Here is a 56,438-nt window from a genome sequence, read left to right as displayed (position 1 = left end):
GCTGCGTGCGCGGTGGCCCGAGTGGCGGGCCGGTTCGCCGGGGGGCCGGGGCGGTTCGGGGCGGTTTCAGACGCCTGCCGCCCGCGGCCGGTGTTCCGGTAGCCAGCGCACGGCGAAGGCCACGGCGTGGGTGAGCTCGAACAGCCGGCTGTCAGCTGCCCCCACCGTGCCCCGTGCCACCGGGCGCTCCTCCTCGAAGGCCGCACCGAGGTCGTCGAAGCCGTCGGCGGAGATGGAGGTATCGCTCACCGTGCTCCAGCGGCGGCCCTGCGGGGTCATGGCTGCGAAGGAGTTCTGTACCCGCGGCCCCGGAACGCGGTATTCGGCCAGGTGGAACGCGGTGCTGGCGTCGAATCCCGCGCCCAGGAGGAGAATCCGCGCGCCCGCTTCCTCCAGTCGTGCCAGCGGGCTGCGCTCGCCGAGTCGGCAGTCGAGTGCGTGGCCGTCCACGATCGCGGAGGCGTGGGGTCCCACCGCCGCGAAGGAAGTCTGCGGGTGGCTGCTGCGGAGAGCCCCGGGCCAGGTGCGGAGCGTTTCCGGGATGATGCCAACGCCCAGGCAGGGTGTGGTGCGCGCGTCGAACGGCGGCATCGACGCGCGGATGCCGTCCCACCAGTCCTCGGGCACAGGCGGATTACCCCAGAACGCCGGGTCCGAATTGTCGCCGGAGTGCGTCGGAACCACCAGGGTCCCCTCGGTTCCGACTGCGTCCAGCAATGCCTGGACCACGGCAGGGGGGCCGCCGCAGACCCAGCCGAGCGAGCTGAGCGAAGAGTGGACGAGGAGGGTCTCCCCTGGACGTACACCCAGTGCTCGCAGGTCGGAGGCGAGTGACTCGCGCGTACACATCGGCCCGGTCGGAGGCTTGATCGTCATGACCGGTCAGTCTCCGGGGCGGGCTGCCCCGGCACCAGTGGTTTTCCCCTCAGCCGGCCCGCGCGAGTGCCTCACGACAGAGCCGTGGCGCCACGCGGCCGTGCCGGTACGCGGAACGCGGTCCGACGAGACCGGTTTGCCTGCTCGGACGAGACCGGGTTTGCCGGCCCGCCCACTTCGACCCGGGCTCGGTCCGCTGGACGGACGGCAGTCCCGCCTCGCGCCCCGTCCTGGCCGCTCTGCGTACCGCGGGATTCACGTACGACCCACGCCATCACCGGCTCACCCTCAGTGGGCCCAGGCACTTCCCGCTGCCGTTCCGCTACGTCGGCGCCGACCCCGAGAACGGCCCGAACCACACGGGGCAGCCCGCTGTCGGCTCGTACGACGAACCGGCACACGAATGAGGCAGGGTCCGGAACCTGAAGGTTCCGGACCCTGCCTCGACAGTAGCGGGGACAGGATTTGAACCTGCGACCTCTGGGTTATGAGCCCAGCGAGCTACCGAGCTGCTCCACCCCGCGTCGTTGTGTTCCCCACCGTATGCCATCTCGGCGCACCCCGTGACCACCTGCTCCGCTCAAGCCCGGCACACCGGGCCGCCCGAACAGCCAACACGCCCTCGCGGCAAGGGCGTTCCTCACCCCGTAAGCCGATTCCCGGCGGCGAGGAATCCTCCGCCCCGGTCGCTGCACCGCCCGGCGGCGGTGCGCAGGACCGGCCGAACGAGCTGGAGGCCGATGCGGCAAACGGCATCCGGCGTAGGGTAGTTGCCTCAGGTGACTACACAGAGGGAGTAGACGCATGCCGGTCGCACTCGGTCTTGGTCTGCCGCAGATGAAGCAGTACGACATCGGCCGCGACGTCGCCGTCGTGGCGCGCGCCGCGGAGGCCGTCGGGTACGAGAGTCTGTGGGTGTTCGAACGGGTGCTCTTTCCCGAGCCCGCGACCCAGGGACTGTACGGCGTGCCGGGGCTGGCCTGGCCCGATCAGTACCGCAGTGTCGCCGATCCGCTGGTCACACTCGCGCTGGCCGCCGCGGTCACCGAGCGGGCCCGACTCGGCACGAGTGTTCTGGTCGCTCCCTTGCACGTACCGTTCCAGCTGGCCCGTTCGCTCGCGTCGCTCGACGCCGCCAGTGGCGGGCGCGTGATCGCCGGCCTGGGCACGGGATGGTCCCTGGACGAGTACGCGGCCGCTTCCGTCGCCCCTTTCGAGAAGCGCGGTGCGGTCCTGGACGAGCTGCTCGATGTGTGCGCTGCCGTCTGGGGGCCCGACCCCGTCTCGTACAAGGGGAATCTGACCACGATCGCGCCGTCCGAAGTGGGCCCCAAGCCTGCCCGTCCCATCCCCGTGTACCTGCCCGCCGGCAGCGCCCGGGCCACGCGCCGGCTCGTCGACCGGGCCGACGGCTGGATGCCCGTCGCCATGGGTGTCCCGCAACTGGCCGAGCAGTGGAAGCGGGTGCGGGACGTCGCCGCCGAACGCGGACGCCGGCGGCCGATCGGTGTCTGCGCCCGAGCCAACGCCCGGTACAGCACGACGGCCGTGCCCAGCGAGGGGCGACAGCCCTTCCACGGCAACACCGCGCAGATCGTGGAGGACCTCGTCGCCCACGCCGCCACGGGGGTGCCGGAGATCATGCTCGATCTCCAGGGCACACTCCGTGACGCTTCACAGCTCGTCGACGTGGCGACCGAGGTGTACGAGAGGGCACGGGCAGCAGGGGTCTGAGCGGCGCTCGCGCCGGGCCGGTCCCCCTCTGTGCCTGCACACCGGCTAGTTTCTCGGGGTCGGGCTCAGTGGCGACCTGTAGACGGAGGAACGTGCCCCATGGACGACCGCAACGCGCTGGCCGAACGGTTCGAGGAGGACAGGAATCACCTGAAGGCGGTCGCGTACCGGATGCTGGGTTCGGCCGGTGAGGCCGACGACGCCGTTCAGGAGGCCTGGCTGAGGGCCGCTCAGGCAGACATCAGTGGCGTGCAGAACCTCACCGGGTGGCTGACCACGGTGGTGGGCCGGGTCTGTCTGAACATGCTCCGCACCCGCCGTACCCGGCGTGAGGATCCTCTCGACGTGTACGACCGGACCCCCGGCCATGACGAGGGGGACGACCCGGAGCAGGAGGCCCTGCTCGCCGACTCCGTCGGTCTGGCCCTCCTTGTGGTACTCGACACACTGACACCGGCGGAACGCCTCGCCTTCGTTCTGCACGACATGTTCGCGGTGCCCTTTGCCGAGATCGGCCCGCTGATCGACCATTCCACGGACTCCGCCCGCCAGCTCGCGAGCCGTGCCCGCCGCCGGGTGAAGGGCGGCGCCACGACGCCGGACGCGGATCTGCGCCGTCGCCGACGGGTGGTCGAGGCCTTCCTGTCCGCCTCCCGCGGTGGGAACTTCGACGCGCTGCTCGCGCTGCTGCACCCCGATGTGGTGCTGCACGCCGACCGGTCGGTCACTCCGACCCCCGAGCCCGTCGTGGTCCGAGGAGCACGCACCGTGGCGACGGGGGCGATGGCCGCCACCGGACGCGCTCTGTTCACCGGGGTCGCGCTCGTGGACGGGGCGGTCGCGCTGGCGATGGCGCCGCAGGGACGACTGCGTCTGGTTCTCGGCTTCACCATCGTGGACGGGCTGATCACCGAGATCGACGTCGTCGCGGATCCGGAACGGATCGGTGGGCTCCGCATCGACGTCCTCGACGACTGACACCCGCCCGGGTCCGGTCGCCGACACGATGCCGGCCGGACCCGGGCCCGGCTCCCCGGACCGTTGTCGTACCCCTGTGGCAGGGTTTCCCGGGCGCCTGGACCGGGCGTTCCGATCCCACTGTCGTACGCAGTCGCACGGCTGCCGAAGGAGTGCTCCCCATGTCCGGACCCGCCGATGTCCGCACGTCGCTCGCAGCTGCGGCCGCACTGCTCGCGCCCGCCCACCGGGCCGTCGCCGAGCAGGTGCTGCACGCGTTCGACCATGCCGGTGCGTATGTGCGCGACCACGCCGGCCGGCTGGCTGACCGGGGCATCGACGAACCGGTGCCCGACCTCTCCTGGCTAGCCCTCATCGACGCCCTGTCCGACCACCGCCTGCTCGCGGAGTTCGACTGGAAAGAGGACCCCCAGGAGATCCGGTCCCAGTTGCGGGGGCTCGACTCGCGCCCGTCCGTGGATCCTTGGGTGCTCGTCGGGGAGGACGAGATGCGCCTTCCGACCGATGAGTTCCTGCATGCCTGCGGGCGGCACTACGGAGAAGTCGGTGCGGCGCTCGCCGTGCTCGACATCGAGTCGGACTGCTACCCCGTGGTGTGTCTGCGGGCCGCACGGGTCCAGGAGCTGACCTCCCTCGCGCGGCGGGCGGGTTTCAGCGCGTGGGCGCTCGGTTCCTGACACCGGGCCGGGAGTACGGGAGCATCGCCTTGCCCGCTTCGCGCCACCGACCAAGGGAATCCGAGGCGGGCGACGCCGATCGCCGTGACTGGCGGTCCCGCGACGGGCCGACCCTGCGACGGGACGGCGGACGGTCCCCCGCCTGGGCCGTCACACCGCGGGCTGCGCGGAACGCCGGTAGCTGACGCCGTCCTTGGTCCGAGCCAGCAGGCCGCCGATGACCAGATAGCGGCGGAGCGCGGCGCAGTCCTCATGGACGGTGAGGAGGGCGTCGTTCACTTCGCGTTCGGTGTACGTCCGATCAGGCTGGAACAGCGTTTCCGCAAGGTGGTCGAGGAGCTGTGCGCGACGGGCTGTCTTGCGCGGGATCGTCGTCAGCCGCCCCTGGGAGAAGAGTGCGGCCACGCCATGGCTGGAGCTTGATCGGTTGTCGTGCATGGCCCGGAGCCTCTCAGCCGGATCCGGTGCGCTGCAACACATTTCTCCGGAAGGCCCCGGCCGGAGCTGCGGCAACGAGCCGCCGTGTGTCCGATCCCCGCCCCGGGGGCGCGCACGTTGACGTGTGGGTGTTCCCACGGTTTCCTACTGCGATGACCGAACTTCGTATCGAGCGGGTGGACGGTGACGCCCTGCTCCAGGACTGGCGGTACGTCCACAACGCGATCATCCCCACGGCATTGCTGTCGCTCGCCGAGGTGCGCGAACGCGCCGGCCGCAACCGCCTCGACGTCGCGTATCTCGGCGACGTGCCGATGGGCTGCTCGACCGTGCGGCCGCCGGCCGGCGCCGCTTCGGCGGCCACCGTGATCGCCCGGGTGCTGCCGGCGTACCGGGGCAGGGGATTCGGCGGACAGTTGTACGCGCGCGGGCTGGCGGAGGCGCGCGAGGCCGGCGCCGAGGTGATCGAAACGTGTGTGCTGGAGTCCAACCCGGAGGGGCTGCGCTTCGCGCTCGGCCGTGGATTCGTCGAGACCGAACGGTACGTACTCCCGGGTGACAGCGTGCCGTTCATCGATCTGAGGCTGGTCTGACAGCGCCGCAGAAGACGGCACTACGGGAAGACAAAGGCGAGACGAGTCGGAGTCGAGACAAGTCGGAGCGAGGAAGGACAGGGCTGACGGAATGCCTCGGCGAGGGAGGACGACGCTCTGCGGGTGCTCGCAGAGCGCCGGCCGTCAGTCCTGAAGGGCGGCGAGTTCGCGCACCGTCGCCATGTCGCTGAAGGGGATCAGCTGTTCGCCGACGATCTGGTAGGGCTCGCTGCCCTTGCCCGCTACCAGGACGATGTCGTCGGGTCCGGCGGCCGACAGGGCGAAGGCGATCGCCTCGCGCCGGTCCGGGCGGCGCTCGAACCTCGTTCCCGTGCCCCTGAGGCCCCGAGTGATCTGGTCCATGATCGCCTCGGGGTCCTCGTGCCGGGGGTTGTCGGAGGTCAGGACGCACAGGTCGGACCGGGACCCGGCGATCTCACCCATCCGCGCCCGCTTGGTGACGTCCCGGTCTCCCCCGCAGCCGAACACCGTGATGACCCGGCCCCGGGCGAAGTCCCGTACGGCGCTGAGCACCTTGTCGAGGGAGTCCGGGGAGTGCGCGTAGTCCACGATCACCGCTGTGCCGCGCGGCGTCTCGAACCGTTCGAGCCGACCGGGGACCGGCGGCATCCGGTCGAGCGCGGCCACCAGCCCGGCGAGTTCGTGTCCCAAGAGGTGGCAGGCCGCCACCGCTGCGAGTGCGTTGGAAACGGAGAAGCGCCCCGGCACCGGGATCGCCGCCGGGTACTTGGTGCCTTCGTGGTGGAGGATGAAGCGGGTACCGAAGGCGTTCATGCTGAGGTCGGTGGCCCGGTAGTCGGCCGGCGCGTCGATCCCGTACGTGGTGACCATTCCCGGCATCGTCGGCACGATCGCGGCCCCCACGGGGTCGTCCGCGTTGACCACCGCTCTGCGGCACAGACCCTGGAAGAGGCGGAGCTTGGCGTCGCGGTAGTGCTCCATCGTGCCGTGATCGTCCAGATGGTCCTGGGTGAGGTTGGTGAAGACGCCCACGTCGAGAAAGGCACGGTCCACCCTGTGGTGCAGCAGACCCATCGAGGTGGCCTCCAGGACCACCGTGGCGACTCCCTGGTCGCGCATGTGGCCGAGGAGGTACTGGAAGTCCGGTGACTCCGGCGTGGTCAGGACCGAGCGGGGCATCGGGATCAGAGCGTCACCGATCCGGCTGCCGGCCGTTCCGATCACTCCGACCTTCGAGCCCTCGGCGATCCTCAGCACGGACTCCACCATGGAGGAGACCGAGGTCTTCCCGTTGGTGCCGGTGACGGCCACCATCTCCATGGACCGGCCTGGTTCTCCGAAGTAGCGGGAGGTGACGACCGCCGCCGCGGTCCGCGCGTCCGGCACCCGCACCACGCACGCGCCGGTGCCCGCGGCGCGCACGGCCGCCAGGATCTCCGGCGCCTCGCTCTCCAGGAGCACGGCGACGGCTCCGCGGGCCAGCGCCGGACCGATGGCCTCGGGACCGCCCTCGCGGTGCTCGGGTACGGCGATGTACAGCGAGCCGGGCGTGACGCGATGGGCGTCGAAGCAGGCTCCTGCGGTGATCGGGGTCTGTGGATCGCCGAGGAGGACCTCGTGATCGTGACCGGCCAGCAACTCCCTCAGATTCATGCAGGGGTCCTCTCGAAAGTGCGCCTGGGCCCGTCGGCCGCCGTCGTGGGGTTGCCGACGGCGCGCCGCGTGAGCCGCGCATGGTGCGGGGTGCTGCGGTGTGCGCAGCGAAGGGGGTGGTACGGCTCCGGTGGCGGAGCGTGAGTGGGCGGCCGGGACGGAGTGCGTCGCGGTGCGGCCGGCTGCGGTGAGTCCCGGTCAGCCGTGACCGTGCAGGGCGCGGCAGCGCGCCAGGGGAGCGGCGGGGCCCGGCAGGTGGGGCACCTGTCGCAGGCACTCCCTCACCGCATCTGTGTGACCCATGGGTGGAGTGTACGTCCCGTGGACGGTGCCGGCTCCCGGTCGTCGTCGTGGTCACGGGCGGGGGTGGTCGGGGGCAGGCGCTCGGGCGGTGGCACGGGGCGCCACGACCGGTCCCGGGTGGTGCCCGGAGCACACACCGGGGGCCTGCCGCGCGGTGCTCCGCGCGACAGGCCCCCGGGACCGGTCCGACTACGTCAGGCCGTGTGCAGCGTCAGCCCGTACCGGTTCAGGATCTCGTTGATCGGCTGGTGCCAGGTCTCACCGCCGGAGCTGCAGTTGCCCCAACCGCCCGAGGTGACGCCCTGTGCCTGGTCGCCGCTGATGAAGGATCCACCCGAGTCGCCCGGTTCGGCGCATACGCTCGTCTTGGTCATCTGGTGGACCGCGCCCTGGCTGTAGTTCACCGTCTCATTGGTGGCGAGTACGTTCCCGCAGTGCCAGTGGGAGGTGGAGCCGGAGCGGCAGATCGAGGCGCCGACCGGGGCCACGGCGGATCCCCGGACCAGCTGGTCCGAGACGGTGCCCCAGCCCAGGACCACGGGGACGGTCCACCAGCCGTTGCCCACACTGACCCAGGCGTAGTCGTTGTCGGGGAAGGAGGATCCCTGGAAGTTGCCTATCCCCGACCCGTCCCAGCCACTGACCGAGGCGCCCGCCTGGCCGCAGTGTCCGGCGGTGACGAAGCCTCCGTACACGGAGAAGCCGATGGAGCACCGGACGTTCCCCGTGTAGTACGGGTCGCCGCCGACGGTCCCGGCGGAGAAGGTCCGCGGCGCCTCGGCGGTCTGCTGGACGACGACGGGGCCGGCGTCACGGGCACGTTCGACGAACTTTTGGACATCGTTGTCGGAGCGCGCCGAGGAGACGACGTTCACCACGACCTTGTTGGCCTCGGGGTCGACGTGCCAGCTGCTCACGCCTGCGGGCGCCGGGAGCCGGTCGAGCTTCGCCTTGACGGCGTCGAGGCTGCGCGCGGTGTGCGCCACCAGGCGCACGGCGGCGCCCGTCGCCCGTACAGCGTCCGCCCGGTGCTCGCTGGTGACGGCGACGGTGAGATCCCCCGTCGACGGGTCGAACCAGGAACCGCCGTACGACGTCCCGGCGGCGCGTTGCGCGTCGGGCTGGATCGCGGTCGCCGTCTTCTCCGCGGAGAGGCGCGCCCTTGCCTGGCTTTCCGTCAGGCCGAGGTCCTTCTGCATGGCGGTCAGCAGACCGGCGGATGCCTGGCGCGCATCGGTGACGGTGCGGGAGTCGGCGGTGGGGGTGTCCGCGGCCGAGGCGGACGGGAAGCCGGCTCCCGCCCAGGCTCCGACGAGGAGCACGGCGGACAGGGCGGTGCGTAAAGCCGTGGTGCGTCTCATGGTTTGGCCCTTCTGTTGTTCCGGTGGTGTGGGGGAGGAACAGCAGGCGTCCGGGAGGCGTCGTGCTTGAGAGCGCTCTCAGAGTGTGCCGATCGGGACTGTAGCGGAGTAGCGATTGCAGGTCCATGCCAATGACCGCCCCGGGAGTGACAACGAGACGTCGGGCACGGCCAGTTGCCCACCGGCCCGCGAAACGTCCGGCTTCGGCACCTGCCGCCCGGCGGCAGGGACAGGCGCACGCTCCACCGATCCCGCAAGGACCTGCCGACGCCCCGGACAGGGACCGCGGACGACCCTCCCCACCTGCGGCGTTCGCACCGCGAGGACCACCGGGGGCCGGGCTTGCGATGGGGCGGCGCGGCCGGCAGGCAGCACTTCGCGGGCGGCGCGCACAGGCCAGGGCGCGAACGTGCCCGGTGCACGTTCGCGTCAGACCGGCCACGACCTGAAACAGGCACGCCCGGACGCGCACCTCCACGGAGACGACCCCTTGTCCGGACGGGCCTTCAATTCGAGGAGCTGGGCGGCGAGTCGGGGCGGGGCTGCCGGGAAGTGCCTGCTACACGTCCGGACCGCGCGCGATCCAGCCCGGCGAATCGAGCCGGATCACGCGATCACCGACGAGCGATCTGAGCGCCTCCTCGACGGTCGCGAGGGAAGCCGCACCCACCTGCTCCTCCCACTGCCCGCGCATCTCGTCGAAGATCGCTTCACCCTGCCGCAACAGGGCAAGTCCACGCTCGGTGACGTGCAGCCGCGTGCGGCGACCGTCGGCCGGGTCGGGCCGGCGCGCCACGTACGTGCGCTCTTCCAGCGTCGCGACCGTCTTCGCGGCCGCCTGCCTCGTCACCGACATCCTGCGGGCGAGTTCGGAGACGCTGTCGGCGCCGGACAGGATCGAGTGGAGCGCGAAGTCGTGCACCGACCGCACATCCTCGTACCCGCGCTCGGAGAGCTCCGCGGTGGCTCGGTCCGCCAATGTGCGGAAGCCGGCGAGCAGGAGCAGCGCGAGATCGGCGCCTGATCTGGACATCCGGTCAGCATACGACCCCTTTGACAAGCGCAACCTGGTTGCCTACCTTGATGCGCAACCAGGTTGCCTATTCGGGAGCTCCTCGTGACCACGACCACACCGTCCGGCGCGACCCTTCCCGGCGTCACGCATCACCTCGCCGACCTCAACGGAACGCAACTGCACTACGTCTCCGCGGGCACCCATGGTTCTCCGGTCCTGCTGGTGCACGGCTGGCCGGAGACCTGGTGGGCGTTCCGGAAGCTGATTCCGCTGCTCGCGCGGACCCACCGGGTCTTCACTCTCGACCTCCGAGGCTTCGGCGACTCCAGCAACGCCGACACGGAGTACGGCGAGGTGGTCTCGGCCGAGGACCTGCACCATCTCGTCGGGCACATCGGAGCGGGCCCCGTCCACATCCTCTGCCAGGACGTCAGCGGCGGCGCGGGCTTCCGCTTCGCGGCGACGCACCCCGAGGACGTTCTCAGCTTCACCGGAGTCGAGACGGCCCTGGCCGGTTTCGGATTCGAGGATCTGGCCGACGTGAACAAGCACGGCTCATGGCACGTCGGATTTCTCGGCACTCCGGGCATTCCCGGAATGCTTTTGCCCGGCCATGAGCGTGAACTCCTGACCGACTGGGCGTTCCCTCTGATGAACGGGACCGAGGGGTCCATCCGTGAGACCGACGTCGACGAATTCGTTCGGACCTACGCACGTCCGAACGCCTGGCGGGGAACGGAAGGCCTCTACCGAGGCCTCTTCGCCGACCGGGGCGCCATCAAGGCCCTGGCCGCATCACACCCGATCGCCGTCCCCGTCCTCACCGTCGAAGGTGCCCGCCATCGCCGGATCACCGAAATGACTCTTCGCCAGGTGACCGTCGGCGAGGTCACCGCCGTGCACCTCGAGGGAGTCGGCCACCTCATCGCGCAGGAAGCCCCTGAAGCCCTCGCGGCCGCAATCCTGGAGTTCACCGGAAGGGTCGACCACAACTGATCGGTCCGGCCACGTCGCGCGGCCCGATGCGCCGGCGCGTCAGGGCTGTTCGGGTCGGTAGGTGTACGCGCTCCACAGGGCGCGCAGCTCCTCCGCGTCCTGCCAGAAGTCGGGGCCCGCACCAGGGTCCGCCGTTCCCCAGACCTTGATGGCGTGCGGTGGGACACCACCGGCCGGCTCCCACCCCGGATCGCCCGTGGCCGCGAATCCGGCCCACGCCGCGACCATCCGGTCGGAGAGACGGTGATCCGCCGGCGTCGGCGGACCACCGATCAGGAAGTGGACGCACTCCTCTGCCAGGTTCCCGAAGGCGAAGGGCACGTCCGCGCAGTGCCAGGCATACACCCGCGGGCCGGATCCGCCCCGCTGCCGGACGAAACGCGACCGGAAGGTACGCCCCCCGGTCCGCGCGTGGGCGACGGCGAGCCGGTTGCTGTACTCGCCGAACGACAGATCGCCGTACACCGCCAGGTGGACATCGCGCACCGTCGCCTCGGGAACGAGGCGGCGATAGCCCGACGTAAGGGAGGCCGGAAGCCCGAAGTCCGCCGCGAAACGGGCCAGTTCCTCCTCGGAGTCGACCTCGGCGCAGCTGCCGACGGCACCCATCAGCCGGTACTCCTGGGTGGTGTGGCAGACGAGGAGGTCGATGTCCGGGGCGGCACCGGCCGCGATGAGTTCCAGCGGGTCGGCGCGCAGCACGTGCCCGTCGGCGACCGGACCGTAGATGACGGGGTCCCAGGACAGGCGCCCGGAGAACGTGTCCTGCCGGAGTCCTTCGACGACCGTGTCGGACGCCCGCAGCAGCGCGTGCGGGGACACCGTCGCCAGCCCGGCGGGTGTCGGGGCGATCCCCGCCTCGGCGGCCACCTTCCGCATGAGCTGCTCGGCGAGCTCCGGTGCGAAGACGGGGCCGACCGCGCTGTGCGCGATCGCCCGCCGGAACAGCCCGCGCGCCCCGTCCATCGTCATCAGACAGGCCACCGATGTCGCCCCGGCGGACTGACCGGCCACGGTGACGTTGTCCGGCGCCCCGCCGAAGGAGGCGATGTTGTCGCGTACCCACTCCAGCGCGGCGATCTGGTCGAGCAGCCCCCGGTTCGGCGGGCAGGCGTCCCCGTCCTCCGCCGGGACATGGCCGAAGCCCTCGAACCCCACGCGGTAGTTGAAGGTGACCACCACGAGCCCGGCCCGGGCGAGCGCAGCACCGTCGAAGTCCGGCTGGGCGCTCGATCCGAAGGTGTAGGCCCCGCCGTGGATCCACACCAGCACCGGCAGGAGGTGGCTCCCGGCCCCGCTCCCACGGGCGGGGGTCCAGACGTTGAGACCGAGAACGTCCTCGTCACCCGGCGACCACCGCGGTGCGCCCGGCAGCTCGGCCGACTGCGGTGCGACGGGGCCGAACTCCACGCAGTCGCGGACGCCTTCCCACGCGCGGCGCGGACGCGGCGCGCGGAACCGGTCGGCGCCGAACGGCGGTTCCGCGTACGGAACACCGAGGACCGCGGTGATCCCGCGGTCCGGTGCGCGTCCGCGCACCGGACCGCTCACCGTGTCGAAAACACTTGTCAAGGCTGCTCTGCCGTCCTTCGGTACCCCGCCCCTGCCGGGCGGCACGAAGATCAGACTGTCAGAGCGACCGAGCGCGGCGCCAACGAATTGGCCGTCACGGCGCGGGGTGCGTCACCGGGTGGAGAACGCGTGGACGGTCGTCGTCCGGTAGGTCCTGCCGGGACGCAGCACGGTGGTGGGGAACGACGGCTGGTTGGGTGAGTCGGGGAAGTGCTGGGCCTCCAGGCAGAAGGCGTCGCCCTGCCGGTAGAGGCGCCCGGACGTCCCGGTGAGGGTGCCGTCGAGGAAGTTTCCGGTGTAGAGCTGCATTCCGGGTTCGGTGGTGTACATCTTCATGACCCGGCCGGATTCGGGGTGGGTGACGGTGAGCGCGTACTCCGGCCGGGGCGTGAGCCCCTTGTCCAGTACGTAGTTGTGGTCGATTCCCTGAGCAATCACGGTCTGCCCGTGAGGGGTACGGGCCTGCGGGCCGATGCTTCTGGCGCGGCGGAAGTCGAAGGGGGTGCGGGCGACGGGGGCGAGTTCGCCGGTCGGGATGAGCGTGGCGCCGACCGGGGTGTAGCGGGCGGCGGCCATCTCCAGCAGATGGCCGTCGATCGTGCCGCTCCCCTCCCCCGCCAGGTTGAAGTAGGTGTGGCTCGTGAGGTTGAGGACGGTCGGCCGGTCGGTCGTGGCCTCGTAGTCGATGCGCCAGGCGCCCTGCGGAGTGAGGGTGTAGGTGACACGGACGGCCAGGGCGCCGGGGTAGCCGGCCTCGCCGTCCGGGCTGGTCCGGGTGAGGACCAGGCCCGTGTCGGCGCCCCGGGTGAACGGCTGGACGTCCCAGATCCGTTTGTCGAATCCGCGGTCTCCGCCGTGCAGGCTGTTCGGGCCGTCGTTGACGGGGAGCTGGTAGGTGGCGCCGTCGAGGGTGAACCGTCCGTCGGCGATGCGGTTGCCGTAGCGGCCGATCAGTCCGCCGAAGTAGGGCGACTTGGCGACGTAGTCGTCGAGGTTGTCGAAGCCGAGGGCGACGTTGGTGGCCCTGCCGTGGCGGTCGGCGGTCTCCAGGGAGTGGATGATGCCGCCGTAGGAGAGGACCCCCAGCGTGGTTCCACCGTTGCTCAGGGTCCAGCGGTACACCGCTGTGCCGTCGGCGAGACGGCCGAAGAGGTCCTTGGCGGGAGTGCTGCCGGATGCGCTGCGACGGCCTTCTGCCGCGCGGGCGGTTCCCGCGACGGTGGCGGTGACGCCTGCGGCGGCCGCGGCGGTCAGCACGGTGCGTCTGGTGGTGCTGGGCATGGGTGACTCCTTGACGGGGAGGGAGTTACGAGCCGACCTTGCGTTTGTTGTAGACGTCGAAGCCGACGGCGGCGAGCAGCACCAGTCCCTTGATGACCTGCTGGTAGTCGGTACCGATCCCTACGAGCGACATCCCGTTGTTGAGTACGCCGAGCACGAGGCCGCCGATGATGGCGCCGAATACGGTGCCGACTCCGCCGCTCATGGAGGCCCCGCCGATGAAGGCGGCGGCGATGGCCTCCAGTTCGAAGTTGGTTCCGGCCTGGGGTACGCCGGCGTTGAGGCGGGCCGCGTAGACGATGCCGGCGAGCGCTGCCAGGACGCCCATGTTCACGAAGACGAGGAACGTGACGCGCTGGTCCTTGACGCCGGAGAGTTTCGCCGCGGCGCGGTTGCCGCCGAGCGCGTACACATGACGGCCGATGATCGCGTTGCGCATGACGTAGCCGAAGCCGATGAGCAGAACGGCGAGCAGAAGGAGTACGACGGGGACGCCGCGGTAGCTGGCCAGGGTCATGGTGAAGGCGAGTACGGCCGCGGCCATGGCCACGCACTTGGCGAGGAAGATGTTCCTGGGCAGGACGTCGAGCTCGTAGCGCTGCTGACGGCGGCGGTCACGGACCTCCTGGAGGAGGGCGAAGGCCAGCAGCGCGCATCCCATGAGGAGGGTCAGGTTGTGGTAGTTGGTCTCGGGCCCGATCTCCGGGAGGTATCCGGTGGAGATCTTCTGGAAGCCCTCGGGGAACGGGCCGAGCGAGCGGCTGCCGAGGAGGATCTGCGTACCGCCGCGGAAGAGCAGCATTCCGGCCAGCGTGACGATGAACGAGGGGATGCCGACGTACGCGATCCAGAAGCCCTGCCAGGCGCCGGCGACCGCTCCGACGATGAGTGAGAGCACGAGGGCGAGGACCCAGGGCATGTCGTGCTGGACCATCATGACCGCCGCGGCGGCCGAGACGAAGGCGGCCAGTGAGCCGACGGAGAGGTCGATGTGCCCGGCGATGATGACGATCATCATCCCGATGGCGAGAACCAGGATGTAACTGTTCTGGAGGACGAGGTTGGTGACGTTGTTCGGCTTGAGCAGGACTCCGTCGGTCCATATCTCGAAGAGAACGACGATCAGCCCGAGGGCGATGAGCATCCCGTACTGGCGCATGTTGCGGCGAGCCGCGTCCAGGAGGAGGCTGCCGGTCGTCGGGGGCGCGGCCAGGGCTGCCTTGCCGGTGCGCTGGGGAGTGTCGGTGGGTGCCTGGGGCATTCCTGCTACCTCTTGTCGCTGGTCATATGGCGCATCAGGACCTCCTGGGTGGCCTGTGCGCGCGGGACTTCGCCGGTGAGCCGGCCGGCGGCCATGGTGTAGATGCGGTCGCACATGCCGAGCAGCTCGGGAAGTTCGGAGGAGATGAGCACGACGGCCTTGCCCTGGGCGGCCAGCCGGTCGATAACGGAGTAGATCTCGTACTTCGCGCCGACATCGATCCCGCGGGTCGGCTCGTCCAGGATGAGGACGTCGGGACCGGCGAAGATCCATTTGCCGAGGACGACCTTCTGCTGGTTGCCGCCCGAGAGGCGTCCCACCTGCTCGAAGACCGTGGGAGTCTTGATGTTCATGGAGGTGCGGTACGACTCGGCGACGCGGGTCTCCTCGTGCTCGTCGACGATGCCGTGCCGTGACACCTTGTCCAGCGCACCGAGGCTGATGTTGCGGCCGATGGTGTCGATGAGGTTGAGGCCGTACTGCTTGCGGTCCTCCGTGACGTAGGCGATCTTGTGGCCGACCGCCTCGGAGACGGTGCGGGTCCGGATCTCCTTGCCGTCCTTGAGTACCGTTCCGCTGATGTTGCGGCCGTAGCTGCGGCCGAAGACGCTCATGGCGAGTTCGGTCCGGCCGGCGCCCATCAGCCCGGCGATGCCGACGATCTCGCCGCGCCGGGCCAGGACGGAGACGCGGTCGACGACCTTGCGGTGCTGGTCGATGGGGTGGTGGACGGTCCAGTCGCGGATCTCCAGGGCCGGGTGGGCTCCCGGGTCGCCTTCGTACGGGGTGCGTTCGGGGAAACGGTGGTCGAGGTCGCGGCCGACCATGCCGCGGATGATGCGGTCCTCGGTGGTGGATCCGGCGCCGACGTCGAGGGTTTCCACGGTCCGGCCGTCGCGCAGGACGGTGACGGAGTCGGCGACCGCGGTGATCTCGCCGAGCTTGTGCGAGATGATGATCGACGAGATGCCCTGGCTCTTCAGCTCCTTGATGAGCGTGAGGAGTTTGGCGCTGTCCTCGTCGTTGAGGGCGGCGGTCGGCTCGTCCAGGATGAGCAGTTCGACCTTCTTGGAGAGTGCCTTGGCGATCTCGACGAGCTGCTGCTTTCCGACGCCGATGTCCGCGACCCTGGTCTGCGGGTGTTCCCGCAGGCCGACCCGGTCGAGGAGCACGGCCGCGTGGCGCAGGGTCTCGTTCCAGCTGATGAAGCCACGTGTGGCGTGTTCGTTGCCGAGGAAGATGTTCTCGGCGATGGAGAGGTACGGCACCAGGGCGAGCTCCTGGTGAATGATCACGATGCCCCGGGCCTCGCTGGCCCGGATGTCCCTGAAGGCGCAGCTCTCGCCCCTGAACCGGATCTCGCCGTCGTAACTGCCGTGCGGATGTACTCCGCTGAGGACCTTCATCAGGGTCGACTTGCCGGCGCCGTTCTCCCCGCAGATGGCGTGCACCTCGCCCTGGGCCACGGTCAGGGAGACGTCGGAGAGCGCCTTCACGCCGGGAAACGTCTTGACGATGGACCGCATCTCCAGGACGGGCACGGCGGCGGCCACCCGGGCCTCCGTCGGAGCCTTCATCGGAGGTCGCTCTCCTTGATGTAGCCGGAATCGACCAGCTCGGCGCGGTAGTTGGACTTGTCGACGCTCACCGGGTCGAGCAGGAAGGACGGGACGACCTTCTTCTCGTTGTCGTACGTCGTGGTGTCGTTGACCTCGGGCTTCTTGTCGTTCAGTACGGCGTCAGCCATCTGGACCGCTTGTTTGGCGAGGGCACGGGTGTCCTTGTAGACGGTCTGCGTCTGCTGGCCCGCCATGATCGACTTGACCGAGGCCACCTCGGCGTCCTGGCCGGTGACGACGGGGTACGGCTTGGAGCCGGTGCCGTAGCCGTCCGACTTCAGGGCCGAGATGATGCCGATCGAGATACCGTCGTAGGGAGAGAGCACCGCGTCGACCCCGGCCGAGGAGTAGGCGCTGGTGAGGAGGTCGTCCATGCGCTTCTGGGCGGTGCCGCCGTCCCAGCGGAGCGTGGTGATCTGGTCCAGCTTCGTCTGCTTGCTCCGCACGACCAGCTGCTTCTTGTCGATGTACGGCTTGAGCGTCTTCCAGGCGCCCTGGAAGAAGTAGCGCGTGTTGTTGTCGTCCGGGGATCCGGCGAACAGCTCGATGTTGAACGGGCCCTTCTCGGCCCCCGACTTCAGTCCGAGCTTGTCGAGGATGTAGCCGGCCTGGAGCTCGCCGACCTTCTCGTTGTCGAAGGAGGCGTAGTAGTCGACGTCAGGGCTGCCGAGGATGAGCCGGTCGTACGAGATGACCCTGATGCCCTGCTCCCCCGCCTGGTGGAGCACATCGCTGAGGGCGCGGCCGTCGATGGCGGCGATCACGAGGACGTCCACGCCCTTGGTGATCATGTTCTCGACCTGGGAGACCTGCTGGTCGACGTCGTCCTCGCCGTACTGCAGATCCGTCTTGTATCCGAGCTTCTCGAACTCGGCGGCCATGTTCTTGCCGTCGGCTATCCAGCGCTCAGACGACTTGGTCGGCATGGCGATCCCGATGGTCGAGCCCTTGCCGCCCGTCTTCTTGTCCTTGCTGCCGCCTTCGCTGCTCTGCCCGCAGGCGGCGAGTGTCAGGGAGAGGGCGAGTGCGGTGAGGACCGTTGCGGTCCGGGCGACGCGCGGGGTGGACGCGGTTCGTGGTGTGCGCATGGTCGGTCCTCCGGGTGCGAGGGGAGCGGCGGGGCGGGCCGCGATGCCCTCATCAATGGTTCGGTATATCGGACATGGTTCGATGTGCACGACGGGTGAAGACACTCGAAGACCTGCCACCTGCGGACATCCCCCTCGCACGACAAGGCGGTTGCGCCTCGTCGTTCGAAATTTCGTCATGCGTTCGAAATGTGGGCGTGACGGTAGTGAGAGAGCGGGGAGACTGTCAATGGGTCACGCAGGCGCCACCGGCAACTCGCCCCGGCAGGAGGTGGTTTCGGCCGCCGCGCACCACCATTTCGCGTCCGTCCCGGACAGAGCGACCGACAGCCGCCGCCGGGCGCGGAACCGGGCCCTCTCCGAACACGCCGGCGTCTCGCATCACCCCGCCGCGCGCATGTCCGCCCCGCTCGGCACTGCCGCTTCGCACCGCGAGCGGGCCACTGCGACGTGGCGGAGGTCAGCGGGCCTGGCCGATCGCGCTGCGGAGCATGGCCACCGTGGTGGCTGCCGCGGCACGTTCCGCTTCGTCGCCCGTGGCGCGCACCCGCTCCTCAAGGAGCACGACGGCCGCCTGGAGCACACCCACCCTCACCGGAACACTCTGCATGGCCGTCAGCACGGCCGCCGCCTGTTCGGCAGGCGTCGCGGTCGCGGCCTGAGGAATGAGGGTGGAGATTCCGCGCCCGAGTGCACGGTCACGAGGCGGCTGAGCCGCGGCAGTGGTCACCGGGAAAGTCTGCCGCACCCGGAGCCGGGAACATGTCAGCGACTTGGCCGCAGGGCCCCGGACCCGCTCCGGAGATGATCGTGAACGCGCGTCAACAGAGCTGCCAACCGGGCGCGTTCGCGCGCGTTCAACGGCGCCAGGATCTCCTCCTGTACGGCCGCGGCGTCGGCCTGGAGCCTGTCGAGCAGCGCTCGGCCCGCCGGGCTGACGGTGACCGTGACACGTCGCCGGTCGGCCACGTCGCGCGCCCGCTCCACCAGTCCGGCCGCCACCAGGTCGTCGATGAGCTTCACCATGTCGCTGCGGTCGATGGTCAGCCGCGCTGCCAGCTGCCGCTGCACATGCGGGCCGAAGTCCACGAGTGCGGCCAGTACCGCCATGTGCCGAAGACGCAGCCCGCGATCCGCCAGCCGATCGGCAAGCCGGCTCCGCGCCGCCTTGCCGGTCCTGGACATGAGGTAGGTGGTGGATCCCAGGAGGCTGGGCGGGGTCTCGTTCTCGTTCACATGTATATCGTAGGCGCACACCTATGGTGGGTGCTCACCCATCAATGCCGGGTGGGGCGACGGGCAGCCGTGCGGATCAGGACGAAGACGGGTCGGCCCGGCGCGGATGGCCGTCAGGCCGTCGGGCCGCTCAGGTCGAAGACGAGGCGGCCCGACACCCTGCCCCGGAGGACCTCGTCGATCGAGCTGTTGATGTCCGCCAGGTCGCGGCTCTCCCGCACCACACGGGTACGCCCGAGGCGGTGCAGCTGGAACACCTCGGCGAGGTCCTGACGGGTGCCGACGATCGAACCGATGATCTTCGTGCCGTTCAGGACGGTGTCGAAGACCGGGATCTCCAGCTTTCCCTCCGCCGGGAGCGCCACCAGAACGAGTGTGCCGCCCCTCCGCAGCGCGCCGTAGGCGGACGCGAACGACTCGTTGCTCACGGCCAGCGAGACGGCCGCGTCGGCACCGCCCAGACGACGTGACTCCTCGGCGACGTCCTGGACCCGCGCGTCGATCACATGGTCGGCGCCCAGCTCCCGGGCGAGGGCCAGCTTCTCGTCGGTCACGTCGACGGCGATGGTCTCCGCGCCGAAGATCCGCGCATACTGCAGGGCGAGATGCCCCAGGCCGCCGATCCCGGAGACGAGGACGCGAGTGCCGGGCCGCGCCCCGGAGAGCTTGACCGCCTTGTACGTGGTGACCCCCGCACACGTCAGGGGCGCCGCGTCGAGCGGGTCGATGCCGTCGGGCACGGGCACGACGTACGTGCCGTGGGCGAGGGCGTACTCGGCGTGGCTGCCGTCGACCGAGTAGCCGCTGTTCTGCTGCGCCAGGCACAGCGTCTCCCAGCCGGAGACACACTGGTCGCAGTGTCCGCACGCTTCACCGAGCCACGGGATGGCCACCCGGTCCCCCACCGCGAGATGGCTGACCTGGTCCCCTGTCCCCTCGATGATGCCGATGCCCTCATGGCCCGGGACGAACGGCGGACTCGGTTTGACCGGCCAGTCCCCCTGGGCCGCGTGGATGTCGGTGTGGCACAGCCCCGAGGCTTCCATGCGGACCAGGACCTGGGGTCCGGCCGGGGTGGGTACCGGCCTGTTCTCGACGACCAGGGGCTCGGTGAAGCTGCGGACAACGGCGGCTCTCATGGACACTCCTCCGCTTCGATGCACACGGCCCGGCCGGCGCGTGACGCGCGCAGCCCGGAGACGCACGGCTCGAAACAGGATATTTCGGATGTCCGTTTCTCGCTCGCTCCGACTCCGCCGGGCTGCTACCCCTGAGCCCAGGTGCGCATGGCCGCTCGCGAGGAGAACGCGGCGACATCCTTGTCGAGCGGACGGTCGGTGTACTGGTGGATGCGCCAGGAAGCCTTGATGCGGGGCTTTCCGGCAGTGACGTAGTCGGCGATCCAGAGGCCGTCCCCGGCGTACGACGTGGTGTCGTGATTCAGCCAGAAGTAGCGGTTGCAGTAGAGCAGGACCTTGTGGTGCGGCCGCAGCCGTTTGACCTCGCGGATGAAGCGGTCCTTCTCGGCATTGCTCGCACGGGTGCCCTCGCCGTTCTCCTCCCAGTCGACGGCCAGCAGCTCGCCCGCCTTTTCCGGCGCCTTGCTCAGGAAGTATTCCGCCTGCGCCGTGATATTCCCCGGCCACAGGAAGTGGTAGAAGCCCACCACGCAATCCGCGTCACGGGCACGTTTTGTCTGGTCGGCCAGCTGCGGGTTGACGTACGAACGGCCCTCGGTGGCCTTGATGAGGACAAAGTCCAGTCCTTCCGTTTCGAAGGACGACTGATAGGCGCTGACGTCGACACCGTGCAGCATGGGTACCGCCTCACACATGGTCCGGGTGATTCCGCTTCCTTCTCTGTTACGTGCCCGCAGCCCGCGGGTCCCATCCGTCCGACGCGCCGCGGATTTCGAGTGGAGCCGCTCGGAATAGCTTCCGTACGGGCGGAGTTGGTGAAAGGAAGGGACTCACCGCACTTATCGCACGCACCATCGAAAGGTCGGATCCATGAAGATCGGCATCATCGGGGCCGGTAATATCGGTGGCAACCTCACCCGGCGCCTCACCTCGCTCGGCCATGAGGTCTCCGTCGCCAACTCCCGTGGTCCGCATACGCTCACCGCACTCGCGGAGGAGACCGGCGCGACCGCCGTCACCGCGGCCGAGGCGGGGCAGGGCGCCGAGGTCGTGGTCGTCACGGTGCCGCTCAAAGCCGTCCCCGCACTGCCCGCCCGCTTCCTCGACGGCGCCGCGCAAGGCGTCACGGTCATCGACACCGGCAACTACTACCCGCAGCGCGACGGCCGGATCGCGGCGATCGAGGACGGCCTGCCGGAGAGCCGGTGGACGCAGGAGCAGATCGGCCACCCCGTCATCAAGGCGTTCAACGGCACGTACGCGCAGGACATCCTCACCAACGGCTCACCCAAGGGCAGCCCGGGCCGCCAGGCGCTGCCGGTGGCCGGGGACGATGCCGCGTCGAAGCAGACGGTCCGTGACCTGATCGACGAGCTGGGCTTCGACACCGTGGACGCCGGCGGGCTCGACGAGTCCTGGCGCCAGCAGCCGGGCACGCCGGTCTACGGCGACCGGGGTGATGTCGCGGCGATCGAGAAGGCTCTGGCCTCGGCGTCCGCCGAGCGGACCGCCGAGTGGCGGGCCTGAGATCCGCTGCGGCGCGGGTGCGACGGGGGGGCGGAGCCCCGTCGCACCCGCGGCGCCGTCAGTCGTCGAAGCCGGTGCCACGGCTGACCTTCTCCCAGGCCAGCACTTCGGTGCGGGAGGCGTCGAGACTCGCGAGGACCGCGTCCGTCGCGTCGTTTCCGAGCGGCAGCCGCAACGGGGTGTCCTGTGCGGCAAGAGCCGTCAGAATGGCGGCTGCCGCCTTGTCCGGGTCGCCCTCCTGCTTGCCGTCGGAGTCCGGCAGGTTGTTGCGGACCGGCCCCACGGTCTCCTCGTAGGCGGGAAGGGCCGCGGACTGCCGGAGCGCGCCGCCGCCGGCGAAACCCGTCCGGAACGATCCGGGCTCGACGATCAGCACCTTGATGCCGTGCGGCGCCACCTCCAGCGCCAGCGCCTCGGACAGACCCTCCAGCGCGAACTTCGTCGCCGAGTATGCGCCGACGCCCGGGAAGCTGAACCGCCCGCCCATACTGCTCATCTGGACCACGGCACCGGAGCCGTTGCGTCGCATGTGCGGCAGCACGGCACGCACCAGCGCGGCCGGCCCGAAGAAGTGCAGGTCCATGAGATCGCGCAGCTCGCGGTCGCTCGTCTCCTCCACGGCCCCGATCAGCCCCATCCCCGCGTTGTTGACGACCACGTCGATCCGGCCGTACCAGAGCACCGTGTCCGCCACGACGTCCGCGATGCGCGCCGTATCGGTGACATCCAGCTCCACGGCGACGGCACGGTCGGGATGTCCGGACACCAGGTCGTCCAGCGCCTCCGGCCTGCGGGCCGTGGCGACGACGGTGTCCCCGGCCGCGAGGGCGGCGGCGGCGATCGCCCGGCCGAATCCGGACGAGGCCCCCGTGATGAGCCAGACCCGGCCCGAAACGTCGTCGCGGACTGCTGCTGCGTGCTCGGCGTTCATGTCCAACTCCATTTTTCCAAGGGGTTGTTGCGGTGATCCAGTTATGTCACTCTGCCGCCGGTCCGGTCCAAGACAAAGACCCTCTGGAGCGATAAACGGGCTTTATGATCGCTGGATGGAGCTGCGTCAGCTGCACTACCTCACCGTGATCGCCGAAGAGGAGAATCTGGGGCGGGCCGCCGGACGGCTGTTCGTCAGCCAGCCGGCCCTCTCGTACGCGCTCAAGAGCCTTGAGACCGAACTCGGCGTGCGCCTCTTCGACCGGCACGCCGGTGGTGTGTCGGCGACGGCAGCGGGACGGGACGTGATCGCCGAGGCTCTGCTCACGGTGCGTCAGTCCGAGCGGGTGACGGCCGCCGCAGAGCGGCACGCGCGCGGCGACACGGGAGTGCTGCGGGTGGGTTTCGAGGCGAGCGGAGCCGGCGAACTGACCACACGGGCCAGGGCGGAGTTCTCCCGGCGCCACCCCGGGGTGCGGGTGGCTCCCAAGCGCTACGACTGGGGACAGGAGGCCGACGCGCTGCGGGAAGGCCTGACGGACGTCGCCTTCGTCTGGCTGCCCAACGATCTGACCGGTCTCCACAGCGAACTGGTGCACACGGAACCGCGCGTCGTAGGACTTCCCTCCGGACACGCGCTGGCGTCCCGTACAGGCGTGTCGGTGCTCGAGGTCGGGGACGAGCCGCTGCTGTGGACACAGCGGGCACCCCGGGAGTGGGTCGACTGGTGGGCCGTGAACCCACGCCCGGACGGTTCGAGTCCGCGATGGGGGCCGACCAACGACAACGTCGAGGAAATGCTGGAGCAGGTCGCGGAGGGAGCTGCCATCTGCTTCGCCCCGCTGAGCATGGCGCGGTACTACGCGCGGCCCGATCTCTGCTGGGTCCCGCTGACGGACGTGGAACCGCTTCGGGTGGTGCTCGCCTGGGCGGACGGTATGGACAACCCGCTGGTACGGGGCTTCGCCCGCGTGGTGCGGGAACTGGCCGGTGCCCCGGCGCAGATGAAGGAGTGACGTGGCGCGAGCATGAGGGAGGAGCTCACCGGCTGCGGGCCTGCAAGGCATGCGAGAGGGCGCCCATGCTGATGCCGATGACCGTGCGGAGCTGATCCTGGCCTGCCCCGGTCCTGCTGAGCACGGCCAGTGACTGGTTGACCGCCGCGAGGTGGACCGCGAAGTCGTCGGCCTCGCCCTCGGTCAACCGCCCCGCGTTCAGCGCGGTCCGCAGTCGTGCGCGCTGAAGGCCCAGGGCTTCGGCCGCGCGTGCGCCGACGGCGGGACTGAGCGCCGGTGCCGCCATCGCGGTCTGGGCCATCAGGCATCCGTCAGGCACGTCGGGGTCGGCGATGCGCTGCAGGGTGACGTCGAAGAAGGCCCGGACCGCCCGCAGCGGCTCCTCGGACGCACAGGTGAGGGCCTGTTCGTATCTGCTTCCGTACCGCGTGGCGTAGCGGTCCAGGCAGCGCAGGAAGAGCGCGTCCTTGTCGCCGAACGAGGAGTAGAGGGAGCTGCGGTTCAGACCCGTCGCCCCGGAGAGGTCGTCGAGAGACGTGTCGGCGTATCCGGCCCGCCAGAACTGGACCATCGCCGCGTCGAGCACGACGTTCACGTCGAACTGCTTCTTCCCGGCCATCACGCATGCACCTCGTCCCTGTACCAGCCGTTGCGGCTCCGCCCATCCTATCTTGAACTGATCGGTCCAAGATGGGCTAGGCTCTCGCCATGACCGACGAAGCCATGCCCCCGGACCGCTCCTGCGACCAGAACCCGGTGCCCGGTCTGCCGCTGCACGAACTCGCTGGTTTCACCCACCGCTGGGTCGACGCGGAAGGAGTCCGGCTGCACGCTGTGGAAGGGGGCCTGCGGGCCGGTCCCACCGTCGTCCTGCTCGCCGGGTTCCCGCAGACCTGGTGGGCCTGGCGCAAGGTGATGCCCGGTCTCGCCGAACGGTTCCACGTGATCGCGATCGACCTGCCGGGACAGGGCCACTCGGACCGTCCTCAGGGTGGCTACGACACGCACACCGCCGCTTCGCGTGTGCAGGCCGCACTGAGGGCGCTCGATGTGACGGCATACTGGCTCGCCGCCCACGACATCGGGGCCTGGGTCGCCTTCTCGCTGGCCCTGACAGACGACGAGCACCTGCACGGCGTGGCGCTGCTCGACGCCGGAATTCCCGGAATCACCCTTCCGGAATCCATCCCCACGGACCCCGACCGGGCCTGGAAGACCTGGCACTTCGCCTTCCACCTGGTGCCCGGACTGCCCGAGACGCTGCTCACCGGCCGCGAGCGTGACTACGTCGGCTGGTTCCTCACGGCCAAGTCCCTGTCCCCGGACACCTTCGACGACGCCGAGATCGACCACTACGCCGCCGCGCTCGCGGCCGAGGGCGGGCTCCACGCGTCCCTCGCCTACTACCGCGACGCGGCGGAATCGGCGCGCAGGAATCATGACGCCCTCGCACGAGGGCACCTGACCGTCCCGGTGCTGGGAGTCTCCGGCTCCGACGGCTCGGTGCCCGACATGGCCGCCTCCATCGGCCCGTGGGCGGAGAACGTGACCGGTGTCGTCATCCCACGGGCCGGACACTTCATTCCCGACGAACAGCCCGACGCGACGGTGAAGGCGCTGACCGCGTTCATCGATCACGAGCGCGTCGGGTAGTCCGCCACGGCCGGCTCCCCGGCCACCGTCCTGCCTGCTGGGACGGATCAACGGCTCACGACACCAGGGTCTTCCTCACGGGCCGGGAGGCTGTCCATGAAGGAGCTCACGGAGAACACCGCGCGCCCCGGTCCGGGCGGGCCGTAGCCGGGAGGCGAGCTGAGCCCGTACTCCTCCATCGTCGAGCGGTAGGCGTCCAGCAGCCGGATGTGGTACTCCAGCGGCGCACCGTCCGGGTTGGTCCTGCCGAGCGGGGTCGTCGGTTCGGGGCACCAGGTGGTGAAGCGCGGGGTGATGCCGTGCGACATGAAGAACCGCAGTCCTTCGGTGGTGGAGTCGATCGCCTCCTTCACCGTGGTGAAGCCGAACGGCTCGGCCATCTCGACACCCGCGACGAAATTGGGGATGACGTTGCGCGCGCCGAAGACGTCGGCGGAGTCCAGGATGCGGCGGTGCCATTCGTCCCGGCCGACGTAGCGCTCCTTGCCGGGGCAGTAGAGCTCGAACAGCCGGCGGTCCCACACCTCGTAGTTGGGGTGGTAGATCTGCACGCCGTAGTCGTGGAAGCGCTGGACGTCGGGCTTGGGCAGGGCCTGGGCGACGACCTTGCCGATCCAGCGGCCGGGGAAGCGTTCCTCGATGGCCTTGGCGTACTGCCCGTAGAAGTCGGCCTCGTCGCGTCCGCCGATGTGGGAGGTGATGGCGCCGCCGGTCAGGGTGTAGGCCGTGGAGGTCTTCGCCGTGTCGTACCGGTCGATGATGGCCAGTGCCTCCAGGACCTCCTCGACGGGTTTCACTCCGGTGTACGGGCGCCCCGCCGCCTTGTGCTGGCGCCAGTTGTGGTTGATGTCGCAGTACTGGCACTCCTCCTTCGCGCCGAAGTACTGGCAGACCCGGAAGACCGTGAGGTAGACCAGGTATCCCCACTGGATGGTGGGCGCGACCTCCATGACCGACTTGCCGTTGCCGAGGGTGTGGCGGTAGTAGTCCGGCATGGGCGGCAGACCCACGTCGGAGATCCGCCGGCCGTCGAGGTACAGCCCGAGCACACCGTCCTCGTCGGCCGCCACACGGTAGGGCGACCCCGGGTTGACCCGCACGGAGACGACGGTGCGCCGCAGTTCGTACGGACCGCCGGTGAGCACGATCTCCTCGGGCGGCCGGCGCAGCGCTGCCGCACCGAGTTCGGGGAGGGTGCCGTGGTCGAAGGAGAAGATGAAGTACGACTTCGGCTTGACGTCACCGTCCTCGTTGTCGCTGAGCGCGGACTCGTCGAAGGCCACGCCGCCGCGCAGCAGGTCCTCCTTGATGACGGCCTCCCGCGGTACGTGCGGGAACTGCTCCATGAGCCGCTCGATCAGGCGGGTTCGGCTCGTGTCGGTGCTGCCGGGGTCGGTACGGCTGGGCATGTGCGGGCTCCTGGTTCCGGTCGTGGAGGGTGTTCCGGGTACGCCGCCCTGTCCAACGAACCGGAGGGGCCGGGCGTTCGCGCTCCGGACCGCCGGAACGGCCGGAACCCGCCGCCCCGCCGCATGTGACCGGTGAGTAGGGTGTGGGCCCCGGGAGCCCGTCGGCCGTGCGGCCGGTCCGACGCCCCGGTGGTCACCGCAGTCGGCCGCGGAACGGAAGTGCCTCATGCCCCGCACCATGTCCGTGTCCGACAGCATCGTGGTTCTCGCCGAACCCGCTTTCGTCTACGACCGGTTGAGTGACCCGACGGCGATGGGACGCTGGAGTCCGGAGAACAGAGGCGCGAAGGTGCTCGGGGAGCGCCGGGGCGCGTACGTCGGGATGGTCTTCGAGGGCCGGAACAAGCGCGGAGCCATGCGCTGGACGACCCGGTGCACGGTGACCGCGGCCGACCCGGGTGAACGGTTCGCCTTCCGTGTCCACGCCATCGGTGCCAGGCGACCGCTGCTGCCGGGTTCCATCGCCACCTGGGAGTACCGCTTCGAGGCCGTGGACGGAGGCACCAGGGTCACCGAGATCTGGACCGACGACCGCAGGTCCTGGCCGGACTTCCTGGCCAACGCCTTCGACCGGATGGCGACCCGGGGGCACACCTTCGGCGAGTTCCAGCGCGGCAACATCCGCACCACGCTCCAGCGCCTCAAGGCGGCGCTGGAGGCACCGTCGGACGACGGGGCCGGCCGGGCGTGACATGGTGGCGGGCCCGTCACTTCTCCCAGTGCGCGGGCCCGTCACTTCTCCCAGTGCGCGGGGCGGTCGAGCGAGCCGGGAAGCCGGGTGGCCCCATTACCCTTGGCGGCGTTGACCTGGGACTGCGTCAGGAAGAGCGCACCGGTCAGGTCGGCGCCGGACAGGTCCGCGTCCCGGAAGTCGGCGCCGATGAGATCGGCCAGCCGCAGGTCGGCGCCGGAGAGGTCCGCCGCGATGAGGTAGGCACCGCGGAAGTCGGCGCCCCGAAGGTCCGCTCCCCCGAGACGTGCGGCGATCAGGTCCGCTCCGCGGTGGCTGCGCTTCTTCTTGCGGGGCGCGGTGGCGCGCACGAGTTCGCTGGTACGCGCCAGCAGGGCGGCGACCTCGTCCCGGTGCGCCGCCACGTCCAGACCGGCGAAGGCGTCGGCGTCGAGGTGGGTGAGGCGTTCGGTCGCCTCCAGGGTGCGCCGGATCTCGCCGTGGAGGGAGCGGGCGGGTGCCAGGGTCGCCGCCTCCGTGAGGTACCAGAGCAGTTCGTGGAGCTGTCGCACGACGGGGAAGACCTGGAACATCTGCTGGGCGCTCGCCGGCGCCGTACGCCAGTCCCGCCCGCCGAAGGTCTCCCCCGATACCTTCTGGCCCGCGCCGAAGCAGTCGTACACCGTGCAGCCGGCGAAGCCTTCGGTGCGCAGCCGGGTGTGGATGCCGCAGCGGAAGTCGTCCTGGAGGTTGCGGCAGGGCTTGCCTGCGTCCTTGTTGATCGCGAAGTCCGCGGACCGGGTGAGGGTCAGCGCGACACAGCACAGTCCGAAGCAGTTCCCGCAGTCGGCGCGCAGAGCGGCACGGCCGCTGCCCTCGGCGCCGGGGGCTCGTTCGTTGTCGGGCACGGTGCGAGAGGTCCTTTGGTGTGCGTGGTCCATGGGCGGTCGAGCCTACCGACGTTCGGTGTTCCACCCGGCACCGAGGGACCCGTACCGGACGACGGACGCGGCGCCCCACCCCCTTGGGCGGGGACCGCCCACACGGTGGGACGACAGCGCGGACCATAATGATGGGTAATACATCTTTTGGGAGGTGGCCACCATCGTGGCGAACGCACCGGTCGACAGCATTCCGGCCCAACGGGTCCTGACCGATCCGGCGGGCCTGGCCCGGTACCAGCACGACGAGGCCGAGTGGGCTCCGTACGGGACGCCGCTGGCCGTGGTGCGCCCGCAGAACACCGAAGAGGTGCGTGATGTGGTCCGGCACTGCCTCAGCCACCGCATCCCGTTGGTTCCGCGCGGTGCGGGTACGGGTCTTTCCGGAGGCGCGAACGCCGTCGACGGGTCGATCATCCTGTCCTTCGAGGACATGAACGGCATCGTCGGCATCGACCGCGCGGAGCGGCTGGCCGTCGTCCAGCCCGGCGTGGTCAACGACGATCTGCGTGCGGCAAGCGCTGAGCACGGGCTGTGGTACCCGCCGGATCCGGCCAGTTCGCCCTGGTCCACCATCGGCGGGAACGTCGCGACCAACGCCGGGGGCATGTGCTGCGTCAAGTACGGCGTGACACGCGACTACGTGCTGGGACTGGAGGTCGTCAACGGACTCGGCGAGGTCGTCTCGCTCGGGCGCAGGACCGCGAAGGGCGTGGCGGGATACGACCTGGCGGGGCTGATGGTGGGTTCCGAGGGCACGCTCGGGGTGATCACCGAGATCACCGTGCGGCTGCGACCGGCGCGGCTCCAGGAGCGGACCGTGGCGGGGTACTTCTCCTCCGTGGTGGCCGCGGGTGAGGCGGTGAGCGCCGTGACCGCGTCCGGCGTCATCCCTTCCGCGCTCGAACTCGTCGACCGTCACTGCCTGGCCGCGGTCGACGCATGGAAGAAGATGGGCCTCTCCGCGGACGCCGACGTGGTTCTGCTCGGCCGCGTCGACACCCCGGGCGCCGAGGGAGACGCCGAGGCCGAACTGGTCCGCGACTGCTTCGAGCATGCCGGGGCGACCTGGGCCGCGGTCTCCACGGACCAGCAGGAGGCGGACGCGCTGTTCCAGGCCCGGCGGCTGGCCTATCCGGCCCTGGAGCGGCTGGGTCCGGTGCTGACCGAGGACGTCTGTGTGCCGCGGACCGCGGTGCCGGAGATGCTGGCCCGGATCGAACGGACCGCAGCCCGGCACGACGTCCTCATCGCCAACATCGCGCACGCGGGAGACGGCAACCTCCATCCGCTGATCATCACGCCGCCCGGGGACGAAGCCGCGCGCGCCCGCGCCCAGCTGGCCTTCGAGACCATCCTGGACGACGCGATCGCGCTCGGTGGCACGGTCACCGGTGAACACGGGGTGGGGCTGCTGAAGATGCGCGGCATGAACAAGGAACTGGGCCCGGCGGTGCTCGGCATGCACCACGCGGTGAAGGCGGCGCTCGATCCGCACGGCATCCTGAACCCGGGCAAGGTACTCGGGGGCGCCTGACCCGGTTGTCAGTGGGGCGGCGCACACTGGCACCCATCCGGATACGGCGAAGGGGAGTCGGATGAGCGCCGACGAAGAGACCGGTTTCGAACCGGCCACCGGGGACGGCGCGCCGTTCCCGGTGCCGGCCGAGCGGCGGGCCGCCTCGGTGCGCACCGCTTTCGCCGGAATGCTCCAGATCCGGCGCCTGACGAACACGGGGCACGCCGCTCCGGAGGCGGTGCCGGCGGAGTGGGAACTGCACAGTGCGGTACGGGCCGTTGCCCTCGCGCTGGAGGCATCGGGCCTGGCCGCCTCGGCCGTTGACGCGTCGGGCCGGCGCACGGCTACGGGCTTCCGGGTGGCGGCGGGAGACTCCCAGGGCACCGCACGGGTGGAGTGGCTCGGCCCGCCGGGCAGCGGGGCGGCGCACGAGGAGGAAGGTGAGCTGACCCGGTGCGCGTCGGTCCTGGGGGAGTTGGGCTGGACCGCCCTGCTGTACCGCGGGCCGCGCCGCCGCCGGTTCCTGGAGGTGGAGCCCCCGCCCCGCACGGTTCGGCCGGACAGCCGATAGGAGGCGTGCCGCAGCTGCCGCCGAGGGCCGCTGTCAGACCCATGAGGGATGCTTGTGGGTCCGACACCTCTGACCTGGAGATGCTGAGATGCGCAATGACGAACTAGCCGCGGCGCAGGCGTACGTCCGTTTACTGGAGGCGACGCGGGCGGCGCTCTCCGATCCGGACGAGGCCCCGCTGTACATGCCGTTGCTCGCCTCACCGATCGCGGAGGCGGACGGCGCACTGCTCCTGGCAGGCCTCGCGGGCAATGAGTCCCGGTTCTTCGACCTCGTCCGCTCGCTGCAGCCCAGCATGTCGGGCAGCGGCCACTGACACCGCCCCCGGGCGCCCGCTCGCCGTCCGGGACACGGCCGCCCGGCACAGCGGCCCCCGCTTCCCGGGTCGCAGGGCTGAGCCGGTCGCACGGCTGAGCGGCCCCCGAGCCTGCCGCTTACCGGGCTGCACGGCTGAGCGGCCCCCGAGCCCGCCGCCTCCTCCCGGGCCGTGGGACGGCGGTCCCGCACCTTCCGGACGACCGTTCGCCGCAGCTGACGGGCTCCGCCCGCCCCGGGCCCCCGGGCCGGGCAGGGCCCGTCTTCGGCCGGGACGCCCCAATCCGTGGTGAATTGATTCAACCATCCATAATCCCAGATGAACACCATCTGACCGCTTGACTAGTGAGCGCCGTCATACCTAGCGTACGTTCAGATGAAACGATTCACTTCAATCTGACGATCACGGTCGTCGGGTAACCCTGCTTACGAGGTGTTCATGTCTGATGTGTCGGCCGTCAAGGCAGCCCTGAAGTCCCAGGTGATCGAGACCCCGTCATGGGGATACGGCAATTCCGGAACCCGGTTCAAGGTGTTCGCGCAGCCGGGGGTGCCGCGCGACCCGTTCGAGAAGATGGAGGACGCGGCGCAGGTCCACACGTTCACCGGCGTCGCGCCGAAGGTGTCGCTGCACATCCCCTGGGACAAGGTCGCGGACTACGCCGCCCTCACGCGCCATGCCGAAGGCCTCGGGGTGCGGATCGGCGCCATCAACTCCAATGTCTTCCAGGACGACGACTTCAAGCTCGGCTCGGTCACCCACCCCGACGCGGCGGTACGGCGCAAGGCGACGGACCATCTGCTGGAGTGCGTCGACGTCATGGACGAGACGGGGTCGCCCGATCTCAAGCTCTGGTTCTCCGACGGTACGAACTACCCGGGGCAGGATGACATCGTTGCCCGCCAGGACCGGCTCGCCGAGGCGTTGGCCGAGGTGTACGAGCGGCTCGGGGACGACCAGCGGATGCTGCTGGAGTACAAGCTGTTCGAGCCGGCCTTCTACACGACGGACGTGCCCGACTGGGGCACCGCGTACGCACACTGCCTCAAGCTCGGCCCAAAGGCGCAGGTCGTCGTGGACACCGGGCACCACGCCCCCGGCACGAACATCGAGTTCATCGTGGCCCTGTTGCTCCGGGAAGGCCGGCTCGGCGCGTTCGACTTCAACTCCCGCTTCTACGCGGACGACGATCTGATGGTCGGTGCCGCCGACCCGTTCCAGCTCTTCAGGATCATGCACGAGGTCGTCAAGAACGGCGGGCTCCGCTCCGAGGGCAACGTCAATTTCATGCTCGACCAGTGCCACAACATCGAGGCGAAGATTCCCGCGGTCATCCGGTCGGTCGCCAATGTGCAGGAGGCGACGGCCAAGGCCCTGCTGGTCGACCAGGACGCGCTCGTCGCCGCGCAGACCTCCGGCGATGTGCTCGCGTCGAACGCCGTGCTGATGGACGCGTACAACACCGACGTACGGCCGCTGCTGGCCGAGGTACGGGAGGAACAGGGGCTGGCCCGCGACCCGTTCGCCGCCTACCTCGCCTCCGGCAACCAGGAGCGCATCGCCGCCGCCCGCGTGGGCGGCATCCAGGCCGGCTGGGGCGCCTGACCCCGCACACACCCGTACGCCGTCGCCCGCCGAACCCGCACATCTCCTCCCGAAGGAACTGCCATGACGTCCCCGACGCACGCCGAAGTCGCCGCGCTCCTGGAGCGCGCACACCGCATCGGATCCGACCCCCGCAACACCAACTACGCAGGTGGCAACACCTCGGTGAAGGCCCTGGGCAGCGACCCGGTCACGGGGGGCGACGCCGCACTCCTCTGGGTCAAGGGTTCCGGAGGTGACCTCGGGACCCTGGAGGAGGAGGGCCTGGCCGTGCTGCGCCTGGACCGGATCCGCGCCCTCAAGGACGTGTACCCGGGAGTGGAGCGCGAGGACGAGATGGTGGCCGCCTTCGACTACTGCCTGCACGGCAAGGGCGGCGCCGCCCCCTCGATCGACACCGCCATGCACGCCCTGGTCGAGGCGGCGCACGTCGACCACCTGCATCCGGATTCGGGGATCGCCCTTGCGTGCGCGGCCGACGGGGAGAAGCTGACCGCCGACTGCTTCGGGGACAAGGTGGCCTGGGTGGGCTGGCGCCGGCCGGGCTTCCAGCTCGGGCTGGACATCGCCGCGGTCAAGGAGGCCAACCCGCAGGCCGTCGGCGTCGTCCTGGGCGGTCACGGCATCACCGCCTGGGGCGAGACATCGGACGAGTGCGAACAGAACGCCCTGTGGATGATCCGTACGGCCGAGACCTTCCTCCAGGAAAACGGCAGGCCGGAACCGTTCGGAGCCGTGCTCCCCGGCCGGGTGGCGCTGTCCGCGCAGGAGCGCCGGGAACGGGCGGCGGCGCTCGCGCCGGTGATCCGCGGACTGGCGTCCACCGACCGGCCCGTGGTCGGCCACTTCACCGACGCCGAACCGGTGCTCGACTTCCTCTCCCGCGCCGAACACCCGCGGCTCGCCGCACTGGGTACGTCGTGCCCGGACCACTTCCTCCGTACGAAGGTCAGCCCGCTGGTGCTCGACCTTCCCGCGGACGCCCCGGTGGCCGATGCCGTGGAACGGCTGAAGACGCTGCACGACGCATACCGCGAGGCGTATCGCGCGTACTACGAGCGGCACGCCGTCCCCGGCTCCCCCGCCATGCGCGGCGCGGATCCGGCGATCGTGCTGGTACCCGGAGTCGGGATGTTCTCCTTCGGCAAGGACAAGCAGACCGCTCGGGTCGCCGGGGAGTTCTACCTCAACGCCATCAATGTGATGCGTGGCGCCGAGGCCGTCTCCACCTATGCGCCGATCGAGGAGTCCGAGAAGTTCCGGATCGAGTACTGGGATCTGGAGGAGGCCAAGCTGCGCCGGATGCCGAAGGCGAAGCCGCTGGCCACCCGGGTCGCTCTGGTGACCGGAGCGGGTTCCGGGATCGGGCGCGCCATCGCGCACCGGCTGGTGGCGGAGGGCGCCTGTGTGGTCGTGGCGGACCTGAACACGGAGAACGCGGCCACGGTCGCGCGGGATCTCGGCGGACCGGACCGGGCCGTGGCCGTCACCGTCGACGTCACGAGCGAGGAGCAGATCGCGGAGGCGTTCGCGTCCGCCGTGCTGGCGTTCGGCGGGGTGGACCTCGTCGTGAACAACGCGGGCATCTCGATCTCCAAGCCGCTGCTGGAGACGACGGCGCGTGACTGGGATCTGCAGCACGACATCATGGCGCGCGGTTCGTTCCTCGTGGCGCGCGAGGCCGCCCGGGTCATGCAGGCGCAGAACCTCGGCGGAGACATCATCTACATCGCGTCGAAGAACGCCGTGTTCGCCGGGCCCGACAACATCGCGTACTCGGCCACCAAGGCCGACCAGGCCCATCAGGTACGGCTGCTGGCGGCCGAGCTCGGCGAGCACGGCATCCGCGTCAACGGCATCAACCCGGACGGTGTGGTGCGGGGTTCGGGGATCTTCGCCGCGGGCTGGGGCGCCCAGCGGGCGGCCACGTACGGCATCGAGGAGGAGAAGCTCGGCGAGTTCTACGCCCAGCGGACCCTGCTCAAGCGCGAGGTGCTGCCCGAGCACGTCGCCAATGCCGTCTTCGCTCTGACGGGCGGCGACCTCACCCACACCACCGGTCTGCACATTCCGGTCGACGCCGGTGTGGCAGCGGCATTCCTGCGATGACCCGGACACGATCCCCATGGCTGTGAACTCCATCGACACCGCGTCCGGCGCCACCCTCTTCGCCGCCGTGGACCTCGGCGCGACCAGCGGCCGGGTGATCACCGGACGGGTCGGGCCCGGCAGGCTCGAACTGACCGAGGCGCACCGGTTCGCCAACACACCCGTGCGCCTGCCGGACGGTCTGCGCTGGGACGTACTCGCCCTGTACCAGGGCATGCTGGACGGGCTGCGGGCCGCCGGGCGCTCGGGGCCGGTCGCCTCCATCGGCATCGACACCTGGGCGGTGGACTACGGCCTGCTCGATGCCGACGGTGCCCTGCTGGGGCTGCCGTTCCACTACCGGGACGGCCGCAACCTCCGGGCGTCGCAGCGGCTGCCGGCCGGCTGCGACGTTCGGGAGCTGTATGCGGTCAGCGGCTTGCAGCACCTGCCGTTCAACACGGTCTACCAGTTGCTCGCGCACCGGGAGACAGCCCAGTGGGAGGCGGCTCGGACGCTGCTGCTGATGCCGGATCTGCTGGTGCACTGGCTGACCGGATCAGTGGGTGCGGAGATCACGAACGCGTCGACGACCGGGCTGTTCGACGCCCGCGGCGGTGACTGGTCCGATGCGCTGATCGGGCGGCTGGGCCTGGAGCGTTCCCTCTTCCCGCCGCTGCGTGAGCCGGGCGATCCGGCAGGGACCCTGCTGCCGCACGTCGCCGAGTACACCGGCCTGCCGGGCGGAACCCCGGTGACGGCGGTGGCCTCGCACGACACGGCGTCGGCGGTCGCGGCCGTCCCCGCGACGGACGCCGACTTCGCGTACATCTCGTGCGGCACCTGGTCGCTGGCCGGGCTGGAGCTGGACGCTCCGGTGCTGTCCGAGGAGTCCCGGGCGGCGAACTTCACCAATGAACGCGGAGTGGACGGCACGGTCCGCTATCTCCGCAACATCATGGGCATGTGGCTGCTGGAGGAGTGCCGCCGGGTGTGGGACCGCTCGGGCACGCCCCTGGGTCTTACGGGTCTGCTCGCCGAAGCGGCCGCCTCGGAGCCGTTCGCCGCGGTGATCGACCCGGACGACGCGTCGTTCCTCGCACCGGGCGACATGCCGGGCCGGATCGACGCGTATCTGCTCCGGACGGGGCAGGCGGCGCCGCGGACGCCCGGCGGCTACGTGCGCTGCGTGCTGGAGAGTCTGGCGCTGGCCCACCGCAGGACGTTGCGCAGGGCTGCCGAGCTCGCCGGGCGCGACCCGGTACGGATCCATCTGGTCGGCGGCGGTTCACGCAACGAGCTGCTGTGCCAGTGGACGGCCGACGCGAGCGGACTTCCGGTCACAGCGGGCCCCGCGGAGGCGACGGCGCTCGGCAACATCCTGCTCCAGGCCCGCGCCCACGGCCTCGTGGGCGACCTCGCAGGTCTGCGGCGGCTCGTCGCCGGAACCCAGGAACTGCGGCACTACGAGCCGCGGGGCGACCGGGGCGCCTGGGAGCGGGCGGAGGCCCGGCTCGGGCGCTCGCCCTGCCACCTGGACGAGGCGGCCGCGCCGGCGCCGGAGGGAGGACAGGTCTGACAGGGCCGGCAGGTCCGACAGTGCTGGCAGGTCTGGCAGGTCTGGCAGGTCTGGCAGGTCTGGCAGGTCTGGCAGGTCTGGCAGGTCCGACCGTGCCCCGGCCGGTGCGTAGACGTCCGGCCGCCGTCGCGGCCGGGCTCCGGCGGATGCCCGGCCGGAGCCCGGCACCGGCCGATGCCGCCCGATGCCCTCGACGCAACGGTGCTTCCGTCGGCGCGGTAACGGGTTCTGTGGGCCTCAGCCGGTCATCGCCGTGCCGGGGCCCGCGTCCGGACCGAGACCGAGCTCGTCCCCTCCCAGCGGCGCGAAGTGGCGTGCCACGTCCTCCTCGGTGACCTCCGCGAGTTCGGCCGGGTTCCACCGGGGGTTCCGGTCCTTGTCGACGATCTGGGCGCGCACGCCCTCGACCAGATCGGGCCGAGTGAAAGCGGTGGACGAGACGCGGTACTCCTGATCGAGGGCCGCTTCCAGGCTTTCCAGGCGACGGGCGCGGCCGAGGGCCGCGAGCGTCACCTTGAGTGCTGTGGGGGACTTGGTGAGGATCGTCGCCGCGGCCTGCTTCGCAGCAGGCACCCCGCAGCCGTCGAGGCGCGCGATGATCTCCTCGACCGTGTCCGCCGCATAGCAGGCGTCGATCCATTCCCGGTGCCCGGCCAGTTCGCCGGCCGGCGCGGCGCCCGCGAACCGCTCCGTCGTCGCGACGACGGCTTCGGGCGTGGTGCACGCGTCGAGCGCGGTGATGAGGGCGGGAACGTCCCCCGACGGCACGAAACGGTCGGCGAGGCCGCACAGCAGGGCGTCGGCCGCTCCGACCGCCTCGCCGGTGAGTGCCAGGTGCGTACCGAGTTCGCCGGGCGCCGCGCCGAGCAGGTAGGTGCCACCGACGTCGGGCACGAATCCGATGCCGGTCTCGGGCATGGCGATGCGGGAGCGCTCCGTGACGATACGGAGCGACCCGTGAGCCGACACACCGACCCCGCCGCCCATCACGATGCCGTCCATGAGAGCGACGTACGGCTTGGGGAAGCGGGCGATCCGGGCGTTGAGCCGGTACTCGTCACGCCAGAAGTCCAGCGAGGTCCGGCCGCCGGCCAGGGCGTCGTCGCGGATGGAGCGGATGTCGCCGCCCGCGCACAGCCCCCGCTCCCCCGCGCCGGTGAGCAGCACCGCGATGACCGAGCCGTCCTGTTCCGCGGCGTCGAGCGCCTCTCCCATGTGCCGCACCATGGCGTGGTTCAGGGCGTTCAGCGCGCGCGGCCGGTTCAGCGTGATGTGGCGGATGCGTCCCTCGGTGTGCAGCAGGACGGAATCGTCGTGTTTCATGCGTGCGCTCCGGTCAGCCCCAGTGCTCTACCGTCCGACGGTGACGGACGATCTTCCACTGCCATTGTGCGCGGCCGTCCGGGTGGCCCGGCACGAGGGGTGACCGGGGGCCCGGGCCGAGGCACGACCGTGCGGCGGGGTTCCCGCTGTGGCAGGCGTACCGAACCCGCCAGACAATTGAGTCACGCCGTACGGCAGCCCTGCCGGACGATCTTCGGAGCAGGAATGACCGATCACGACCGGCCAGCGTTCATCCCCGTCCCGCCCCGTCTGTTGGTCGAGAAGACGCACAACAGCGAGACAGCGACGGAGGAGCGTCTTGCCCTGAACCGCACCGGCAGTTTCGAATGGGATCTGGACGCCCGGACGCTGGACATCGACGAGGCGGGACTGCTGGTCTTCGGCCTGGATCCGGCCGTGTTCGACTCACGGCCCGAGTCCCTGATGGAGCGGCTCGATCCGGCGGAACGCATCCGCCTCGATGTGGCGATAGACGAGGCCATCAAGGGCGGGAGTGCCTCCTACAGCATCCATTTCCGAGTGCCGCTCGAAGACGACAGTGACCAGTGGACCCATGTCCAGGCACGGATCCTGCGCGGCGCCGACGGACGGGCCCACCGGGTGATCGGTCTGGTGCGGGACGCGACGGCGGAAGTCACCCATTCGGCCTTCGTGCTGGACCTGGAAAAACGCCGCCAGCGCCAGACCGATATCGTTGAACGAACAACCAGCGCGCTGTCACGTGCGGTGACCGTGGACGATGTCACGGCCGCGCTGACCGGACCGGGCGGGCTGGCACGGCTGGGCGCCGACGGGCTCGCCCTCGGACTGCTGGACAACACCGCACTCAATGTCATCGCCCTGAGCGGTGATTCGCTGGAGGTCGTCGACGAACTGGGATCGGGCCGGCTCGACCCGAAGTTCCCGTTGGCCGACACCGTTCTCAGCGGACGGCCGCGGTTCGTGAGCTCGCTCAGCGCGCTCACCCGGCGCTACCCGGTGCTGGAGCCCTTCGTGGGACAGCTCAAGTTCCAGGCCGCGGCCTATCTGCCGCTCGTCGCCCAGGCCCGGACGCTCGGCGGGCTGGCGCTCTTCTACCGCGAGCGCACGGCGTTCAACGCCGACGAACGCAATCTGTGCCTGGGGCTGGCCGCGATCGTCGCCCAGTCCCTCCAGCGGGCCACGCTCTTCGACGAGGAACGCGAGTTCGCTACGGGGCTCCAGTCCGCGATGCTGCCCCGCCGGATCCAGGACATCGAGGGCGGCGAGATCGCCGTCCGCTACCACGCGGCATGGAGCGGCCGCCAGGTAGGCGGCGACTGGTACGACGTGATCGCGCTGCCCAAGGGCCGCTTCGGCATCGTGGTCGGAGACGTCCAGGGCCACGACACGCACGCGGCGGCGATCATGGGCCAGCTCCGCATCGCGCTGCGTGCGTACGCCGCCGAGGGGCATCCGCCCTCGACGGTACTGGCCCGGGCCTCGCGGTTCCTCGCCGAGCTGGACACGGACCGTTTCGCCACCTGCACGTACGCCCAGGTCGACCTGGGCACCGGCACCGTGCGGGTGGTGCGGGCGGGCCACTTCGGCCCGCTGATCCGGCACATGGACGGCCGCGTCGGCACCCCCCAGGTGCGCGGCGGCATCCCGCTGGGCATCGCCACCGACTTCGGCGACGAAGAGTTCCCGGAGACCCGGCTGGATCTGGTGCCGGGCGAAACTCTGGTCCTGTACACCGACGGACTGGTGGAGGAGCCGGGCGCCGACATCGACGCGGGGGTGCGCACGCTGATCAACGAGGTCAGCGCGGGACCGGCGGGTGCCGAGGCACTGGCCGACCACTTGTCGGACCGGTTGTGGGAGCGCTGGGGCTCGGGCGACGACGTCGCCCTGCTCGTGCTGCGGCGCAGCCCGGACCCGGGATCGCCACGAGCACCACGGCTCCATCAGTACATCCACCAGGCCGATCCGGAAGGGCTCTCGGACGCACGGACCATCGTGCGTCAGGCCCTCACCGACTGGGACATGGCCGAACTCGCCGACGACGCAGAGTTGGTGACCGGTGAACTGCTGGTGAACGTGCTCCTGCACACGGAGGGGGGCGCCGTACTCACCCTGGAGGTGCTTCCGGAACCGGTACGGCGCGTCCGGCTGTCGGTGCAGGACCGCTCCAGCGCATGGCCCCGGCGGCGTACACCGGGCGAGACCGCGACCTCGGGGCGGGGGCTGCTGCTCCTGGACGCCATCGCCACCCGCTGGGGCATCGAGCCCCGCGGCGAGGGCAAGGCCGTCTGGTGCGAGATCGGTCCGGCGGCGCCGCCCACGTCCGATCCGGTCCACAGGAACACTTCGGTCCACACCGACCCCGCACAACCGGCGCATCCCGCCGGCTCGGAGCATCGGGGCGACGACCCCCCGAATCCCGTCGGCTCGCCCCGTCCTGGCGATGACCGCCCGGACCGTACAGGCTCCGCGGGCGGGAAACGCTGAAAGCAACAACGCCGAAGGGCGTGCCGTCTCGTCCCACAGGACACGGCACGCCCCTCGGCCGGAACCCGGGCACGCTCAGCGCGCCCGGGCCGCCGGACTACGTCAGTGCTGGGCCGTACGGCGCTTGCGCACGGACCACATGATGCCGCCACCGGCCAGCAGCACGGCGACAGCCGCGCCACCGATGATCGGCGTGGCGGACGACGAACCGGTCTCGGCCAGATCCGGCGAGCTGGGGCTCGGCGTGGCTGCGGCGGGCGCAGGCGACGAGGCGGTCTCGCTGGGAGTGGCCGTCGGCGTGGGCGACGCAGGCGTGGGAGTCGCCGTGGTGGGCGTCTCGGACGGCTTCGTCTCGGTCGGCGTCGGGGTGGGCTTCGGAGGCGTCTCCTGGCATACCGGCGCCGTCTTGGACTCGTCGCGCGAGTACCTCTCGCCGTCGCCGGCCTTGACGACCAGACGCACCGTCAGCGGCTTGTCGTGCTCGGGCAGGGCCTTCGTCTTGTCGATCCCCTTGCCGAACGTCTCCGTCGGCAGGAATTCCTTTCCGTCAACGGTGACGGTCACCTCGTTGGTGACGCGATCGTTGTACGCGGTCAGGTGCAGGCTCACTTCAGTACAGGTCACGTCCCAGGTGGGGGTGTGAGCTGCGGCCGTACCGGCGGTGAGAACCACCCCGGTCAGGCCGACAACCGCAGCGGCGGCGAGGGTTCCCGCAGCACGCCACGATCTCCTGGGTATGGTCATGGATTCTTCCTCCGCAAATGTTTCATCGCCCGAATGGCGGTGGGGCGCACAGTACTGCCCTCGTCCCCCCTGTGTGCACCCGCCCCACATACCGTTCGACGTCACAACTAACCGCACATCGTCGCTGGTTGGGGCAACCCGGACACCGTTGCCGCCACCCGGTCCGCCCGGACGTGGCGCGAAGTGAACGTCCGACGCCGGACCGTGTCCGTGACGTCGATCCGCAGCCGCGGCCACCCCCTCATCCGTCAGAGCGGCCGGTGCATGATGTGAAGTCCCACGAACCCCTTCTTCGGATGGTTGAAGCCCTCCGGCAGGGTTCCCAGCACCTCGAAGCCGAGCGAGCGGTAGAGCCCGACCGCGGCGGAGTTGCCCTCCACGACCGCGTTGAACTGCATGGACCGGAACCCGGCTGTGCGCGCCCAGTCGATCGTGTACTCGCACAGGGCCCGCCCCACCCCCTTTCCGGAGTGCCGGGGGTCCACCATGTAGCTGGCGCTGGCGACGTGCGATCCGTTGCCCATGTGGTTGTTGTTCATCTTCGCCGTGCCCAGGACGCTGCCGTCCTCGCCGACCGCGACGACCGTGCGGTTCGGGGGCTTCAGAAGCCACCATTCGAGGGCGTCAGTCTCTCCGAGATCGAGAGGGTAGGTGAACGTCTCGCCCGCGGCGACGATTTCGTGAAAGAAGGGCCAGATGGCGGGCCAGTCCTCAGCGGTTGCTTCCCTGATCAACATGGTGCAAAGAATGCCTGGCCCGGGTGTCGGTGGCGAGCGGTTTCCCCCTGCCGCCGACCGCCCGGGGAGGACGCCGGCTCCCCCCTCGCGTGCGCAGACGCAACCGGGCCAGCAGACCTGGCGCGCCGCCTCGGTCACTGCCCGCGCCGTCCCCGCCGCCGGCCTCGCGCAGGGCCGACGACGGCCGTTGAGCCGATGAGTCACCCCATCCCACCGCACCCGCCGGATCCACCGGGTCCGCGGAACCTGCCGCACCCACCGGCACCGCCGGCACCGCCGGTTCGACCCGTACCCCTGATCCACCCTCAGCCGCTCCGGTGGGAGCTTCCTCCGCGCCGGGCCACCGCCCCTCTCCGGGGCGTGGGGCCGGCCGCAGCTCGCGTGCGCTGTCCAGCTCCATCCCGAGGGTGACCCTTCGCCAGAGGATCTCATCGGGTTCATCGGCGAGCATCAGCCGAGCCAGGGTCTCGCGCCCGGCAGCCGACCCCCGTTGCCCGAAGACCGCTGTGGTCCGGATCCTCCCGAAGTGGGCCCGCTCATACGGATCGTCGACCACCTCGGCCAACTGGACCGGGTCGAGTGTCTCCGCGATGACGGCCGCCCTGGCCCAGGGGTCATCCTCATTGAGGGCCAGCAGCCGCTCGATCCGGCGCGAGCGCCAGTTGCGCGCCCGGCAGTCCGTGCCCGCGTCCAGCCGGCTGCGCATCCAGGGCGGGCTGTTGCCCACCAGAAGCTCGGGTGACCGGGCGGCCAGTGCGCCCAGCTCGTGTGTGAGGTAGAGCCACACCACCGATCGGTAGCGATTGAGGTAGAACGCGACCGGCGTGACACAGCCCGCGCGCGCCAGCCGGGTGAAGCGGACCGGACTGATCCCGAGCAGCCTGGCCCCTTCCGCGGTCCCCACCGTGCGCACCCGCGCCCGCAGCGTCTCCGGGAATCCGTCCTGCGAGGTGAGCCGGTCGATCTCCGCCTGAGGCACCCTGGGCCGCCCGTCCGCCTGCCGCGCATCCACCCGGACGATGCCCAGGTGCACCGCCAGGCCGAACTCTCCGCGCCTCAGCCCGAGTTCCGCTGCGGCCCTGCTTGCACTGACCATGCGGGCGCCGCCGGGCCCCGCCTCCGTCATCGGCATGACGATTCTCCCCCGTGAGACTCGAATACTCTCCGTGATCACGGTAGCCCGGGAAACGCAACTGCCGCCCGCCCTGTGGATAACTCCCGGGCGGGCGGCAGCGCCGATCAGGCCTCAGACCCGATTGACCCCCACTCCCCCGTCCTGCCTGGCGGCCACGCCGAGATGCTCCCCGACCCTGTTGACCAGCAGCGTCATCTCGTACGCCACCTGCCCCACATCGGCCTCGGCGGCACTCAGCACACACAGGCAGCTACCGTCACCGGCGGCCGTCACGAAGAGCAGTGCCTCGTCGAATTCCACCATCGTCTGCCGGGCCTTTCCGGCACGGAAGTGCCGTCCCGACCCCCGGGCGAGACTGTGCAGTCCCGACGAGACCGCGGCCAGGTGTTCCGCGTCCTCACGCGCCAGCCCCGTGCTCGCTCCGGTCACCAGGCCGTCGTTCGACAGCACCAGTGCGTGCCGTATGTGCTCCACCCGGCTCGTGAGATCGTCGAGCAGCCAGTCGAGTCCCCTGTCCAGCGCCATTCTGTTCCTCCCCGCTCATGCGTTCCCCGTGCCCCACTTGTGCGCAAGCCTTACGCACCGGTCACGTACGGGCAAGCACCCCGCTGCGCAACAGCGCGGCGGGATCCGGCCATGCCGACTCAGCCCACCGAGTCGAGGAGCCGTGCGGTGTGCATCCGGCCCGCGTACTCGACCATCCGGATCAGGACCTCCTTGCCCGAGTCCCGGTCTCTGGCGTCGCACAGCACCACGGGCGTTCCGGGGTCGAGATCGAGGGCACGTGACACATCCTGTTCGCCGTACGAACGTGCCGCCGCGAAGCAGTTGACCGCGACGACGAACGGGATGCGGCGGTGCTCGAAGTAGTCGACCGCCGGAAAGCAGTCCTCCAGCCGACGGGTGTCCGCCAGCACGACCGCACCCAGCGCGCCCTGGGAGAGCTCGTCCCAGAGGAACCAGAACCTGTCCTGCCCCGGCGTACCGAACAGGTACAGGGAGAGTCCGGACCGGATGGTGATGCGCCCGAAGTCCATGGCGACCGTGGTGGTGGTCTTCTGAGTGACGCCTTCGGTGTCGTCGACGGACTGCCCAGCCTCACTGAGGAGTTCTTCCGTGCGCAGGGGCCGGATCTCGCTCACCGCACCGACGAGCGTCGTCTTGCCCACTCCGAATCCTCCCGCGACCAGGATCTTCAGGGCCAAGGCGTCGGCCGGAGCGGCTCCGGCGCTCTCGTCCCGCGTGCTGTCGTGCTCGGTCGACATCGATCACTTCTCTCACCAGTGAGTCTCAAGATGTCGAATGCGCAGGTCAGAGCCATCTTGAGGGGTCTCGGATTCAGTGAATCATCGGCAGGCGTACGGCGACAGCATGGCAAACCAGGGGCCGACCGGGGGGGTGCGATCACTATTTTGAGGATGTGACTGTTTCGGGCCGCTCCGCGCCCGGAACGGCACGAATTCCGGTGCGATTGTCAGCCATTCGATTGTTCTTGGCCGATTACCAGGTGCAGCCCTTCCCTGGCGCCGTGTTCCTGCTCCCGTCGCAGTTGCTCCTCACCCAGCAGGGAGCACAGCCTCTCCCACCGCCGAGTGTGACGCTGCGCCGCTCCGACCGGGACCGGACCGTTCGCCGGCGCATGCGGTCCCGACCGCGCCGAGGCGCCCAGCAGGCGTGCCGCGGCACGGTGATTCCCGAGGCCGAGCTCGATGTCGGCGACGAGTTCGGCCGCGACCGCGGCGGACCGGTCGTCGCGCAGACCGAGCATGAGGCGGACGGCCTGCGCCGCGTAACGACGGGCACGGAGGGGATCGCCCTCCCACCGGCTGATCTCCGCCAGTACGAAACGGGTCCACGCGTCGGCCTGGGTGTCGGGGGCGGTCGGGGTCCATTCCGCCGAGTCGGCGAGGACGTCCATGGCCGCTTCGGGCTCGGACTGGACAAGGGCCAGCGCGAGCAGCGCCACGGTCATCCCCCTGCCCGGCCCGAACGCCGGGTTCCGCGGCAGGAGTTCCAGCGCCTCGGCGAACTCCGTGGCCGCCTCGTCCGCCTCACCGGCCCACAGGCGCGCGATGCCTCTGACCTGGGCGAGCTGCCCGATGCAGGTGCTGTCGCCGTCCCGCACGGCAAGGGGCCACGCCTCGGCCAGTACCGGGTCAGCCGCCTCCAGTTCGCCTTGGCACACCATGAGGTACGCGAGCAGCCACAGCGCCCTCGCCGGGCGTGGTCCGAGCACCGCGTCGAGAGCCCGCTCCAGATGCTCCCGCCCTTCCGGCCCTCGGCCACCTGTGATCCAGAGGAACCACAGCGAGACGGCGATGCCCGACGCGGTCTCCGCCTCCGCCGCCGGCGACAGCGGGGCGGTGCCGGGGTTCATCGCGGCGTCCAGGTCCGGGCGGGCCGAAAGCGCCAGTTCCTGCGCCTGGCGGTGCCGCCCCGCCCGCCACAGGACGGCCGCTTCGCCGGCCACCGCGGCGTAGTGGCGCCGGTGGTGCAGGACGACCGCCCACCGCTCACCCCCTGCGTCGAGCCGGGCCCTGCCGACCCTCCGGGCGGCGGCCGGCATCCGGTAGCGGCCCTCGACGTCCGTCAGCAGCAGGCACGGAGCCAGTCGGTCGAGAGCGGCCGGTACAGCGGCGACAGGCAGCGCCCCGGAAGCACAGACGGCCTGCACGGCGGAAAGGTCGAATCGCCCCTCGAACACGGAGAGCCGCTCCCAGAGCAGCCGTTCGTCGGGGCCGCACGACAGGTACAGGTTCCGTGCATCCGCCAGGGGGCCGTGGGCGGCGGGCGAGGCCAGCGGATCCTCCAGCACGGCCTCCAGGCTCTCCTCGCCCAGGCGGGACGCCGCATGCCGTATCGCCCCCGGAATCGCGTCCAGCCGATCGCACAGGTCCGCCACCCGATCCCGCCGGGCGGCCGCCTCCGGCCCGTCGACCGCCCGGAGCCGCGGCGGCTGCTCGCCCGCGGCGGCGGCCTCCTCGGTGAACATCCGCAGCGCTTCGGGGGCGTCCAGCGGCCCGAGCAGCAGACCCGCCTCGCCTGCCAGATACAGCCGGCGCCGCGCGGTGGCCAGGAGGGAAATGCCACGGAACTCGTTGAGCAGCCCCACGATCTCGGTCCTGGCGTGGGGCCCGAGGTGTTCGCAGTCGTCCACCACCACGAGCGCGTCGTCAAGATCCAGGCCACCCAGCCGGCGGGCTGTCGATCCGAGGCCCGCACCGGCCGGCGCGCCGGCGGGCGATATCCAGATGACCTGTCGGCCCATCAGGAGTTCGGCCTCGGCCGCCCGGTGCGCCAGCCACGACTTCCCGATCCCGGGCGGGCCGTGCACCGTGACCAGCCGTTCCCCCGTCAGAAGCGCGCCCAGGCTTTGTATTTCCTGGTCCCTGCCCACCATGTACACCGTCCTCCTCATCCCGACGATCAAGCTCACACATGCTCGTGGCATAGTCCGATGAAGCCAGTCGATTTCCGCCGCCAGCCGGTGAATCCGCCAGGAAGACACGTGCCGCGCAGCGAATACGCCCTCACCGAAGCCGACCGTGCGGTGATCCATGCACTGCAGATCGCTCCCCGGGCCGACTGGAGCAGGCTCGCGCCGGTTCTCCGGAGCCGGCCGGACACGCTGGCTCGGCGCTGGGCCAGGATCACCGCCGCAGGAACCGCCTGGTGCGGGACGCTCGGACTGCACACCGGGGAGACACCGCCCTGCCTGGCCTGGATCGAGGTGCTCTGCACCGGCGGACGGAGCCAGGTGCGCTCCGCCCTGCTCACCGAGGATCCGCATGTCCTTTCGGTGTTCGAGACGACCGGCGACCGCGCCATGCTCCTGTTCGTCGCCTTCCCCGATCTGTCGATGCTCGACGAGCACCTCTCCACCCGGTTGTCACGGCTCCCGGGGGTGACCGGCACCCGGACTCATCTCGTCACCGCGGTCCACCGGTCCGGCCCCCGGTGGCGGCTCGACCGGCTGACCCCCGCTCAGACCCACCGTCTGATCGATCTGCCCGGGCGTCCGCGTGAACCGGGTGCCGGTGCGGTCCCTTCGCTCAGGCCCGAGGACCGTCGGCTGGTGCTCGCCCTGGCGGAGGATTCACGGCTTTCCGTGGCCGAGCTGGCCAGGCGGCAGGGCGGGAGCGAGTCGGCCACGCGCCGCCGGCTCATCCGGCTGGAGAGCAGTGGCACCCTCACCCACCACTGCCGGCCGGCTCCGCTCTACTCCGGCTGGCCCGTCTCGGTCGTGATGTGGGCGGACTCGCCGACGGCCGACCTCACGGCCGTTCCGCCCATCGTCCACCTCCGCGAGACGGTCGAGTTCATGTCGATCACCGGGCCGCACAACCTCGCGATCGCCCTCACCCTGCGCTCGCTCGAAGATCTGCCGGCCTGCGCGTCCACGCTGATGCGGCGAATGCCGGGGCTCAGGATCGCGGACTCGTTCGTCGTCCTGCGCTGTCACAAGTTCGCCGCGCAGGTGCTCGGCCCGGACGGCCGCAGGACCCGCACCGTCCCGCCGGACATCTGGAGCCGTCCGGTTCCGCTGCCGACCGGGCTCTGACCTCTCGGCCCCGGCTCCGGCCCCGGCGGTACGGCCCGAGTGGCCCGGGGGCCTCCGCCCGTGGCGCCTACACTGGTCGTCTCGGGTGCGAGGAGTCGGCCCACGCGGACGGGAGTACAGAAGTGTCGACAGGTGCCGACGGCGGTTTCGAGGACCCGCCCGCGGACGTGCTGGCCCAGGCGGCTGCCGCCTTCGGGCTCCTGGCGACCCCGGCCCGGCTGCACATCGTCTGGGCGCTGGCCCAGGGCGAGAGTGATGTGACGGGCCTGGCGGACCGGGTCGGCGGCACACTCCCCTCGGTCAGCCAGCATCTGACGAAACTGAAGCTCGCCGGTCTTGTCCGGTCCCGGCGCGAGGGCCGTCGGCAGGTCTACCTGGTCGATGATCCCGATGTCGTGACCGTGGTACGGCTGATGGTCGGCCAGCTCGCGGAGCGGGCGGGTCATCCGGCCGCGCAGTCCGTGCGTCTTCGTGAACTCGGTGCCTGAGAAGGCTGCCGCCGCGGGGTCCGGAGGAACCGGTGAGCGGTCGGCCGTCGTCGTGCGGATGCCCGGTACCGGCTCCGCGCCCGATACGGGTAGCGGCCCCGTTTCCGATGCCGTACGGCCGTCGTCGACGCCGACCTCGCTCCAGGTCCTGCGCTCGCTGGACAGCGGACCGCGGGGGCTGCTGGAGCCGGAGGCGCAGGAGCGGCTGAACCGGTTCGGCGAGAACACCCTCCCCGCCCGGCGCCCGGTTCCCTGGCCGAGGCGTTTCCTGCGGACGCTGCGCGACCCCTTCACCTCGGTACTGCTGTGCCTGGGGCTGGTCTCGGCCGTGACGAGTGCGTGGGGTACGGCCGCCGTGACCTCGGTGCTCGTCGTCGTCAGCTGTATGCTGCGTTCCACCGAGGAGCACCGGGCCGACCGGGCGACGGCCGCGCTGCGCGAGCTGGTGGCGACGACTGCCACGGTGCTGCGCCGCAGCGGCCCGGATGCGGTGGCGCAGGCCCGCGAAGTGCCCGTTGCGGAGCTCGTCCCGGGCGATGTGATCCGGCTCGCTCCGGGCGATCTCGTACCCGCCGATGTGCAACTGCTGCGGGCGAGCGGTCTCACCGTCCACCAGTCGGCCCTCACCGGGGAGTCCGCTCCGGTCGTCAAGCATCCCGTCGACAGCGGGGGCCTGCGAGCGACCGGGCCCGGGCCGCAGAACGAGCCCGACGACCCGGAGGGCGACTTCGCGGAGCGCCGGCTGTGTTTCCAGGGCAGCAGTGTGGTCTCGGGCAGTGGCACGGCGGTGGTGGTCGCCACCGGCGCCGACACCCGGTTCGCCGCCGCCTACGACCGGTCGGCGCGCCGCCGTGGTGCGAGCGCGTTCGACCGCTCCGTGCAGGGGATCTCCTGGACGCTGATCCGCTTCATGCTGCTCACTCCGCCACTGGTCCTGATGGCCAACGCCGCGCTGCGCGGACGCGGTCTGGAGACCCTGCCGTTCGCGGTCGCGGTCGCGGTGGGGCTGACGCCCGAGATGCTGCCGGTCATCGTCACCACGGCGCTGGCGCGGGGCGCCTCGCTGCTCGCCCGGGACCACGCGGTGATCGTGAAGCGGCTGCCCGCGCTGCACGACCTGGGCGCGATCGATGTGCTGTGTCTGGACAAGACCGGCACTCTCACCCAGGACCGGCCGGTCGTCGACCGGGCACTCGACCCGGCGGGAGGGCCCGATCCCCGGGTGCTGCACTGGGCGGCCGTCAATGCGCTGTGGACGCTGCAGCTCGCAGATCTCCCGGTACCGGACGCGCTCGACGAGGCCGTGCTGGACGCCTGGGACCAACAGGACGGACCGGACGCACCGCCCCTCACCCCTGCCGAGTACGACGCGGTGGCCGTGCTGCCCTTCGATCCGGTGCGCCGGCTCTCCACGGCGGTCATCCGTGCCCCGGGCCGCTTCGGCACCCACGTACTGGTGACGAAGGGGGCGGCGGAGGCCGTCCTGGAGCGGTGCGCGCTGGACCCGGAGGAACGGGCCCGGCTGGGCGCTCTGGCGGCGCGCGAGGCGGCCGGCGGTCTGCGGCTGCTCGCCGTGGCCCGGACCGAGCGGCCCGCCCGGCTCGGCCCGTACACACCGGCCGACGAGCGCGGACTGGTGTTCCTCGGGTTCGTGACCCTGCGGGACGCGCTCACGCCGAGCGCGGCCGGCGCCCTGGCCGTGCTGGCACGGCGGGGAGTCACGGTGAAGGTCCTGACGGGCGACCACCCGGGCACCGCCGCCCGCGCCTGCCGGGACCTCGGCCTGGCCCCGGGGCGCGTCGTCTGCGCCGAGGAGATCGACGCCCTGTCCGCCGGACGGCTCGCCGACATCGCCGGCGGGACGACCGTCTTCGCCCGCTGCACGCCTGCGCACAAGGCCCGGATCGTCGACGCGCTGCGTACCTCGGGGTACACCACCGGCTTTCTCGGCGACGGTGTCAACGACCTCCCGGCGCTGCGCGCAGCCGATGTGGGTATCTGTCCGCGCAACGCGGTGGACGTGACGCGGGAGACCGCTGACGTGGTCCTCGCCGAGAAGGACCTCGGCGCCATCGACCACGCGATCACGGCGGGCCGCCGCAGCAGCGGCAACATCGCCACGTATCTGCGCATCACGCTCTCGTCGAACCTCGGCAACGTCCTCGCGATGCTCGCTGCCGGTCTCCTGCTGCCCTTCCTCCCCATGCTGCCGGCGCAGGTGCTCGTGCAGAACCTGTGCTTCGACGCGGCGCAGCTCGCTTTCGCCTTCGACCGTCCCGCGTCCTCGGTGCTGCGGCGCCCGACGGTGCTGCGCCCCAGGGACTTCCTCCGATTCATCACAGGTTTCGGGCTGCTGAACGCCGCCGCGGACCTGGCCACGTTCGGCGTGCTCGCCCTGGCCCTGCACGGCTCGCCCGCGGACGGCCAGGCGGCCTTCCACTCCGGATGGTTCACCGAGAACCTCCTCACCCAGGCGCTGGTGATGCTGCTCCTGCGCACCGGGCGGCGGACCGCGCAGGGGCGCCGGGGCGGGCCCCTGCGGGCAGCGGCGGCCGGTCTGGCGGTCGTCGGCGTGCTCCTGCCGCTCACCGCGCTCGGCCCGCTGCTGGGCATGACCGCGCTGCCGCCGCTCTATTACCTGTTGCTCGCCACCGTCCTCGCGCTGTACGCATGCGCTCTCGGCTGGGCGCGCAACCGCTACGAAAGGAACCGGAGGAACTCATGACGACGGTGAGCACCGGCCACCCGCGTGACGGGTCCGCCCTCGGCCGGCCGATCCGGGTACGCCGGGCGACGCTCGCCGATGTCGGGGAGCTGGTGCGGATGCGCGCCCTGATGCTGACCGACATGGGGATGGACACCGGGGACGATCACGCACCCTGGCGGGCGGACGCGGCTCGGTGGTTCACGGACCGGATGCCCCGGCTCGACGAGTTCGCGGCGTTCCTCGTCGAGGATCCGGAGCTGGGTGTGGTGGCGTGCGCGGTGGGGGCGTGCGACGCGCATGCGCCGAGCCCCGCCAATCCGTCCGGTCTGCACGGGCACGTGTCCAATGTGAGCACCGATCCGCGGCGGCGCCGGCTCGGGTATGCCCGAGCCTGTGTGGACGCGCTGCTGACCTGGTTCCGCCAGGAGACGCGTGTGACGGTCGTCGGTCTGAACGCCACGGGCGACGGGGCCGGGCTGTACGAGTCGTTCGGCTTCGCCCCGCCCCCGCACCCCTCGTTGCAGCTGCGGACGGCCCGGCCACAGGCCTGAGCCGTCCGCAGCGTCCCGGTCCGTGCGGGTACCGCGCCCGCTTCATCCGTACGAGAGGTCGCTGCACGGATCGTCGTCGGCCGAGCGCGCCCCGTCCGCGACGGCGGACGGCACGGTGTCGGGGGTCGGTGACGCGGGGGCGGGGGAGGGATGGTCGGCGTAGTCACGGCCCACGATCACCTGGATTCCGGGCTCGCCGGACTCCGTGGTCCGCGCGCCGCCGAAGAGCCGGGCCGTGGTTCGGGCCTCGTCCCCGAGGCCGGGTCCGTAGGTGACGACGGTGCCGGTCTGGTCCTGTGAGTTCGCGGTGGCCGTGCCGGTGACGGTGAATCCATGGGTACGCAGCAGTTCGGCGGCCCGGGCCGCGAGCCCGGTCACCGTGGTGCCGTTGTACACGGCCACGTCGATGCCCTCGCCCGAGACGGGGCCGGTGGGCGAGGGTGCCGCAGCGGGCGTGGCTCCCTTGTCCCGGGACGTGCCCGCCGCGTCCTGGCCGTCGATCGTCCGGTCGGCCTTCAGGGCCGCCCACAGCGCATCGGCCTCCGGTTCCACGATGGCGACGCGGGCTCCCTCGTAGCGCCAGGGAACGGTGACGAACTTGGTGTTGTGGAGATCGATGTTCTTCATCGACATGGCGAACGACAGCAGCTTGTCGGCCGAGCCGAGGCCCGGATCGACGGTCATCGCGTCGGTCGCCGCATTGGCCAGCGGGAGCAGGGTGGTGGGGTTCAGGCCTCGGGACTTCACCTTCTTGACGAGGGAGCCGACGAATGCCTGCTGCCTCTTGATCCGGCCTATGTCGGAGCCGTCGCCGATGCCGTGGCGGATGCGTACGTAGTCGAGAGCACGCTGTCCGGAGACCGTCTGGGGCCCCTTGCCGAAGACCAGCTCGCCGCGGGTGGGGCGCTTGGGGTTCAGGTCCCGCTGATAGATGTCCTGCGGAAGGCAGACGGGTACTCCGCCGACGGCCGAGGTCAGAGACGAGAACCCGGCGAAGTCGACCACGACGGTGTGGTCGACGCGCAGGCCGGTGAGGTGCTCGACGGTGTTCTGGGTGCAGGCCGGATTGCCTTCCGCGGTCTCCCCCACCGAGAACGCCCCGTTGAACATGACGTGCTGCTGAGGAGCCGTCCAGTCCCCGCCGGGCTCCTTGCAGGCCGGGATGTCGACCAGCGAGTCGCGGGGGATGGAGACGGCGACGGCGTGCTTGTGGTCGGCGTAGACGTGCAGCAGGAACGCGGTGTCCGAGCGGCCGACCTCGCCCGTCCCGCCACCGAGTCCGCTGTTGGCGCCCGACCGGGAGTCCGAGCCGATGACGAGGACGTTCTGTCCCGCGGACGTGTCGGGCGGCCGGTCACCGGAGATCCCGTCGGCACTGAACGTGTCGATGCTGCCGGTGAGCTTGAGGTATCCCCAGCCGACTCCGGCGACCAGCAGGACGAGGAAGGACAGCCCGATCAGTGCCGTCCGCTGCAGGCGGCCTCCCCTACTGCCGCCGGCCGCCCCCTTGTGACTGCCTGTCATCGATCACCCCGTTCGTCCGGCTGCCATGGAGGAGGACTGACTTCGGCCTCGCATGGTTGTACAGTTGCGCAATGTAGCAAGTGTTGAGGTCCACGTGGATCAACGGCCCCGTCCATCGTCGGTCCGATCCCCTGTCCGCAAACGCCTGCTGGAAACATTGACCGGAAGACACCTCAAGAAAGGGCGTGACGCACATGCTGCGCAACGGCCTCGAACCCTGGCACCTGTTGGTCGTGGCGATCGTCGTGCTGGCGCTGTTCGGCTCGAAGAAGCTGCCGGACACCGCCCGCGCCCTGGGCAAATCCATGCGGATCCTGAAGAGTGAGACCAGGGCCATGAAGGAGGACGCTCCCGTGCGGACCGACGGGGACCCCCTCGACCGCCCCAGCACTTCATGACCTGCGCAACCAGGGAACCATAGGGGAAGGGCCGCCGTCCTCTTCGGTGGCGGCCGAAGGAACGCTGATCAACGATCACCGGATCATTGGAGGAAGTTCATGGGTGTGACCCTGGCCAAGGGCGGCAACGTCTCCCTTTCGAAGGAGGCGCCCGGCCTGACCGCGGTGACGGTGGGCCTGGGCTGGGACGTACGGACGACGACGGGCGCCGATCACGACCTCGACGCCAGCGCGCTGCTGTGCTCGGACGCCGGCAAGGTCCTCTCGGACCAGCACTTCGTCTTCTACAACAACCTCAACAGCCCGGACGGTTCCGTCCAGCACACCGGTGACAACCTGACCGGCGAGGGCGAGGGCGACGACGAGTCCATCAACGTGGACCTGGCGGGCGTCCCCGCGAACGTCGCGAAGATCGTCTTCCCCGTCTCCATCCATGACGCGCAGAGCCGGGGACAGAGTTTCGGCCAGGTGCGCAACGCCTTCATCCGCGTGGTGAACCGGGCCAACGGCGTGGAGCTCGCCCGCTACGACCTCAGCGAGGACGCCTCGACGGAGACCGCGATGGTGTTCGGCGAGTTGTACCGGCACGGTGCGGAGTGGAAGTTCCGCGCGGTGGGCCAGGGTTACGCCTCCGGGCTGGCCGGAATCGCGTCGGACTACGGCGTCAACGTCTGACCGTCGGGCAACGGCGTCCCGCAGCACTCCCGGGCCTGGTGCCCGCCCCGGATCTCCGGGGCGGGCACCAGGCCCGGCTCTGCGTCACCCGGCTCCGCCGGCCCGCCCCGCTCCGGCCGGGATCCGGCTGATCCTGCTCGGCCACCACGCCTTGGGGCCGATGTCCACGACCAGGGCCGGGGCCAGGAGTGACCGCACCACCAGGGTGTCCAGCAGCACACCGAAGGCCACGATGAAGGCGATCTGGGCGAGGAACGCCAGAGGGATGACGATGAGCGCCGCGAAGGTGGCGGCGAGCACCACCCCGGCCGACGTGATGACCCCGCCCGTGCTGACCAGTCCCCGCAGCACTCCCTGCCGGGCCCCGTGCTCCATCGCCTCTTCCCGGACCCGTGACATCAGGAAGATGTTGTAGTCGACGCCGAGTGCCACCAGGAAGACGAATCCGTACAGCGGTACGGACGCGTCGGTGCCGCTGAATCCCAGGACGTGCTCGAAGACCAGCGACGACACCCCGAGCGTCGCGAGGAAGTTGAGGCCCACGGTGGCCACCAGGAGGACGGGGACCAGCACCGACCTCAGCAGCCCCATCAGGATCAGCAGAATGATCACGAGCACCACCGGCACGATGATGCCGCGGTCACGTTCGGCGGTCGTCTGCGTGTCGTACTGCTGCGCCGTGTAGCCGCCGACGAGCGCGTCGGCTCCCGCGACGCCGTGCACGGCGGTACGCAGGCGCTGGACCGTCGCCTTGGCCGCGTCGCTGTCCGCGGCGTCGTCCAGGGTCGCGTCGATGCGCACCCGGCCGTCGACGACCAGGGGCGGTCCCCCTCCCGGGGCGCCGGACGCGGTGACGGGTGCGGCGGAGGCGACACCGGGGGTTCCCGCGGCCGCGGCGGTCACCGCGTCGACGCGGTCGGCCGACGCGATGACGACGGCCGGGTTACCTGAGCCGCCGGGGAAGTGTCTGCCCAGCGTGGCCTGGGCCGAGACGGACGGGGCGTCGTTCACGAAGATCTCGTCCAGGGGCACGCCCTGCGACTTGAGCGTGGGTGCGAACGCCGCGCAGGCGACGAGGACCAGGGTGGTGGAGACCCACACCTTGCGCGGGGAGCGGTCGACGCGGGCGGCGACCCGTCGCCAGATACCCCGCCCGCCGGACTCCTCGTCCGCCGGACGCGGCCTGGCCGGCCAGTAGGCGGCCCGTCCGCACAGGACCAGCACCGCGGGCAGGAACGTCAGCGTGCTCAGCACCGCGCAGACGATACCGATGGCTCCCACCGGCCCCAGGGCCCGGTTGTTCGTCAGATCACTGAGCAGCAGGGCGAGGAGGCCCAGTGCCACGGTGGCGGCGCTCGCGGTGATCGCGCCGAAGGAGCGGCGCACGGCGGCGAGGGCCGCCACCGTCCGGTCGCCGTGCCGGGCGAGTTCCTCCCGGAAGCGGGCGGTCAGGAGCAGTGCGTAGTCGGTGGCCGCCCCGATCACCAGAATCGACAGGATGCCCTGGACCTGCCCGTCCACCCGGACGACGTCGTGGTCCGCGAGGACGTACACGACGGCACAGGCGAGACCGAGGGCGAAGACGGCACCGAGGATGATCAGGAAGGGCAGGAGCAGACTGCGGTAGACGAGCAGGAGAATCACCAGCACGGCGGCCAGGGCCACGCCCAGGAGCAGTCCGTCGATCCCCGCGAACGCGTCCTTGAGGTCGGCCTGGCTTGCCGCGGGCCCGGCGATCTCCGCCGTCGTGCCCGGCACGGAATCCGCCGCGACGCGCACCCGGTCGAGGGTGTCCGGCAGCGCGTCGCCGAGGTCCGGGCGCAGCTGCACGACGCCGGAAAGCGCCTCACCGTCCTCGGAGGGCTGCACGCCCGAGGGAGTGCCCACCACACCGGGCTGCCCGGCCAGGGAGGCGAGCGCCCGGGTGGCGGCGTCCTGTGCCCCGGCGGGGATCTTGCCCGCCCGGCCGGTCCACACGACGATCGCGGGAACGGTCCCCGACTTCTGGAACGTCTTCTGCGCCTCGGACACCTTCGTGGACTCGGCACTGCGCGGCAGGAAGGCCGCCTGGTCGTTCGTGGCCACCTCACCGAGCTTTCCGGCAAAGGGACCCAGTGTCCCTCCGATGCCGAGCCAGACGACGAGCAGGGCTACGGGCACCAGCCATCGGACGATGCGGTGCCGCGGTGCGGGCTTCATTGCTTCCCCATGGGTCGACGCGCGACGGATTATCTCTCGGCCATTGATTATCTCAATGAATGAGAGATATTACTCTGGGGGTATGCGCACCGCAGACGGAGGCCCGGACACAGGCAGGAACGACGGCCCCACGGGGCTCCAGTCGTTCGCTGTGCTGCTGCGCCGGATGAACAGCGAGTTCAATCGCATCAGCCATGAGTTCGCCCAGGCCCAGGGGCTCCACCCGACCGATGTGCAGGCACTGATCGCCATCCTGGACGCCGATCACGGCGAAGAGGGATCGGTCATGACCCCGGGACGGCTGCGTGAGCAACTGGATCTGACGTCCGGTGCGGTGACGGCGTGTCTGGACCGGCTGGAACGCGCGGGTCACATCCACCGCGTCAGGGACGGCGGCGACCGCCGGGTGGTGCGTCTGCACTACGCCACCGCGGCGAAACTGGTCGCCCGCGACTTCTTCCAGCCGCTGGCCGCCGGTACCGACGTGGCCCGAGCGCAGTTCGACGAGGGCGAACTGCGCGTCGTCGTGCGCTTCCTGGAGGCCATGAACGACGAGCTGGCACAGTTGCGCGGCCGCGAGCGGCGCCCCTGAGGGCCGGCCCCTCCCGGTCAGAGCGCCCGCAGGCCGTTGATCACCTCACGGAGGATGCGTTCATCGGGGAGCTGGGCGGGGGGCACCGGGCGGCTGACCGTCACGTACCCCGATTCGAGCAGGTCGCCGAGCAGTACCCGCACCACCCCGACCGGCAGGTCCGCATCGGCCGAGAGCTCGGCCACCGACTGTGTCTCGGTGCGGCACAGGGTCAGCAGCGTCCGGTGCTCCGGCCCCAGCAGGGCGTCCTCGGAGCTCCCGGACACCGTGTCGTCCAAGGTGACGAGCGCGATCAGATCGAAGCGTGCACCGCCGGGGCCCGGCTCGGTCCGGCCGCCGGTCATGGCGTAGGGGCGGACGAGCGGGCCCGCCTCGGCGTCGTACCACTGGCTGCCCGGCAGCTCGTACGGGTCGGGGGCCTCCAGGCCCTGGTCTGTCCTGGACACGGCTCTCCCAGCCCCCGTCAGCCGGCTGCCGACGGGTGCTCGGCGAAGCGCGCCGGGGTGCGCAGGTGCTCACCGACCCGCTTGACGAGGCGGGCCATCTCGTAGGCGACCAGGCCGATGTCGGCGAACGCCGTGCTGAGCACGGCGAGGCACGACCCCTCCCCCGCGGCGGCGACGAACAG

51 protein-coding genes, 1 tRNA gene and 1 pseudogene (1 of these 53 running past the window's edge) are annotated in these 56,438 nt (G+C 70.6%); 23 read left to right on the top strand and 30 right to left on the bottom strand.

Going from position 1 to position 56,438, the window contains the following annotated elements; all coding sequences use genetic code 11:
- Positions 1–66: 66 nt before the first annotated feature.
- Positions 67–876 (bottom strand): aminoglycoside N(3)-acetyltransferase, encoded by an 810-nt coding sequence (locus ACGFZA_RS22110; protein WP_393681275.1) that lies wholly within the window; start codon positions 874–876, stop codon positions 67–69.
- Between the two features lie 450 nt (positions 877–1,326).
- Positions 1,327–1,400, bottom strand: a tRNA-Met gene (locus ACGFZA_RS22105).
- A gap of 280 nt (positions 1,401–1,680) precedes the next feature.
- Here ACGFZA_RS22105 and ACGFZA_RS22100 point away from each other — a divergent pair.
- The 3 genes from ACGFZA_RS22100 (at position 1,681) to ACGFZA_RS22090 (ending at position 4,265) form a co-directional block, all read left to right on the top strand.
- On the top strand, positions 1,681–2,610 hold the full coding sequence (locus ACGFZA_RS22100) for an LLM class F420-dependent oxidoreductase (RefSeq protein WP_393681273.1): 930 nt from the start codon (positions 1,681–1,683) through the stop codon (positions 2,608–2,610).
- A 99-nt stretch (positions 2,611–2,709) separates the two neighbouring features.
- A complete protein-coding gene (locus ACGFZA_RS22095) occupies positions 2,710–3,588 on the top strand; it encodes a sigma-70 family RNA polymerase sigma factor (RefSeq protein WP_393681271.1) in 879 nt (292 codons plus the stop codon).
- A 161-nt stretch (positions 3,589–3,749) separates the two neighbouring features.
- Positions 3,750–4,265 carry a DUF6630 family protein gene (locus tag ACGFZA_RS22090; protein WP_393681269.1) on the top strand — a complete coding sequence of 172 codons (516 nt, stop codon included), beginning with the start codon at positions 3,750–3,752 and terminating at the stop codon, positions 4,263–4,265.
- 150 nt (positions 4,266–4,415) lie between these two features.
- Here ACGFZA_RS22090 and ACGFZA_RS22085 read toward each other — a convergent pair whose 3' ends face one another.
- Positions 4,416–4,703 (bottom strand): DUF2087 domain-containing protein, encoded by a 288-nt coding sequence (locus tag ACGFZA_RS22085; protein WP_393681267.1) that lies wholly within the window; start codon positions 4,701–4,703, stop codon positions 4,416–4,418.
- 152 nt (positions 4,704–4,855) lie between these two features.
- On the opposite strand from ACGFZA_RS22085, the gene ACGFZA_RS22080 reads away from it, so the two are divergent.
- Positions 4,856–5,296 (top strand): GNAT family N-acetyltransferase, encoded by a 441-nt coding sequence (locus tag ACGFZA_RS22080; protein WP_385273599.1) that lies wholly within the window; start codon positions 4,856–4,858, stop codon positions 5,294–5,296.
- Between the two features lie 144 nt (positions 5,297–5,440).
- Here ACGFZA_RS22080 and ACGFZA_RS22075 read toward each other — a convergent pair whose 3' ends face one another.
- The 3 genes from ACGFZA_RS22075 to ACGFZA_RS22065 all read right to left on the bottom strand — a co-directional run bounded on the left by ACGFZA_RS22075 (position 5,441) and on the right by ACGFZA_RS22065 (position 9,628).
- Positions 5,441–6,931, bottom strand: a complete 1,491-nt coding sequence (locus ACGFZA_RS22075) for a UDP-N-acetylmuramoyl-L-alanyl-D-glutamate--2,6-diaminopimelate ligase (protein ID WP_385273602.1) — start codon at positions 6,929–6,931, stop codon at positions 5,441–5,443.
- Between the two features lie 497 nt (positions 6,932–7,428).
- Positions 7,429–8,595: a S1 family peptidase gene (locus tag ACGFZA_RS22070; protein WP_393681264.1), complete on the bottom strand. Its 1,167-nt coding sequence runs from the start codon at positions 8,593–8,595 to the stop codon at positions 7,429–7,431.
- A gap of 559 nt (positions 8,596–9,154) precedes the next feature.
- The gene (locus ACGFZA_RS22065) at positions 9,155–9,628 is read right to left on the bottom strand and encodes a MarR family winged helix-turn-helix transcriptional regulator (RefSeq protein ID WP_393681262.1); all 474 of its coding nucleotides are present in this window, start codon (positions 9,626–9,628) and stop codon (positions 9,155–9,157) included.
- Between the two features lie 84 nt (positions 9,629–9,712).
- Between ACGFZA_RS22065 and ACGFZA_RS22060 the strand changes: the two genes are divergently transcribed.
- Entirely contained in the window at positions 9,713–10,606 is an 894-nt protein-coding gene (locus ACGFZA_RS22060; protein ID WP_393681260.1) for an alpha/beta fold hydrolase, read from the top strand.
- A 39-nt stretch (positions 10,607–10,645) separates the two neighbouring features.
- Here the strand turns inward: ACGFZA_RS22060 and ACGFZA_RS22055 are convergent, their stop codons facing one another.
- The 9 genes from ACGFZA_RS22055 to ACGFZA_RS22015 form a co-directional block, all read right to left on the bottom strand.
- A complete protein-coding gene (locus ACGFZA_RS22055; protein ID WP_393681258.1) occupies positions 10,646–12,178 on the bottom strand; it encodes a carboxylesterase/lipase family protein in 1,533 nt (510 codons plus the stop codon).
- 111 nt (positions 12,179–12,289) lie between these two features.
- Positions 12,290–13,459: an aldose epimerase family protein gene (locus tag ACGFZA_RS22050; protein ID WP_385273617.1), complete on the bottom strand. Its 1,170-nt coding sequence runs from the start codon at positions 13,457–13,459 to the stop codon at positions 12,290–12,292.
- A gap of 25 nt (positions 13,460–13,484) precedes the next feature.
- Complete coding sequence (gene mmsB, locus ACGFZA_RS22045) at positions 13,485–14,720, bottom strand: multiple monosaccharide ABC transporter permease (protein WP_385273620.1); 1,236 nt, start codon at positions 14,718–14,720, stop codon at positions 13,485–13,487.
- 5 nt (positions 14,721–14,725) lie between these two features.
- Entirely contained in the window at positions 14,726–16,297 is a 1,572-nt protein-coding gene (mmsA, locus tag ACGFZA_RS22040; RefSeq protein ID WP_385273623.1) for a multiple monosaccharide ABC transporter ATP-binding protein, read from the bottom strand.
- Complete coding sequence (gene chvE / locus ACGFZA_RS22035; protein WP_385273626.1) at positions 16,294–17,427, bottom strand: multiple monosaccharide ABC transporter substrate-binding protein; 1,134 nt, start codon at positions 17,425–17,427, stop codon at positions 16,294–16,296. The genes mmsA and chvE overlap by 4 nt, the downstream gene beginning before the upstream one ends.
- 460 nt (positions 17,428–17,887) lie before the next feature.
- Positions 17,888–18,157 (bottom strand): hypothetical protein, encoded by a 270-nt coding sequence (locus tag ACGFZA_RS22030; protein ID WP_385273629.1) that lies wholly within the window; start codon positions 18,155–18,157, stop codon positions 17,888–17,890.
- Positions 18,158–18,192: 35 nt separating this feature from the next.
- Entirely contained in the window at positions 18,193–18,612 is a 420-nt protein-coding gene (locus ACGFZA_RS22025; RefSeq protein ID WP_393681363.1) for a MarR family winged helix-turn-helix transcriptional regulator, read from the bottom strand.
- A gap of 164 nt (positions 18,613–18,776) precedes the next feature.
- Positions 18,777–19,802: an alcohol dehydrogenase AdhP gene (gene adhP, locus ACGFZA_RS22020; RefSeq protein WP_393681254.1), complete on the bottom strand. Its 1,026-nt coding sequence runs from the start codon at positions 19,800–19,802 to the stop codon at positions 18,777–18,779.
- A 125-nt stretch (positions 19,803–19,927) separates the two neighbouring features.
- Positions 19,928–20,479: a GH25 family lysozyme gene (locus ACGFZA_RS22015; protein ID WP_385273636.1), complete on the bottom strand. Its 552-nt coding sequence runs from the start codon at positions 20,477–20,479 to the stop codon at positions 19,928–19,930.
- Between the two features lie 175 nt (positions 20,480–20,654).
- Between ACGFZA_RS22015 and ACGFZA_RS22010 the strand changes: the two are divergent.
- Positions 20,655–21,329, top strand: a pseudogene (locus ACGFZA_RS22010) (NADPH-dependent F420 reductase); the annotation flags it as partial.
- Positions 21,330–21,387: 58 nt separating this feature from the next.
- Here the strand turns inward: ACGFZA_RS22010 and ACGFZA_RS22005 are convergent.
- Complete coding sequence (locus tag ACGFZA_RS22005; protein ID WP_393681252.1) at positions 21,388–22,260, bottom strand: oxidoreductase; 873 nt, start codon at positions 22,258–22,260, stop codon at positions 21,388–21,390.
- A 115-nt stretch (positions 22,261–22,375) separates the two neighbouring features.
- Here ACGFZA_RS22005 and ACGFZA_RS22000 point away from each other — a divergent pair, with 115 nt between their 5' ends.
- Entirely contained in the window at positions 22,376–23,275 is a 900-nt protein-coding gene (locus tag ACGFZA_RS22000; RefSeq protein WP_393681250.1) for a LysR family transcriptional regulator, read from the top strand.
- A gap of 25 nt (positions 23,276–23,300) precedes the next feature.
- On the opposite strand, the gene ACGFZA_RS21995 is transcribed toward ACGFZA_RS22000, so the two are convergent.
- A complete protein-coding gene (locus ACGFZA_RS21995) occupies positions 23,301–23,894 on the bottom strand; it encodes a TetR/AcrR family transcriptional regulator (protein ID WP_393681248.1) in 594 nt (197 codons plus the stop codon).
- Positions 23,895–23,983: 89 nt separating this feature from the next.
- Here ACGFZA_RS21995 and ACGFZA_RS21990 point away from each other — a divergent pair, with 89 nt between their 5' ends.
- Positions 23,984–24,928, top strand: a complete 945-nt coding sequence (locus ACGFZA_RS21990; RefSeq protein WP_393681246.1) for an alpha/beta fold hydrolase — start codon at positions 23,984–23,986, stop codon at positions 24,926–24,928.
- A gap of 47 nt (positions 24,929–24,975) precedes the next feature.
- On the opposite strand, the gene ACGFZA_RS21985 is transcribed toward ACGFZA_RS21990, so the two are convergent.
- Entirely contained in the window at positions 24,976–26,337 is a 1,362-nt protein-coding gene (locus ACGFZA_RS21985; RefSeq protein WP_385273648.1) for a radical SAM protein, read from the bottom strand.
- 226 nt (positions 26,338–26,563) lie between these two features.
- Here ACGFZA_RS21985 and ACGFZA_RS21980 point away from each other — a divergent pair, with 226 nt between their 5' ends.
- A complete protein-coding gene (locus ACGFZA_RS21980; protein ID WP_385273651.1) occupies positions 26,564–27,088 on the top strand; it encodes an SRPBCC family protein in 525 nt (174 codons plus the stop codon).
- 41 nt (positions 27,089–27,129) lie between these two features.
- Here the strand turns inward: ACGFZA_RS21980 and ACGFZA_RS21975 are convergent, their stop codons facing one another.
- A complete protein-coding gene (locus ACGFZA_RS21975) occupies positions 27,130–27,975 on the bottom strand; it encodes a pentapeptide repeat-containing protein (RefSeq protein ID WP_393681243.1) in 846 nt (281 codons plus the stop codon).
- Positions 27,976–28,174: 199 nt separating this feature from the next.
- Between ACGFZA_RS21975 and ACGFZA_RS21970 the strand changes: the two genes are divergently transcribed.
- The 6 genes from ACGFZA_RS21970 (at position 28,175) to ACGFZA_RS21945 (ending at position 35,686) form a co-directional block, all read left to right on the top strand.
- Positions 28,175–29,545, top strand: coding sequence for an FAD-binding oxidoreductase (locus ACGFZA_RS21970; protein ID WP_385274012.1), 1,371 nt, complete (start codon positions 28,175–28,177; stop codon positions 29,543–29,545).
- A gap of 61 nt (positions 29,546–29,606) precedes the next feature.
- On the top strand, positions 29,607–30,098 hold the full coding sequence (locus ACGFZA_RS21965; RefSeq protein WP_393681241.1) for a hypothetical protein: 492 nt from the start codon (positions 29,607–29,609) through the stop codon (positions 30,096–30,098).
- Between the two features lie 88 nt (positions 30,099–30,186).
- Positions 30,187–30,414, top strand: coding sequence for a hypothetical protein (locus tag ACGFZA_RS21960; protein WP_393681239.1), 228 nt, complete (start codon positions 30,187–30,189; stop codon positions 30,412–30,414).
- Positions 30,415–30,852: 438 nt separating this feature from the next.
- Complete coding sequence (rhaI, locus tag ACGFZA_RS21955) at positions 30,853–32,019, top strand: L-rhamnose isomerase (RefSeq protein ID WP_393681237.1); 1,167 nt, start codon at positions 30,853–30,855, stop codon at positions 32,017–32,019.
- A gap of 63 nt (positions 32,020–32,082) precedes the next feature.
- The gene (locus ACGFZA_RS21950; protein WP_393681235.1) at positions 32,083–34,128 is read left to right on the top strand and encodes a bifunctional aldolase/short-chain dehydrogenase; all 2,046 of its coding nucleotides are present in this window, start codon (positions 32,083–32,085) and stop codon (positions 34,126–34,128) included.
- 16 nt (positions 34,129–34,144) lie between these two features.
- The gene (locus ACGFZA_RS21945; protein ID WP_393681233.1) at positions 34,145–35,686 is read left to right on the top strand and encodes a rhamnulokinase family protein; all 1,542 of its coding nucleotides are present in this window, start codon (positions 34,145–34,147) and stop codon (positions 35,684–35,686) included.
- A 237-nt stretch (positions 35,687–35,923) separates the two neighbouring features.
- Here ACGFZA_RS21945 and ACGFZA_RS21940 read toward each other — a convergent pair whose 3' ends face one another.
- Entirely contained in the window at positions 35,924–37,009 is a 1,086-nt protein-coding gene (locus ACGFZA_RS21940; protein WP_393681231.1) for an enoyl-CoA hydratase/isomerase family protein, read from the bottom strand.
- Between the two features lie 225 nt (positions 37,010–37,234).
- Between ACGFZA_RS21940 and ACGFZA_RS21935 the strand changes: the two genes are divergently transcribed.
- On the top strand, positions 37,235–39,499 hold the full coding sequence (locus tag ACGFZA_RS21935) for a SpoIIE family protein phosphatase (RefSeq protein ID WP_393681229.1): 2,265 nt from the start codon (positions 37,235–37,237) through the stop codon (positions 39,497–39,499).
- A gap of 102 nt (positions 39,500–39,601) precedes the next feature.
- Here ACGFZA_RS21935 and ACGFZA_RS21930 read toward each other — a convergent pair whose 3' ends face one another.
- From ACGFZA_RS21930 to ACGFZA_RS21905, 6 genes are all read right to left on the bottom strand, one after another.
- Positions 39,602–40,243: an LAETG motif-containing sortase-dependent surface protein gene (locus ACGFZA_RS21930; RefSeq protein ID WP_393681227.1), complete on the bottom strand. Its 642-nt coding sequence runs from the start codon at positions 40,241–40,243 to the stop codon at positions 39,602–39,604.
- A 248-nt stretch (positions 40,244–40,491) separates the two neighbouring features.
- A complete protein-coding gene (locus ACGFZA_RS21925) occupies positions 40,492–40,980 on the bottom strand; it encodes a GNAT family N-acetyltransferase (protein WP_385273680.1) in 489 nt (162 codons plus the stop codon).
- Positions 40,955–42,112 carry a DUF6397 family protein gene (locus ACGFZA_RS21920; protein WP_393681224.1) on the bottom strand — a complete coding sequence of 386 codons (1,158 nt, stop codon included), beginning with the start codon at positions 42,110–42,112 and terminating at the stop codon, positions 40,955–40,957. The genes ACGFZA_RS21925 and ACGFZA_RS21920 overlap by 26 nt, the downstream gene beginning before the upstream one ends.
- Before the next feature lie 114 nt (positions 42,113–42,226).
- Positions 42,227–42,640, bottom strand: a complete 414-nt coding sequence (locus tag ACGFZA_RS21915; RefSeq protein WP_385273686.1) for a roadblock/LC7 domain-containing protein — start codon at positions 42,638–42,640, stop codon at positions 42,227–42,229.
- A 119-nt stretch (positions 42,641–42,759) separates the two neighbouring features.
- On the bottom strand, positions 42,760–43,380 hold the full coding sequence (locus ACGFZA_RS21910) for an ATP/GTP-binding protein (protein WP_393681222.1): 621 nt from the start codon (positions 43,378–43,380) through the stop codon (positions 42,760–42,762).
- Positions 43,381–43,589: 209 nt separating this feature from the next.
- Positions 43,590–45,515, bottom strand: a complete 1,926-nt coding sequence (locus ACGFZA_RS21905) for a hypothetical protein (protein WP_393681220.1) — start codon at positions 45,513–45,515, stop codon at positions 43,590–43,592.
- A gap of 108 nt (positions 45,516–45,623) precedes the next feature.
- On the opposite strand from ACGFZA_RS21905, the gene ACGFZA_RS21900 reads away from it, so the two are divergent.
- From ACGFZA_RS21900 to ACGFZA_RS21885, 4 genes are all read left to right on the top strand, one after another.
- A complete protein-coding gene (locus ACGFZA_RS21900; protein WP_393681218.1) occupies positions 45,624–46,676 on the top strand; it encodes an Lrp/AsnC family transcriptional regulator in 1,053 nt (350 codons plus the stop codon).
- A 122-nt stretch (positions 46,677–46,798) separates the two neighbouring features.
- The gene (locus tag ACGFZA_RS21895; RefSeq protein WP_385273697.1) at positions 46,799–47,164 is read left to right on the top strand and encodes an ArsR/SmtB family transcription factor; all 366 of its coding nucleotides are present in this window, start codon (positions 46,799–46,801) and stop codon (positions 47,162–47,164) included.
- Entirely contained in the window at positions 47,148–49,889 is a 2,742-nt protein-coding gene (gene mgtA / locus ACGFZA_RS21890; RefSeq protein ID WP_393681215.1) for a magnesium-translocating P-type ATPase, read from the top strand. Before ACGFZA_RS21895 ends, mgtA begins: the two co-directional genes overlap by 17 nt.
- Entirely contained in the window at positions 49,886–50,422 is a 537-nt protein-coding gene (locus ACGFZA_RS21885) for a GNAT family N-acetyltransferase (RefSeq protein ID WP_385273703.1), read from the top strand. Before mgtA ends, ACGFZA_RS21885 begins: the two co-directional genes overlap by 4 nt.
- Before the next feature lie 42 nt (positions 50,423–50,464).
- On the opposite strand, the gene ACGFZA_RS21880 is transcribed toward ACGFZA_RS21885, so the two are convergent.
- Positions 50,465–51,946, bottom strand: coding sequence for an LCP family protein (locus ACGFZA_RS21880; RefSeq protein WP_393681212.1), 1,482 nt, complete (start codon positions 51,944–51,946; stop codon positions 50,465–50,467).
- 194 nt (positions 51,947–52,140) lie between these two features.
- Between ACGFZA_RS21880 and tatA the strand changes: the two genes are divergently transcribed.
- Both tatA and ACGFZA_RS21870 read left to right on the top strand, forming a co-directional pair.
- Complete coding sequence (tatA, locus tag ACGFZA_RS21875; RefSeq protein WP_385274015.1) at positions 52,141–52,344, top strand: Sec-independent protein translocase subunit TatA; 204 nt, start codon at positions 52,141–52,143, stop codon at positions 52,342–52,344.
- A gap of 99 nt (positions 52,345–52,443) precedes the next feature.
- Positions 52,444–53,019 (top strand): TerD family protein, encoded by a 576-nt coding sequence (locus ACGFZA_RS21870; protein ID WP_136325850.1) that lies wholly within the window; start codon positions 52,444–52,446, stop codon positions 53,017–53,019.
- An 84-nt stretch (positions 53,020–53,103) separates the two neighbouring features.
- Here the strand turns inward: ACGFZA_RS21870 and ACGFZA_RS21865 are convergent, their stop codons facing one another.
- Positions 53,104–55,218, bottom strand: coding sequence for an MMPL family transporter (locus ACGFZA_RS21865; RefSeq protein WP_393681209.1), 2,115 nt, complete (start codon positions 55,216–55,218; stop codon positions 53,104–53,106).
- An 82-nt stretch (positions 55,219–55,300) separates the two neighbouring features.
- On the opposite strand from ACGFZA_RS21865, the gene ACGFZA_RS21860 reads away from it, so the two are divergent.
- Positions 55,301–55,810: a MarR family winged helix-turn-helix transcriptional regulator gene (locus tag ACGFZA_RS21860; protein WP_385273713.1), complete on the top strand. Its 510-nt coding sequence runs from the start codon at positions 55,301–55,303 to the stop codon at positions 55,808–55,810.
- A gap of 17 nt (positions 55,811–55,827) precedes the next feature.
- Here the strand turns inward: ACGFZA_RS21860 and ACGFZA_RS21855 are convergent, their stop codons facing one another.
- Positions 55,828–56,256 (bottom strand): DUF742 domain-containing protein, encoded by a 429-nt coding sequence (locus ACGFZA_RS21855; protein WP_385273716.1) that lies wholly within the window; start codon positions 56,254–56,256, stop codon positions 55,828–55,830.
- A 17-nt stretch (positions 56,257–56,273) separates the two neighbouring features.
- A protein-coding gene (locus tag ACGFZA_RS21850) for a roadblock/LC7 domain-containing protein (RefSeq protein ID WP_393681206.1) crosses the window boundary here: on the bottom strand, positions 56,274–56,438 show its end. It continues 273 nt past the right edge of the window; only the last 165 of its 438 coding nucleotides appear in the window; its start codon lies beyond the right edge, outside the window — the gene reads right to left on this strand; the stop codon is at positions 56,274–56,276.

Origin of the sequence: Streptomyces sp. NPDC048211 (assembly GCF_043202315.1) — a bacterium.
In the GTDB taxonomy this organism is placed as follows: Bacteria; Actinomycetota; Actinomycetes; order Streptomycetales; family Streptomycetaceae; genus Streptomyces.
The sequence above is the reverse complement of the archived record's forward strand: the minus strand, read 5'-3'. Positions and strand labels throughout refer to the sequence as shown.

Coding starts and splice junctions, on each gene's coding strand:
- ACGFZA_RS22005 (WP_393681252.1), bottom strand. CDS start 22,260: ATGAACGCCGAGCACGCAGCAGCAGTCCGCGACGACGTTTCGGGCCGG.
- ACGFZA_RS21980 (WP_385273651.1), top strand. CDS start 26,564: ATGCCCCGCACCATGTCCGTGTCCGACAGCATCGTGGTTCTCGCCGAA.
- ACGFZA_RS22000 (WP_393681250.1), top strand. CDS start 22,376: ATGGAGCTGCGTCAGCTGCACTACCTCACCGTGATCGCCGAAGAGGAG.
- ACGFZA_RS21910 (WP_393681222.1), bottom strand. CDS start 43,380: ATGTCGACCGAGCACGACAGCACGCGGGACGAGAGCGCCGGAGCCGCT.
- ACGFZA_RS22075 (WP_385273602.1), bottom strand. CDS start 6,931: ATGAATCTGAGGGAGTTGCTGGCCGGTCACGATCACGAGGTCCTCCTC.
- tatA (WP_385274015.1), top strand. CDS start 52,141: ATGCTGCGCAACGGCCTCGAACCCTGGCACCTGTTGGTCGTGGCGATC.
- ACGFZA_RS21870 (WP_136325850.1), top strand. CDS start 52,444: ATGGGTGTGACCCTGGCCAAGGGCGGCAACGTCTCCCTTTCGAAGGAG.
- ACGFZA_RS22080 (WP_385273599.1), top strand. CDS start 4,856: ATGACCGAACTTCGTATCGAGCGGGTGGACGGTGACGCCCTGCTCCAG.
- ACGFZA_RS21985 (WP_385273648.1), bottom strand. CDS start 26,337: ATGCCCAGCCGTACCGACCCCGGCAGCACCGACACGAGCCGAACCCGC.
- ACGFZA_RS22015 (WP_385273636.1), bottom strand. CDS start 20,479: ATGCTGCACGGTGTCGACGTCAGCGCCTATCAGTCGTCCTTCGAAACG.
- ACGFZA_RS22050 (WP_385273617.1), bottom strand. CDS start 13,459: ATGCCCAGCACCACCAGACGCACCGTGCTGACCGCCGCGGCCGCCGCA.
- ACGFZA_RS21965 (WP_393681241.1), top strand. CDS start 29,607: ATGAGCGCCGACGAAGAGACCGGTTTCGAACCGGCCACCGGGGACGGC.
- mmsA (WP_385273623.1), bottom strand. CDS start 16,297: ATGAAGGCTCCGACGGAGGCCCGGGTGGCCGCCGCCGTGCCCGTCCTG.
- ACGFZA_RS21920 (WP_393681224.1), bottom strand. CDS start 42,112: ATGCCGATGACGGAGGCGGGGCCCGGCGGCGCCCGCATGGTCAGTGCA.
- ACGFZA_RS21925 (WP_385273680.1), bottom strand. CDS start 40,980: ATGTTGATCAGGGAAGCAACCGCTGAGGACTGGCCCGCCATCTGGCCC.
- ACGFZA_RS21915 (WP_385273686.1), bottom strand. CDS start 42,640: ATGGCGCTGGACAGGGGACTCGACTGGCTGCTCGACGATCTCACGAGC.
- ACGFZA_RS22085 (WP_393681267.1), bottom strand. CDS start 4,703: ATGCACGACAACCGATCAAGCTCCAGCCATGGCGTGGCCGCACTCTTC.
- ACGFZA_RS21905 (WP_393681220.1), bottom strand. CDS start 45,515: ATGGTGGGCAGGGACCAGGAAATACAAAGCCTGGGCGCGCTTCTGACG.
- adhP (WP_393681254.1), bottom strand. CDS start 19,802: ATGAGAGCCGCCGTTGTCCGCAGCTTCACCGAGCCCCTGGTCGTCGAG.
- ACGFZA_RS21865 (WP_393681209.1), bottom strand. CDS start 55,218: ATGAAGCCCGCACCGCGGCACCGCATCGTCCGATGGCTGGTGCCCGTA.
- ACGFZA_RS21990 (WP_393681246.1), top strand. CDS start 23,984: ATGACCGACGAAGCCATGCCCCCGGACCGCTCCTGCGACCAGAACCCG.
- rhaI (WP_393681237.1), top strand. CDS start 30,853: ATGTCTGATGTGTCGGCCGTCAAGGCAGCCCTGAAGTCCCAGGTGATC.
- ACGFZA_RS21935 (WP_393681229.1), top strand. CDS start 37,235: ATGACCGATCACGACCGGCCAGCGTTCATCCCCGTCCCGCCCCGTCTG.
- ACGFZA_RS22095 (WP_393681271.1), top strand. CDS start 2,710: ATGGACGACCGCAACGCGCTGGCCGAACGGTTCGAGGAGGACAGGAAT.
- ACGFZA_RS22110 (WP_393681275.1), bottom strand. CDS start 876: ATGACGATCAAGCCTCCGACCGGGCCGATGTGTACGCGCGAGTCACTC.
- ACGFZA_RS21940 (WP_393681231.1), bottom strand. CDS start 37,009: ATGAAACACGACGATTCCGTCCTGCTGCACACCGAGGGACGCATCCGC.
- ACGFZA_RS21885 (WP_385273703.1), top strand. CDS start 49,886: ATGACGACGGTGAGCACCGGCCACCCGCGTGACGGGTCCGCCCTCGGC.
- ACGFZA_RS21930 (WP_393681227.1), bottom strand. CDS start 40,243: ATGACCATACCCAGGAGATCGTGGCGTGCTGCGGGAACCCTCGCCGCC.
- ACGFZA_RS21995 (WP_393681248.1), bottom strand. CDS start 23,894: ATGGCCGGGAAGAAGCAGTTCGACGTGAACGTCGTGCTCGACGCGGCG.
- ACGFZA_RS22025 (WP_393681363.1), bottom strand. CDS start 18,612: ATGTCCAGGACCGGCAAGGCGGCGCGGAGCCGGCTTGCCGATCGGCTG.
- ACGFZA_RS21945 (WP_393681233.1), top strand. CDS start 34,145: ATGGCTGTGAACTCCATCGACACCGCGTCCGGCGCCACCCTCTTCGCC.
- ACGFZA_RS21860 (WP_385273713.1), top strand. CDS start 55,301: ATGCGCACCGCAGACGGAGGCCCGGACACAGGCAGGAACGACGGCCCC.
- ACGFZA_RS22070 (WP_393681264.1), bottom strand. CDS start 8,595: ATGAGACGCACCACGGCTTTACGCACCGCCCTGTCCGCCGTGCTCCTC.
- ACGFZA_RS22100 (WP_393681273.1), top strand. CDS start 1,681: ATGCCGGTCGCACTCGGTCTTGGTCTGCCGCAGATGAAGCAGTACGAC.
- chvE (WP_385273626.1), bottom strand. CDS start 17,427: ATGCGCACACCACGAACCGCGTCCACCCCGCGCGTCGCCCGGACCGCA.
- ACGFZA_RS22090 (WP_393681269.1), top strand. CDS start 3,750: ATGTCCGGACCCGCCGATGTCCGCACGTCGCTCGCAGCTGCGGCCGCA.
- ACGFZA_RS21880 (WP_393681212.1), bottom strand. CDS start 51,946: ATGACAGGCAGTCACAAGGGGGCGGCCGGCGGCAGTAGGGGAGGCCGC.
- ACGFZA_RS21960 (WP_393681239.1), top strand. CDS start 30,187: ATGCGCAATGACGAACTAGCCGCGGCGCAGGCGTACGTCCGTTTACTG.
- ACGFZA_RS21950 (WP_393681235.1), top strand. CDS start 32,083: ATGACGTCCCCGACGCACGCCGAAGTCGCCGCGCTCCTGGAGCGCGCA.
- ACGFZA_RS22065 (WP_393681262.1), bottom strand. CDS start 9,628: ATGTCCAGATCAGGCGCCGATCTCGCGCTGCTCCTGCTCGCCGGCTTC.
- mmsB (WP_385273620.1), bottom strand. CDS start 14,720: ATGCCCCAGGCACCCACCGACACTCCCCAGCGCACCGGCAAGGCAGCC.